At 41.2% G+C, this 57,671-nt stretch carries 53 protein-coding genes and 1 other annotated feature (2 of these 54 cut by a window edge); of the genes, 26 read left to right on the forward strand and 27 right to left on the reverse strand.

The window, feature by feature from the left end:
• Positions 1-1,192: the 3' portion of an MFS transporter gene (locus LCM11_RS17060; protein WP_224895499.1), read on the forward strand. It extends 20 nt beyond the left edge of the window; 1,192 of the gene's 1,212 nt are visible here — the last part of the coding sequence; its start codon lies beyond the left edge, outside the window; it ends in the stop codon at positions 1,190-1,192.
• A 303-nt stretch (positions 1,193-1,495) separates the two neighbouring features.
• Here the strand turns inward: LCM11_RS17060 and LCM11_RS17065 are convergent, their stop codons facing one another.
• Together LCM11_RS17065 and LCM11_RS17070 are read right to left on the reverse strand one after the other, a co-directional pair.
• The gene (locus LCM11_RS17065; RefSeq protein ID WP_224895500.1) at positions 1,496-1,960 is read right to left on the reverse strand and encodes a GNAT family N-acetyltransferase; all 465 of its coding nucleotides are present in this window, start codon (positions 1,958-1,960) and stop codon (positions 1,496-1,498) included.
• 16 nt (positions 1,961-1,976) lie between these two features.
• Positions 1,977-2,882 (reverse strand): LysR family transcriptional regulator, encoded by a 906-nt coding sequence (locus LCM11_RS17070; RefSeq protein WP_224895501.1) that lies wholly within the window; start codon positions 2,880-2,882, stop codon positions 1,977-1,979.
• A gap of 117 nt (positions 2,883-2,999) precedes the next feature.
• Between LCM11_RS17070 and LCM11_RS17075 the strand changes: the two genes are divergently transcribed.
• From LCM11_RS17075 to LCM11_RS17090, 4 genes are all read left to right on the forward strand, one after another.
• Positions 3,000-4,004, forward strand: a complete 1,005-nt coding sequence (locus LCM11_RS17075) for a YeiH family protein (RefSeq protein WP_224895502.1) — start codon at positions 3,000-3,002, stop codon at positions 4,002-4,004.
• Between the two features lie 227 nt (positions 4,005-4,231).
• Positions 4,232-4,696, forward strand: a complete 465-nt coding sequence (locus LCM11_RS17080; RefSeq protein ID WP_224895503.1) for a GNAT family N-acetyltransferase — start codon at positions 4,232-4,234, stop codon at positions 4,694-4,696.
• A gap of 92 nt (positions 4,697-4,788) precedes the next feature.
• Positions 4,789-5,697, forward strand: coding sequence for a DMT family transporter (locus LCM11_RS17085; protein WP_224895596.1), 909 nt, complete (start codon positions 4,789-4,791; stop codon positions 5,695-5,697).
• Positions 5,698-5,728: 31 nt separating this feature from the next.
• On the forward strand, positions 5,729-6,289 hold the full coding sequence (locus tag LCM11_RS17090) for a cysteine dioxygenase (RefSeq protein WP_224895504.1): 561 nt from the start codon (positions 5,729-5,731) through the stop codon (positions 6,287-6,289).
• A gap of 26 nt (positions 6,290-6,315) precedes the next feature.
• Here the strand turns inward: LCM11_RS17090 and LCM11_RS17095 are convergent, their stop codons facing one another.
• The 4 genes from LCM11_RS17095 to LCM11_RS17110 all read right to left on the reverse strand — a co-directional run bounded on the left by LCM11_RS17095 (position 6,316) and on the right by LCM11_RS17110 (position 9,564).
• A complete protein-coding gene (locus LCM11_RS17095; protein ID WP_224895505.1) occupies positions 6,316-7,479 on the reverse strand; it encodes an AI-2E family transporter in 1,164 nt (387 codons plus the stop codon).
• Positions 7,480-7,768: 289 nt separating this feature from the next.
• On the reverse strand, positions 7,769-8,569 hold the full coding sequence (locus LCM11_RS17100; protein WP_224895506.1) for an SDR family NAD(P)-dependent oxidoreductase: 801 nt from the start codon (positions 8,567-8,569) through the stop codon (positions 7,769-7,771).
• Positions 8,570-8,832: 263 nt separating this feature from the next.
• Entirely contained in the window at positions 8,833-8,985 is a 153-nt protein-coding gene (locus LCM11_RS17105; RefSeq protein ID WP_014641555.1) for a hypothetical protein, read from the reverse strand.
• 84 nt (positions 8,986-9,069) lie between these two features.
• Positions 9,070-9,564, reverse strand: a complete 495-nt coding sequence (locus tag LCM11_RS17110; protein ID WP_224895507.1) for a GNAT family N-acetyltransferase — start codon at positions 9,562-9,564, stop codon at positions 9,070-9,072.
• A gap of 120 nt (positions 9,565-9,684) precedes the next feature.
• Here LCM11_RS17110 and LCM11_RS17115 point away from each other — a divergent pair, with 120 nt between their 5' ends.
• Entirely contained in the window at positions 9,685-10,248 is a 564-nt protein-coding gene (locus tag LCM11_RS17115) for an NADPH-dependent FMN reductase (RefSeq protein WP_224895508.1), read from the forward strand.
• A gap of 380 nt (positions 10,249-10,628) precedes the next feature.
• Here the strand turns inward: LCM11_RS17115 and LCM11_RS17120 are convergent, their stop codons facing one another.
• The 3 genes from LCM11_RS17120 to LCM11_RS17130 all read right to left on the reverse strand — a co-directional run bounded on the left by LCM11_RS17120 (position 10,629) and on the right by LCM11_RS17130 (position 13,407).
• Positions 10,629-11,225, reverse strand: a complete 597-nt coding sequence (locus tag LCM11_RS17120; protein WP_224895509.1) for a 3D domain-containing protein — start codon at positions 11,223-11,225, stop codon at positions 10,629-10,631.
• Between the two features lie 224 nt (positions 11,226-11,449).
• Positions 11,450-12,046 (reverse strand): 3D domain-containing protein, encoded by a 597-nt coding sequence (locus tag LCM11_RS17125; RefSeq protein WP_224895510.1) that lies wholly within the window; start codon positions 12,044-12,046, stop codon positions 11,450-11,452.
• Between the two features lie 593 nt (positions 12,047-12,639).
• Positions 12,640-13,407, reverse strand: coding sequence for a LysM peptidoglycan-binding and 3D domain-containing protein (locus LCM11_RS17130; protein ID WP_224895511.1), 768 nt, complete (start codon positions 13,405-13,407; stop codon positions 12,640-12,642).
• 268 nt (positions 13,408-13,675) lie between these two features.
• Here LCM11_RS17130 and LCM11_RS17135 point away from each other — a divergent pair, with 268 nt between their 5' ends.
• A complete protein-coding gene (locus tag LCM11_RS17135; protein WP_224895512.1) occupies positions 13,676-14,731 on the forward strand; it encodes a class I SAM-dependent methyltransferase in 1,056 nt (351 codons plus the stop codon).
• 47 nt (positions 14,732-14,778) lie between these two features.
• Here LCM11_RS17135 and LCM11_RS17140 read toward each other — a convergent pair whose 3' ends face one another.
• Positions 14,779-15,543, reverse strand: a complete 765-nt coding sequence (locus LCM11_RS17140; protein WP_224895513.1) for a MerR family transcriptional regulator — start codon at positions 15,541-15,543, stop codon at positions 14,779-14,781.
• Positions 15,544-15,719: 176 nt separating this feature from the next.
• Here LCM11_RS17140 and LCM11_RS17145 point away from each other — a divergent pair, with 176 nt between their 5' ends.
• Entirely contained in the window at positions 15,720-16,748 is a 1,029-nt protein-coding gene (locus tag LCM11_RS17145; RefSeq protein WP_224895514.1) for an AimR family lysis-lysogeny pheromone receptor, read from the forward strand.
• Between the two features lie 128 nt (positions 16,749-16,876).
• The gene (locus tag LCM11_RS17150) at positions 16,877-17,347 is read left to right on the forward strand and encodes a DinB family protein (RefSeq protein WP_224895515.1); all 471 of its coding nucleotides are present in this window, start codon (positions 16,877-16,879) and stop codon (positions 17,345-17,347) included.
• Positions 17,348-17,406: 59 nt separating this feature from the next.
• On the opposite strand, the gene LCM11_RS17155 is transcribed toward LCM11_RS17150, so the two are convergent.
• Together LCM11_RS17155 and LCM11_RS17160 are read right to left on the reverse strand one after the other, a co-directional pair.
• On the reverse strand, positions 17,407-18,099 hold the full coding sequence (locus LCM11_RS17155; protein ID WP_224895516.1) for a peptidase E: 693 nt from the start codon (positions 18,097-18,099) through the stop codon (positions 17,407-17,409).
• Between the two features lie 72 nt (positions 18,100-18,171).
• Entirely contained in the window at positions 18,172-19,077 is a 906-nt protein-coding gene (locus tag LCM11_RS17160) for a formate/nitrite transporter family protein (RefSeq protein ID WP_224895517.1), read from the reverse strand.
• 121 nt (positions 19,078-19,198) lie between these two features.
• Between LCM11_RS17160 and LCM11_RS17165 the strand changes: the two genes are divergently transcribed.
• Positions 19,199-19,372 carry a hypothetical protein gene (locus LCM11_RS17165; RefSeq protein ID WP_223254247.1) on the forward strand — a complete coding sequence of 58 codons (174 nt, stop codon included), beginning with the start codon at positions 19,199-19,201 and terminating at the stop codon, positions 19,370-19,372.
• 208 nt (positions 19,373-19,580) lie between these two features.
• Here the strand turns inward: LCM11_RS17165 and LCM11_RS17170 are convergent, their stop codons facing one another.
• The 3 genes from LCM11_RS17170 to LCM11_RS17180 are packed head-to-tail and all read right to left on the reverse strand — an operon-like array spanning position 19,581 to position 21,945.
• Positions 19,581-20,033, reverse strand: coding sequence for a DUF4064 domain-containing protein (locus tag LCM11_RS17170; protein WP_224895518.1), 453 nt, complete (start codon positions 20,031-20,033; stop codon positions 19,581-19,583).
• A gap of 21 nt (positions 20,034-20,054) precedes the next feature.
• Positions 20,055-21,032 (reverse strand): ABC transporter permease, encoded by a 978-nt coding sequence (locus LCM11_RS17175; RefSeq protein WP_224895519.1) that lies wholly within the window; start codon positions 21,030-21,032, stop codon positions 20,055-20,057.
• A complete protein-coding gene (locus LCM11_RS17180; protein WP_224895520.1) occupies positions 21,025-21,945 on the reverse strand; it encodes an ABC transporter ATP-binding protein in 921 nt (306 codons plus the stop codon). Before LCM11_RS17180 ends, LCM11_RS17175 begins: the two co-directional genes overlap by 8 nt.
• Before the next feature lie 291 nt (positions 21,946-22,236).
• On the opposite strand from LCM11_RS17180, the gene LCM11_RS17185 reads away from it, so the two are divergent.
• Both LCM11_RS17185 and LCM11_RS17190 read left to right on the forward strand, forming a co-directional pair.
• Complete coding sequence (locus LCM11_RS17185) at positions 22,237-23,385, forward strand: conserved virulence factor C family protein (RefSeq protein ID WP_224895521.1); 1,149 nt, start codon at positions 22,237-22,239, stop codon at positions 23,383-23,385.
• An 11-nt stretch (positions 23,386-23,396) separates the two neighbouring features.
• Entirely contained in the window at positions 23,397-23,825 is a 429-nt protein-coding gene (locus LCM11_RS17190; RefSeq protein ID WP_224895522.1) for a BrxA/BrxB family bacilliredoxin, read from the forward strand.
• A 34-nt stretch (positions 23,826-23,859) separates the two neighbouring features.
• Here LCM11_RS17190 and LCM11_RS17195 read toward each other — a convergent pair whose 3' ends face one another.
• Positions 23,860-25,101 (reverse strand): MFS transporter, encoded by a 1,242-nt coding sequence (locus tag LCM11_RS17195; RefSeq protein WP_224895523.1) that lies wholly within the window; start codon positions 25,099-25,101, stop codon positions 23,860-23,862.
• A 199-nt stretch (positions 25,102-25,300) separates the two neighbouring features.
• Here LCM11_RS17195 and LCM11_RS17200 point away from each other — a divergent pair, with 199 nt between their 5' ends.
• Positions 25,301-25,480 carry a hypothetical protein gene (locus LCM11_RS17200; RefSeq protein WP_224895524.1) on the forward strand — a complete coding sequence of 60 codons (180 nt, stop codon included), beginning with the start codon at positions 25,301-25,303 and terminating at the stop codon, positions 25,478-25,480.
• A gap of 86 nt (positions 25,481-25,566) precedes the next feature.
• On the opposite strand, the gene mscL is transcribed toward LCM11_RS17200, so the two are convergent.
• Together mscL and LCM11_RS17210 are read right to left on the reverse strand one after the other, a co-directional pair.
• Complete coding sequence (gene mscL / locus LCM11_RS17205) at positions 25,567-26,058, reverse strand: large conductance mechanosensitive channel protein MscL (protein WP_224895525.1); 492 nt, start codon at positions 26,056-26,058, stop codon at positions 25,567-25,569.
• Positions 26,059-26,146: 88 nt separating this feature from the next.
• Positions 26,147-26,965, reverse strand: a complete 819-nt coding sequence (locus LCM11_RS17210) for an ABC transporter ATP-binding protein (protein WP_224895526.1) — start codon at positions 26,963-26,965, stop codon at positions 26,147-26,149.
• Between the two features lie 191 nt (positions 26,966-27,156).
• On the opposite strand from LCM11_RS17210, the gene LCM11_RS17215 reads away from it, so the two are divergent.
• Complete coding sequence (locus LCM11_RS17215; protein WP_224895527.1) at positions 27,157-28,476, forward strand: TrkH family potassium uptake protein; 1,320 nt, start codon at positions 27,157-27,159, stop codon at positions 28,474-28,476.
• Between the two features lie 16 nt (positions 28,477-28,492).
• On the opposite strand, the gene LCM11_RS17220 is transcribed toward LCM11_RS17215, so the two are convergent.
• Entirely contained in the window at positions 28,493-29,656 is a 1,164-nt protein-coding gene (locus LCM11_RS17220; protein ID WP_224895528.1) for an IscS subfamily cysteine desulfurase, read from the reverse strand.
• 97 nt (positions 29,657-29,753) lie between these two features.
• Here LCM11_RS17220 and nadB point away from each other — a divergent pair, with 97 nt between their 5' ends.
• Genes nadB through nadA form a run of 3 tightly spaced genes read left to right on the forward strand, consistent with a single transcriptional unit; the run spans position 29,754 to position 33,253 of the window.
• A complete protein-coding gene (nadB, locus tag LCM11_RS17225) occupies positions 29,754-31,316 on the forward strand; it encodes an L-aspartate oxidase (RefSeq protein ID WP_224895529.1) in 1,563 nt (520 codons plus the stop codon).
• Positions 31,297-32,160 carry a carboxylating nicotinate-nucleotide diphosphorylase gene (gene nadC, locus LCM11_RS17230; protein ID WP_224895530.1) on the forward strand — a complete coding sequence of 288 codons (864 nt, stop codon included), beginning with the start codon at positions 31,297-31,299 and terminating at the stop codon, positions 32,158-32,160. Before nadB ends, nadC begins: the two co-directional genes overlap by 20 nt.
• Positions 32,147-33,253 (forward strand): quinolinate synthase NadA, encoded by a 1,107-nt coding sequence (nadA, locus tag LCM11_RS17235; protein WP_224895531.1) that lies wholly within the window; start codon positions 32,147-32,149, stop codon positions 33,251-33,253. Before nadC ends, nadA begins: the two co-directional genes overlap by 14 nt.
• 103 nt (positions 33,254-33,356) lie before the next feature.
• On the opposite strand, the gene LCM11_RS17240 is transcribed toward nadA, so the two are convergent.
• Positions 33,357-33,791 (reverse strand): DMT family transporter, encoded by a 435-nt coding sequence (locus tag LCM11_RS17240; protein ID WP_224895532.1) that lies wholly within the window; start codon positions 33,789-33,791, stop codon positions 33,357-33,359.
• A 578-nt stretch (positions 33,792-34,369) separates the two neighbouring features.
• Here LCM11_RS17240 and LCM11_RS17245 point away from each other — a divergent pair.
• Positions 34,370-34,735 carry a hypothetical protein gene (locus LCM11_RS17245; protein ID WP_224895533.1) on the forward strand — a complete coding sequence of 122 codons (366 nt, stop codon included), beginning with the start codon at positions 34,370-34,372 and terminating at the stop codon, positions 34,733-34,735.
• 59 nt (positions 34,736-34,794) lie between these two features.
• Here the strand turns inward: LCM11_RS17245 and LCM11_RS17250 are convergent, their stop codons facing one another.
• The 4 genes from LCM11_RS17250 to ileS all read right to left on the reverse strand — a co-directional run bounded on the left by LCM11_RS17250 (position 34,795) and on the right by ileS (position 42,540).
• Positions 34,795-36,117: an aspartate aminotransferase family protein gene (locus tag LCM11_RS17250; protein WP_224895534.1), complete on the reverse strand. Its 1,323-nt coding sequence runs from the start codon at positions 36,115-36,117 to the stop codon at positions 34,795-34,797.
• A gap of 12 nt (positions 36,118-36,129) precedes the next feature.
• Entirely contained in the window at positions 36,130-37,533 is a 1,404-nt protein-coding gene (locus LCM11_RS17255) for a YjiH family protein (RefSeq protein WP_224895535.1), read from the reverse strand.
• Between the two features lie 330 nt (positions 37,534-37,863).
• Positions 37,864-39,225 (reverse strand): sigma-54 interaction domain-containing protein, encoded by a 1,362-nt coding sequence (locus tag LCM11_RS17260; RefSeq protein WP_224895536.1) that lies wholly within the window; start codon positions 39,223-39,225, stop codon positions 37,864-37,866.
• A 225-nt stretch (positions 39,226-39,450) separates the two neighbouring features.
• A complete protein-coding gene (ileS, locus tag LCM11_RS17265) occupies positions 39,451-42,540 on the reverse strand; it encodes an isoleucine--tRNA ligase (protein ID WP_224895537.1) in 3,090 nt (1,029 codons plus the stop codon).
• Between the two features lie 107 nt (positions 42,541-42,647).
• Positions 42,648-42,876 (reverse strand) — a binding site (T-box leader).
• A 211-nt stretch (positions 42,877-43,087) separates the two neighbouring features.
• Between ileS and LCM11_RS17270 the strand changes: the two genes are divergently transcribed.
• From LCM11_RS17270 to LCM11_RS17290, 5 genes are all read left to right on the forward strand, one after another.
• A complete protein-coding gene (locus LCM11_RS17270; protein ID WP_224895538.1) occupies positions 43,088-43,858 on the forward strand; it encodes a class I SAM-dependent methyltransferase in 771 nt (256 codons plus the stop codon).
• A 117-nt stretch (positions 43,859-43,975) separates the two neighbouring features.
• A complete protein-coding gene (locus tag LCM11_RS17275; protein ID WP_224895539.1) occupies positions 43,976-45,304 on the forward strand; it encodes a cytochrome ubiquinol oxidase subunit I in 1,329 nt (442 codons plus the stop codon).
• A 34-nt stretch (positions 45,305-45,338) separates the two neighbouring features.
• The gene (locus tag LCM11_RS17280; protein WP_224895540.1) at positions 45,339-46,364 is read left to right on the forward strand and encodes a cytochrome d ubiquinol oxidase subunit II; all 1,026 of its coding nucleotides are present in this window, start codon (positions 45,339-45,341) and stop codon (positions 46,362-46,364) included.
• Positions 46,365-46,538: 174 nt separating this feature from the next.
• Complete coding sequence (glsA, locus tag LCM11_RS17285; RefSeq protein WP_224895541.1) at positions 46,539-47,483, forward strand: glutaminase A; 945 nt, start codon at positions 46,539-46,541, stop codon at positions 47,481-47,483.
• Between the two features lie 16 nt (positions 47,484-47,499).
• A complete protein-coding gene (locus LCM11_RS17290; RefSeq protein WP_224895542.1) occupies positions 47,500-47,946 on the forward strand; it encodes a DUF4385 domain-containing protein in 447 nt (148 codons plus the stop codon).
• 490 nt (positions 47,947-48,436) lie between these two features.
• Here the strand turns inward: LCM11_RS17290 and LCM11_RS17295 are convergent, their stop codons facing one another.
• The 3 genes from LCM11_RS17295 to LCM11_RS17305 are packed head-to-tail and all read right to left on the reverse strand — an operon-like array spanning position 48,437 to position 51,501.
• Positions 48,437-49,423 carry an NAD(P)/FAD-dependent oxidoreductase gene (locus LCM11_RS17295; RefSeq protein ID WP_224895543.1) on the reverse strand — a complete coding sequence of 329 codons (987 nt, stop codon included), beginning with the start codon at positions 49,421-49,423 and terminating at the stop codon, positions 48,437-48,439.
• Between the two features lie 15 nt (positions 49,424-49,438).
• Complete coding sequence (locus LCM11_RS17300; protein ID WP_224895544.1) at positions 49,439-50,449, reverse strand: FecCD family ABC transporter permease; 1,011 nt, start codon at positions 50,447-50,449, stop codon at positions 49,439-49,441.
• Positions 50,446-51,501: a FecCD family ABC transporter permease gene (locus LCM11_RS17305; protein ID WP_224895545.1), complete on the reverse strand. Its 1,056-nt coding sequence runs from the start codon at positions 51,499-51,501 to the stop codon at positions 50,446-50,448. The genes LCM11_RS17300 and LCM11_RS17305 overlap by 4 nt, the downstream gene beginning before the upstream one ends.
• Positions 51,502-51,694: 193 nt before the next feature.
• Between LCM11_RS17305 and LCM11_RS17310 the strand changes: the two genes are divergently transcribed.
• From LCM11_RS17310 to LCM11_RS17320, 3 genes are all read left to right on the forward strand, one after another.
• Positions 51,695-52,663 carry an iron-hydroxamate ABC transporter substrate-binding protein gene (locus tag LCM11_RS17310; protein WP_224895546.1) on the forward strand — a complete coding sequence of 323 codons (969 nt, stop codon included), beginning with the start codon at positions 51,695-51,697 and terminating at the stop codon, positions 52,661-52,663.
• 927 nt (positions 52,664-53,590) lie between these two features.
• Positions 53,591-56,413, forward strand: a complete 2,823-nt coding sequence (locus LCM11_RS17315; RefSeq protein WP_224895547.1) for an EAL domain-containing protein — start codon at positions 53,591-53,593, stop codon at positions 56,411-56,413.
• Positions 56,410-57,671, forward strand: partial view of a thiamine pyrophosphate-binding protein gene (locus tag LCM11_RS17320; protein ID WP_224895548.1) — the 5' portion only. The gene runs 373 nt beyond the window's last position; only the first 1,262 of its 1,635 coding nucleotides appear in the window; it begins with the start codon at positions 56,410-56,412; its stop codon lies beyond the right edge, outside the window. Before LCM11_RS17315 ends, LCM11_RS17320 begins: the two co-directional genes overlap by 4 nt.

Below are 57,671 nucleotides of genomic sequence, written 5' to 3' on the forward strand. Positions count from 1 at the left end.
CCGTCTATTAACCACCTATTTCTTATATGAATGCGGTCGAGCTATGTATTTTGTGTTAATTACATGGTTTTTGTATCAATGGACACAAGACGCGATATACACTGGAATTTTCGTAAGTTTTGGATTTCTTCCAGGTTTATTTTCCAACCTTATCTTTGGGGTAGTCGTCGATCGTTCGAATCGAAAAAAACTAGCGTCTCTTGCAGGCGGAGGTAGTATTTCTTGCTTATTACTTTTATGGGGGGCCTTTCTGCTCGGCTTGATCAACCCGTGGGTGATGATTTTGACGCACATGTTCCTTCAAACCCTTGGTTCCCTGTTCAGACCTGCTTTACAAGCTCTTGTCGCTGAAATATTCAACAAAAATGACTTACCAAGAATTTTTTCCTTATCTGGCTCTGCCACTATATCAGGCAGCCTGATTGGAGCTGCTTTAGGTGGCATTCTATCTGGACTTCTGCCTGTTTCAATTTCTCTGCTCATCGTTACGGGATTATACATCGGGGCTTTCTTTACTGTGCTGTTCCTTTCATATGAACCTTCATCAAAGAGGAAACCTGCCAAAGCTTCTCCTTTCTTCAAAGATTTAAAAGAAGGATTTGTATATTTAAAAAGTCACCATATGCTGCATGGACTTTTTGTCATGATGATGCTTGGCCAATTGACTTTTCACACCATTCTCGGCTTCTTATCTGTTTATACGAGTGCTTATTTAAATCAAACTTCAACGGTCTATGGGTTTTTGGATGCTACTTTCTCAATTGGAGGAATTACAGCAGGTATAGTGGGTACATGGTGGTGGCTTAAGTGGAAAAATCACCTGGCCCTTTTCTCTCTGGGTATGATGATGGGCGGGCTTTTACTGTTAGGAATAACCAGAAATTTATTTATTGTGGTATTAGGGGTAGTTTTAGTAGGTCTAGGTACATCGTTTGTGCGTGCTCTCCTGCAGTCTGTACAGCAAATGGCGACACACCCGGATTTCCACGGGCGAATGTCCAGCTTTCGTATGCTTTGCAACCAGGCTTCCGTTGTCATCACAGGACCGCTTTTTGGATATATCGCTTCCGCACACGGAGTTCAGTATGTTTTCCTGCTATTAAGCGGAATCAGCTTTGCCGGAATGATATGGGCTTTCTTCCAGGCAAGAGACCCTCAATTTGCTGCTATAACCAAGCAGAAACCAGCATAACGATAAGGTATGTTTCTCTTCCCGGAAACATACCTTATCTTTTCTTTATTTACATAAGTATTTAACCGACCTCTTTTACCTATCTTATCTCGTCTCTTCCTTAGGGGTTTTATAAACCTTCTCGACTTCTACTCCCAGCGTCTTTAAATAATCGACAATCTGGTCTAATCTCTTCATGATTTCACCTCAATATGATGCAGAGTTTTATATGACTACCTTCATGTATCTACTACAATTCCTTACGATTGAATATGCCTGAGCGTTTCAACTTTTAATTATAAGACACGATACCCCGTATGATGATCAATTATTCAACTTTTTGAACATTTGATAGTTTTTTATACTAATTTCCTGCACCAGCTTATGCTGAGAGCGAATTTGTTTAAAACCCTTGTCTTTAAAGAATGAAAAAGCACTCACACTTGCTTCTGTTTCTATGAAGTCGAATTGATTCCTTAAAGCGGATTTTTCAATTTCCAGAAGCAGACTGCTACCCACTCCTTTTCGCTGAAAACCGGGTTCAACATAGAAGAGGTCCAATACACCATTGTTTAATAGACTGGCCACTCCCGCTGTCCTTCCATTACCTATTGCAATTTTCACATCCGACTTATCCAATCGGTTTTGCAGTATTTGTTTATCAGCCAGTGCAGAAGCCCATGCGTTGATTTGGTCAGCTTTATAATATGCACACGTGGCATATATTGACCTCTGAATCACTGAATGTATATTTTCTATATCTTCAGGTGAATAGCTCCTTATTTCCACACTTCTCCCTCCCCTGTCAGCTGTTGTTGTTTCTGATTAGACGATAGAGGTCTTTTACTTTTCCTGCAAACAGCTGAACATTTTTGGAAATCTCTTCATTATTAGCAGGCGTTACTAGAGAAAAGTAACGGCTTGTTGTTTTTATATAGGGAAGCTTCATGATTAACTGCTCGGCTGCTGTATGCTTTACTACGGTTTTGGATATTAGAGAAAGCCCCAGACCTTCCTTCACGCCTTGCACAACACCGTGATTGCTTCCAATCGTAATCAATTTTTTCGGTCTTATGTTATAAGACTCAAGCATGGAGTCCATTACTGCTCTTGTTCCTGAACCCCGTTCTCTAGTAATCCAGGTTTGATCCTGCAATTGCTGGAAGGTAATAGATGCTTTTTCACGAATGGGATGATCTTTGGGGACAATAACGACCATTTCATCCTCCAGAAAAGGTTCAGATTTAAGGCCCTGATGGTTCACCTGTCCTTCCACCAGTCCAATATCCAATTCGTGAAGCTGAATCGCCCGATTAATACGCTCCGTATTAGCAATTTCCACTTCTAGATCTATCGCTGGATAATTTATGTCAAATTCTTTTAGAACTGATGGCAGAATATACTCGCCTACTGTGTAGCTTGCTCCAATGTGAAGCTTCCCCTTTAGCTGCTTGTGGAACTCAAGCACTTCTGCCTTTGTTTTATCAATAAGCCCCAGTATTTGCCTTGAACGCTGGTACACGAGCTCACCTGTCTGAGTCACTATAAATCGTTTAGGAGAACGATCAATCAGATCCGCTTCAAAATACCTTTCAAGATTTTTAATATGAAAGCTTACGGTGGGCTGGGAAAGGTTTAACATTTTGGAAGCTTTCGTGAAGCTTTGTTGATCAACAGCTGCTACAAATGTCTTCATCGCTTCAAAATCCATTCAATCACCCTATCATTAATAATATTAATCATTTATATTATAAAGTTTTATTTTACTAATGTCATGATGGGACGTATAGTGTATGAGGTGAAAATCTTGTGCAAAGAAGGTTGAAAGATGAAACATTTCTTAGGTTCGATCTCATTTCGACCACTCTTTACGGGAATGGGATTCACCGCAATCCTTGCGGGAGCAGGTTTTCTGCTTTCATCCATTCCTTTAATCCGCCAAATTGGCCCCCTCGCAGCCGCTATTCTTTTGGCAGTCCTTTACCGCCATTTCTTCGGTTATCCAGAACGAATACGCTCAGGCATCCAATTTTCAGCGAAAAAACTATTACGATTGGCCATAATCCTATTCGGATTGAAGTTAAATATATCTGTCATATTAAGCGAAGGTCTCTCCTTATTACTACGTGACGCCGTGGTTATTGGATTTGCGATAGCAATTATGATCCTTTTGGCAAGATTAACGAAAGCTGACACTTCTCTATCTTTACTGCTTGGAATAGGTACTGGTGTCTGCGGTGCTTCTGCCATCGCAGCGGTATCACCAATTCTTAAAGCGAAGGAAGAAGATACGGCAATAAGTGCAGGAATAATATCCATTATTGGTACATTGTTTGCAATTGGCTATACCCTGATTCGTCCGCTGCTTCCATTAGATATGGAAGCATACGGAATGTGGGCCGGGTTAAGTCTACACGAAATAGCTCATGTAGCACTCGCTGGTGCACCCGCAGGGGACGCCGGGCTAGGAATGGCGTTACTTGCCAAACTGGGGCGTGTCTTCCTGCTCGTCCCCCTCAGTCTAATCCTCGTATGGATCATGAACAAAAAAGGAAATAAAGGATCTGAGACATCTATTGCTTTTCCTTGGTTCCTGCTGGGCTTTATAGCTATGAGCCTGTTTGGAAGTTATATAGAAGGAAATTGGTTCATTATTCCTTCAGGCGTTATGGACGGGATATCTGTCGGTACCACCTTTATCCTAACCATGGCGATGGTAGGCCTTGGTCTTAGCGTCAGTTTGGAAGATGTAAGGACTAAGGCATTAAAACCGATGATCTTAATGATGATTACCTCGGTATTGTTATCACTACTCACTTATTGGATGATTTAATAAACCTGTACAAAAAGGTGTCCTATCTTTAGAAGGACACCTTTTTTATATTGGCAGCGTTCCCGCTACCTGTTTTTATGGAAGGATAATCACAATTGACAGGCCACCCTTTAAGTCCTCCTCCTTACTTTTCAGCCCTCATAATATGAAACCGTTTTTATAATCCCGTCTTTCTCTGCTAAAATGAAAAAAGAATCAAAGTCAAAGGTACAAGGAGTATAATAACAGTGAATCTATTTAAAATTTCCCCCGCTAAGCTTCATGTGGCGGACAGTATTATACGCCTCCAATTCCTCTCTTCTCAAGTAGAAGCTGCTATTGTAGGTTTCCCTGATCTTCCTCCATGCGAAGATACTGTCACCTCTATTATGGAATCAGGAGAAACGTTTATAGGAGCCTACATCGGTGCGGAGCTGGTGGGAGCAATCTCTTATAAAATAGAAAATAATTATATAGACATTTATCGTCTTATGGTCCACCCTGAACACTTTCGTAAGGGGATTGGGCAAAGTCTCCTCCGGAATGTAATCGGTACGTATCCCTCTAAGCCCAGTTATGTATATACAGGCAGTGAAAACACCCCCGCCATTAACCTCTATACCAGTCACGGTTTCCATCCTACCCATGAAAAAGAAGTAACGCCAGGTATGTTTCTTACACGCTTGGAAAGATCAACCTCAGAAGCTAACTGATTGCGCACTGCCACTTTTTAAATTAATAGGGATGCCTGTCTGCCCCAAGCATATAGTGTATTAAAGTACACTTGGCAGAAAGGAAGCGGGAGATACCTTTGCCTAATACCCGTTTAAAAGCATCCCTCTATGCTACACTGTCCATTACTTTCTGGGGAGTTTCTTTTGTTTCTACTAAAGCTGTTTTGGAGGTACTCGATCCTTTTTCCCTTCTCGTTGTGAGATTTGGAATTGGCAGCATCTTTCTATTCTGTTTCATCAATCTCTTAAAGGAGCACTTAAGAGTACCGTTAGCATATATTCCTCATTTATTATCACTGGGAGTTCTCGGAGTATTTGTTCACCAGGTCATTCAGGCTTCAGCTCTGCTCACCATACAAGCTTCCGATGCTGGCTGGCTGATTGCTTTTTCACCCATTTTTACAGTTCTTTTATCCATTGTTTTCTTAAAGGAACGCCTCACTCGCGCCAGAGCGGCGGGGATTACTATAGCCGTCTCCGGGGTCTTATTCATTACCACTCTGGGAAGCGGCCATTCATTCAATTTTGCTCTAAGTATTGGTTACTTCCTAATGATTTTGAGCACGCTCAACTGGGCAGTTTATTCGGTTCTGCTCAAGAAATTAGCTATACCATTGCCATCTATAGTGATAACGTTTTACATGAGCATGTGTGGTTTTATATTAACGCTGCCTTTTCTACTAAGGAATCAAGGCTGGCATCAACTTGTTAATCTTGAAAGTTACTATTGGGGACATTTGCTATTTCTTGGGGTATTTGTATCAGCTTTAGCTTACTGGTATTGGGCCAAAGCTTTAGAAATTATGGAAGCATCTCAGGTATCGGTTTTTTTATATTTGGAACCACTGGCTACACTAATTGCAGCCGCCCTATTGTTAAAGGAGAGTTTTTCATGGTTGTCTATTACCGGAGGGTGGCTCATTATCTTTGGCGTACTGCTTGTTCAAGGAAGACTTCGTTTTCTTTTACAGAGAAGCTGAGACTAAAATAAAGAAGAGGGAGATCAGATCTATGGAGATAAAGGATCGTGCCATAAATATCTTAGGTAGTATGCCATCCTATTCTGAGGAATCTTTAAAGAAGGCATTATTAAAATTGGATGCTCAAAAAAGCGAGGTAGAAGCATGGCTCAAAGCGCCAGGATCACGTCCCTATTATCGTCAGCTGTTATACGCGGATGAGCGGGTTGAATTGCTCGTAATGAACTGGGCTGACATCGAATGTGCGCCACATGACCATGGCGATTCGACCGGGTGGATCCAGATCCTGAGCGGCACAACCCGAAATACGATTTTCAAAGTAGAAAAAGGACAATTACCTAAAGCTGTTTTTTCAGAAACCAAAAAAGAAGGTGTTCTACTATTCGCTCCTAGACACGGAGTTCATAAAATGGGACGTGAAGGAAACACCCCTCTGATTACTCTACACCTTTACTCCCCTCCGATCAGAGGAATGAAGGTGTATGATTTAAAAAAATGTGCAGCTTGCATCGTTTCAAGTGACTGCGGAGCCTGGTGGCCGGAAGAAACGCATCAGAAAATCAAAGAAATTAAACTTAATCATTTCCATTGATCTAAGCTCTAGTCCTTACGTTTTTATCAATACCTTCGCTCCGGGAGTTTATACTTATTCCCGTCTTCAACGAAACGATTGTACCTGAGCTGTAGCCAATAGAAAATGTGAGATACAAATACTTTAAGAATAGCGTAGCCTGGGATAGCTACAAGTATGCCAACTACTCCAAATAAATGACCTGCCGTTAATAGGACAAATATAATCGTGACTGGGTGAATATGAAGACTTTTCCCCATAATCTGAGGTGAAATAAATTTACCCTCTAACAGCTGAACGACGGTCCACACGAAAGCAAGCTTCAATACCATAAACGGTGATGTTACGATGGCAATAATTAAGGCTGGCGTAATCGCAATTACCGGCCCTAAATAAGGTACAACACTTGTCACACTGGCAATAGCCGCAAGCAGGAGAGCATAATCTAAACCAATAATGACAAAGCCGATATACATCATAATACCGATACAGAAACTGACGATGATCTGTCCTTGAATATAGGCACTTAGCTGATGGTCAATTCCTTTAAATACACTATTTACTTCTGGTCGAACCTTCGGAGGAAAGAAACTTAACATTTTAGCCGGAAGCTTATGTCCATCCTTCAGTAAATAGAATAAAATGAATGGCAATGTAACCAATGCTACAAGCACTGTGGTAAGTGTCGTAATAAAGTTCGTAATGCCTTCCACAGTCTGAACGGCATAAGAAGACATATTTTCAGGGAGCTGGTTAAGGAGCCCGTCTATATCCTGAAAGAGATTGCTGTAATAGCTTCCCAAAAAGGAATCACGCAGCCATTGATCAAGTGAAATTACCAGAGCATTCAGGTATTCAGGCAATTCTTCCGCGAGACTTAGAAATTGTTTCTCAAGGAAAGGAATGATTAAAACAACCAGTAACGTGATTAACCCGATAACTAATAGCAAAGTAATTAAAATAGCCCATATACGCTTAATTCTCAAAGATTCCATTAAGTTAATAATGGGCCGCAATAAATAATAGACGACAATGGACAATATTAGCGGTAAAGCTACCGTTTTTATAAACACGATGATAGGTTCAAAGATGAAATCCACACTAGAATAGACTAAGATATTAAGACCGATGATTAATATAACACCTAATATGTACAATAATTTGCGGCCTCCAAAAAAACGGATAACCGGCGTTGAGTCCCAACGATTCATGTTCATATCCCCTTCATACGTGGTGACAGTTTAAGTGGTCTGGTCTTTTTTCCAGTTTATCATATAATAGTAAAAAAACGCGCCTATGAAGATAGGCACGTTCCTAATATTTCCCTTTGCGTTTCCGCATAAACTTTCGAATGACCGGGTAAACGATCGGACCAAATTTAATAATTCGTTTAATTAAACGTCCCATTTGGAGAAAACCTCCTCCTAATTTGTGTATGTTAATTAATTTCCCGGTTCCCCCAGCAAGCAAACGCTTGTCTTCAAAATGTAATATAAAGGGTTACCTCATAACTCCTCCGCCTGAAATTTTTAATGATTCTCCAACGATATTCTCGCAGGCATCCGTTAACAAATATACAATTGAACGAGCCACCTCTTCCGGGGTGCTTATTCTTCCAGAAGGCAGTGCTTCTTCAGAGATTTGCCTTTGCTTTTCGTAACTCCGACCTTCTCGTTCACCAATGTTAGCTATCGCCTGTCGTCCCATTGATGTATCAACAAAACCTGGACAAATAGCATTCACACGCACATTGTATTCAATAGCTTCTATAGCGAGGGACTGAGTAAAGCCAATTACAGCAAATTTAGAGGAGCTATAAGCAATATTGCTATGCGTGCCTCGCAGACCTGATAAAGAAGATAGATTAACAATGGATCCACGTTTTTGAATTTTCATATCTTTATACACTTCCTGAGTAAGCAGAACAGTAGAGAAATAATTCAATTCCATAGGTTTTCGCAGCTGCTCTTCTGTAAGATCTTCGAGCGGGGCTCCTCCTCCGATACCTGCTGAATTGACAAGTCCCGTAATCGGACCTATGGACTCCTTAGCATTTTGAACTAATTCTTTCCGGTCGTCCTCAACATTTATATCTGCTGGACCTACAAAAACCTTCACCTCAGAATTAAGGTTTTTACACTCTTCTTTTAAAGACTCTAACTTCTCTTCGTTTCTACCCGTAATTGTTATATGTGCCCCAGTGCGGACAGCTTCTTTAGCTGCTTCATATCCAATTCCGCCTGTCGCTCCTGTAATCAAAATATGTTCTCCCATTAAAGCGTCATTAGAAAAAACCGTCATAACTTCGCAACCTCCTTTGTTATCAGATATCCTTCCCTTCACCTAATTAAACCCTTCCTATTATTTAAGGAACTTTCTTTTTTAATTATATAAGAATAGTAATAAAATACTAACCAAAGGAGTTTTCCCATAAAAAAGTCAGCGTTTTGGAGACATTAAATGCCACTAAACGCTGACCCACCACGGAACTTCTTTTTTCATAAGATCCGACAGGTTTATTCTTTTGTAATTTCTTCTCATAGCTACCGTCACCACTGTTTTAGTTATTTCTTCTTGTTCTGCTTACGGAAAGAAAATAACGCCTTTCCGGACCGCGTGCGCTTCATACCTTTTGTCTGAAGATCTGTCTTAGCTTCAGGACTGTTTTTGTAATCTTGTTCAAACATCTCGCGGGCTTTTGAATATAGCAGAGTCATAGTGGTGTACCTCCTTTTCTATTTAGGGTTATAAATATATTTCCCCCGGAGGACTAGACTAAAACTTAAAATTTTCAAGAAAAACTATTCTTCAAACATTTTTTCCACTTTCATTTCTAAAATCATCATCCACCCTTTTTTCCCAAGTATCCGTTCTCCTTGTTCATAAAATCCATTTTTCTTATATACATTTTGAGCAGCGTAATTGTTTACATTAACGGCCAGAACAATATATTCAATTTCTGGATAATGCTCCCGAACATAACAGGGCAGTTTTTTTAAAGATTCAGTAGCATACCCTTTTCCCTGCTGGGAATAATCTATCATATAAGCTATTAGAAGAAGAGCGTTTTTATGAGGAGTGTATTCGGACACCACTGGGCCGCTCTGTAGAACAAACATCCCTATTGGCGCACCATCTGCAAGAATAGTTACAGGGTTTCTTGTGGGGTCTCCAGCCGCACACTCCACTGAATCCTCGGGCATTTCTGTATAGTGAGTCTGCTCTTTTGGTAAGGATAGTTGAGCAAGTTCCTGGTGATGATGTGATGTATATGGCTGCAATTGTACTATATCCATAGCTGTATTCCCTCCTATTCGCTATATACCCACTTTTTGCCAATATTGAGCAAAAAATTAGAATCCCTTTGCGCCTATTCTTATAATAGAATTGGAGCACAATACGAGGAGGACGTTGTCATGTTAAAAGTAGCTGCTCTCGTTGGGAGTATTCGAAAAGATTCCTACAATATGAAGTTAACCAACTTTATAAAAGATCGATACAAGAACCATATGGATGTTAAAGTTATCCCTATCCGTGAATTGGCTCATTATGATCAAGATATTGAACATGAAGCCCCTGCATCTGTGCAAAATTTCAAAGCTCAATTATCAGATGCAGACGCTTTTTTAATTGTAACTCCAGAATTTAACCATTCGATCCCCGGCGTACTGAAAAATGCTTTAGATTGGCTTTCCCGCGGAGACAAGGAGATGAAAGGCAAGCCCACCTTCATCGCGGGTGCCACGATGGGTGTGCTCGGCACAGTGCGGGCACAAATGCACCTGCGTCAAATTCTGAATTCTCCAGGCATGTCCGCAAATGTCCTTCCTGGAAATGAAATCCTTGTAGGACAGATACAGCATAAAGTAGATGACAAAGGATTAATTACAGATCAGGGGACAATTGATTTTATTGACGGAGTGGTTGACGAATTTCTTAAATTTGCAGAAAAGCATTACAGCAGTATTACTATTTCATAAGAAAAAAAGATTCCTGTTGAATACAGGAATCTTTTTTTATTAGAGGTGCCTGATGGTTGCTCGTACCAACAGACTTATTAACGTAAACATTAGATCGAATTAGGTGAGCAAAACTTCAAGATGTGAGGAGCAGGAAGTGAGTCTTATCCACCCCTCCATTTTTTCAAACCAAAAGAGGAACTTTATCTTACAATTTAGCACATTAATTTAATGGAAATGGATGTTTAGAAATAAAGCACACCGGTAATTTAAATTATAAATCCGTTCATCGGTTTATTATAAGCCTCTATTGTACTATTTCAAAATAAAATGCTAAACATAAAAAAACCTTGCAGAACTTCATTCCACAAGGTTTATAAGGATAAAACACTCTTTAAAACTTATTCATATACGGTTACTTCTACATCTTTACGTCCAAAATCAAAAGCATCGCTTTGATTAGGAATAAACACGTCAATGCGATCATTCTGAATAGCGCCGCCGATATCTCCAGCAACAGCTTTACCGTAACCTTCCACGTAAACTTCAGAACCTAGTGGAATAACGTCAGGATCCACTGCGATTACTTTACGATCCGGGTTCGCTCTTAGGTCGATGCCCGTATAAGTCGTACCAGAGCAGCCTTCACAGAATGCTGTGTAAGCTGTTGCTTCCATCGTCATTGTTTTAGCTACTTCTTCACCAGAAGGATCTTCTGAGCCGGATGCTTGTACATCTTCTGCTTCTGAATGATCTTCTTCGCTTTCTTCTGCTTGATTATCTGATCCGTCATTAATGGTAAGCGTCTGATCCGGGAAAATCAGGTTAGATGATAAATCGTTTGCGTCTTTAAGCTGTTCTACGGAAACCCCTTTTTCCTGACCGATGCCCCAAAGGGTGTCTCCTTTATCTACGACTACTTCACTTGCGCTTGCGGTAATGGTTGTTGTACCTATAATTGCAAAAGTTGCTGCTATTGAAAGAATTGTTTTTTTCATGATAATTGCCTCCTTATTTGCTAAACAGATGATCGCCTCTGTTTAAAATCACATCTACTACCTTAACACCTCATCGTTGTATCTCAATAACAGGATAACAACAATATGTTTTCAAAGATTACAGTTATTTCACACAGATGTAATATTTACCTCTTTTAATAAAGAAGAAAAAACGACGCCTAATAGAATAGGACATCGTTTTTTCTTTATTTGGCTAATCAGCTTTATTCGTACACGGTTACTTCTACATCTTTACGTCCAAAATCAAAAGCATCGCTTTGATTAGGAATAAACACGTCAATGCGATCATTCTGAATAGCGCCGCCGATATCTCCAGCAACAGCTTTACCGTAACCTTCCACGTAAACTTCAGAACCTAGTGGAATAACGTCAGGATCCACTGCGATTACTTTACGATCCGGGTTCGCTCTTAGGTCGATGCCCGTATAAGTCGTACCAGAGCAGCCTTCACAGAATGCTGTGTAAGCAGTTGCTTCCATCGTCATTGTTTTAGCTACTTCTTCACCAGAAGAATCTTCTGAGCCGGATGCTTTTACATCTTCTGCCTCTGAATGATTTTCTTCGCTTTCTTCTGCTTGATTATCTGATCCGTCATTAATGGTAAGCGTCTGATCCGGGAAAATCAGGTTAGATGATAAATCGTTTGCGTCTTTAAGCTGTTCTACGGAAACCCCTTCTTCCTGACCGATGCCCCAAAGGGTGTCTCCTTTATCTACGACTACTTCACTTGCGCTTGCGGTAATGGTTGTTGTACCTATAATTGCAAAAGTTGCTGCTATTGAAAGAATTGTTTTTTTCATGATAATTACCTCCTTATTTGCTAAACAGATGATCGCCTCTGTTTAAAATCACATCTCCCACCTTAACACCTCACAGTTGTATCTCAATAACAGGGTGACAACAATCCGTTTTCAAATATTACATTTGTTTCACACATGTGTAATATTTACCAGATTGAGAAAAATGCTCTTCTAAACCTCCATGATGATTTTCCATTAAAGCTCCCGTTACATGAAGACTTGATTCCGAGATATTTTGGGTTCGTTACTTAATATAGAGAAGGGATGGCTACGGAAACAACTCGCTTTCCTGCGGCCCTACAAGATGTAGGGTCGATCGAAGTTGCCATAGGACGTGGCGAGTTTAGTCGATCCTCCTTTTCAAGGAGCCTCCTCGCTCGTTTCACTCCCTGTGGGGTCTCGCCTAGCTCCTTCCCGCGGGAGTCTCGTCGGTTTCTTCGCGTTAACAACCATTAAACCTCAGGGTAAATGATAGATGATCCTTGTTCATTAGGCGGAGGTTGTAAAAAACAATAAAAAAAGAAAAAACGATGCCCAAATGGACATCGTCATATTATCTTATTAATTATTCAATTGTGGAATCGTACTTATACTTATTCGTAAACAGTTACTTCTACGTCTTTACGTCCGAAGTCCAGAGCGTCGTCCTGGTTAGGGATAAATACGTCAATGCGGTCATTTTGAATAGCGCCGCCGATATCTCCAGCAACAGCTTTACCGTAACCTTCTACGTAAACTTCAGAACCTAGTGGAATAACGTCAGGATCCACTGCGATTACTTTACGATCCGGGTTCGCTCTTAGGTCGATGCCCGTATAAGTTGTACCAGAGCAGCCTTCACAGAATGCTGTGTAAGCAGTTGCTTCCATCGTCATTGTTTTAGCTACTTCTTCACCAGAAGTATCATTTGATTTAGAAGTTTCTTCTTTCACTTCTTCTTCCTCAACTGGTTCACTGTCTGTAGAAGCTGCTTGAGTTCCTTCCACAATTAATTCTTGTCCAGGGTGAATAAGATCAGAAGATAGATCGTTCCAAGATTTCAATGAATCTACTTTCACTGAATAATCCTGACCGATTCCCCATAGAGTGTCTCCAGAATTAACTGTATATAGTTCATCACTTGAAGTTGATTCATTTGAATCATTGCTTTCTTCACTGATTTGAATAGTTTGTCCAGGATGGATCAAGTCGGAAGATAGGCCGTTGATGTCTTTAATGTCTTCAACAGACACCCCATATTCTTGACCGATGCCCCAAAGTGTATCTCCTCTATCAACCACAGTTTCCTGTGCGCTAGCTGTAATTGTTGTAGATGCCATAATCATTAAAATCGCTGCTATTGAAAATAATGTTTTTTTCATAATTAATGCCTCCCTAGTTAACAGTCGAATTATTTTTTTATCTCTGTCTAAAATAACAACTCTAACTTTACCCATCTCAGAGGCAAACAACAATAACAGGATGACAACAATTATATATCAAATATTACACTCTTTTTACAAGGTTGTAATATTTGCAGCTATTTTGGCGAAATTCCCCGTCATAATAGGGTAGAATAACCAAATCTTGTAAGCGTTACCATTATTGTTTATAATAAATAAAACTATTCTGAAAAAAGGCGGGGGTTTCATGTTACAAGAAAAGTCACGTACCCGGTACCACACAAAACCCTATTCTGAAAAAGATATCGGGACTACTCATCTTCACCGTCAGTATCGTACCGATCTACGTCAACTGTCTGAGAAAGACTATAATAAATTTGTAACTTTAAATACAGTGAGAGACTGGTCACAATTATCCTGGAAGGATGTTGGCAAACCTTATGAAGTGGAGGCTTCCGCCAAAGAAAAACAGGAGTGGGAATCAAAAAACAATGAAGTTATGGACCCTCACACTTCCTGGACGTTATTTAACAAGTCCTTCCATGAATGGTTTATTAAAGATGTGCCGAAGGAGATAGGCAATTCGAAACATCATTTCCTAAAAAGTCTCCGTACTTTTAAACCTGCCGAAGTTAAGCAAGCTCTCGGAGAAGTCATTCAACTTCAACTTTGGAATTACATTCATCGCGTCCAAGATGGAATTTGGGACCCCAGGGGTAAACGCGCACTATTTGAAGGACTTCATTTAAACAGGCCTCGCATATTATTTTTAGGAGCCGCTGAAGGTTACGAAGCCATGCAGCTTGGAGCGATGTATCCCGGGGCAGAAATTGTGATGGTGGATTATGACGAATATTGTAAGACAACTAGATTTACAGATTTCCCGGATAGTTATCCATTCCTAGGTGAAAACCCACGCACAGGACATCCTGCGGTCTATTACAAAGATGACTTAAACATAGAATATCTGGTCGAGGACATTCGTAACCTTGATTTTAATAAGGAGTTTGACATCGTTCTTTCTGTTGGTTTGCTGGAACACTTTCCCGATGAATATAAACATGAAGTGGCTGACTGGCATCGACGATTCCTTAAGCCAGGAGGTTATGCTATTATGACTACCCCCCGAAATCAAGTTCGGTCACGCTTATACTACCGTATTATGGCAGATGTAATGAACCATACGTACCGTGAACTTATGACAGTAGAGCAGATGGGATTGTATATGTATGAAAACGGCTTTGATATTTTAAGGCACGGATATATTAAAGTGCATAACGGACTAGTTTGTCAGCCTCGATAGTCCATACCAAACACCAAAAGGGACTATAAACTAGTCCCTTTTGGTGTTTATTCTTCCATCCTATTGCAGTAAATGTGCATCGCTTTCTGTAAAAATTCTGCATATCCAGGCTGCAATTGATTGATATTCTTCGTGAACCTAGGATCACTTACATACATATCCGCAAGACCTCTAAATATCTCCAACTGACAATCATAGAAATACTTCGATATATGCTTACGCTTTTCTCCTATAAGTCTTTGCACGTCTAAGTCATCCGGCCCTTGTTCCATTCGTCCGATAATTTGCCTGTCAATCTCTGCTCCTTCTTCCTGAATGGTTTTCCAATCCTCTTCCGAGTATGCTTTTGTTCTTCTTTTAGATTCCTGATAAGCCTCTGTATCTCCCCAGCGTTCTTTCACTTCTTGCTCATACATTTTTTGCTGTTGCTCAATTTGACTTTTATCAAATGGTTGAAAACGTTCATGGTTCGTCATTTGATTTCCTCCTTTCAATGATTGAAGTGTCTGGTCTACGGATAAAATGATTCGCTCCAACCGTCTGCTTTTTTCTAATAAAATTTTCTTATGGCGACGCAAAGCCTTTTCTTGATCAAAATCAGGATCATCTAAAATTTTTTTGATTTTAGCTAATGAAAAGTCCATCTCTCTGAAAAAAAGAATTTGCTGCAGTCGTGTTATTTCTTTTTCACTATAATAACGATAGCCATTCGATTTCACTTCCGAAGGGCTCAAAAGGCCAATCTCGTGATAGTGATGAAGTGTACGTACACTAATGCCTGCCAGCCTTGCTACCTCCTTAACTTTATACATGGTGATCACCTCAATTCAAAGTCTATGGTATGACGCAGCGTAAGGGTCAATGGTTTACTTATATATTTTCAGAAAAAATGCCCCCCGTCTCCCTTTCATCACCCGGGCACATAACTTTGAGTAAAACTTAAAAAAAGCTATAATAAAGTAAATAAGTAAATGAGGGCGGGGGGAGCATGCATATCCACGAAGTTATTCAACCAGCTAAATTAAATAGCATTCATATTCACCATACGTCCCCGGTTTATCAGGTTTATTATGATTATTTGAAAGAAAGAAACAGTATAGAAGCAGCAGAATTCACCAGGGTTTTCTGTCAACGCTCCAGACCTTCCAAGTTAGAAGATCAATTAGCATTAGCAGAGTTCCTGTATATGAATGATTTTTTCGAGGAGCTTGAAGCTCATCTGAAGGAAAATTATATGCATGAAGACATTGCAAAGCTCTATCGCATAATTCTGGATCGAAAAAAACAGCCTTTAAGTACGAACGATATAAAGTCCATTGAGGAGTTTGGTTTCGAACATCCTTCTCTTAAGTGCCTTCATCTGTTCCTTCTTGTTTATGCACATTATGATATAAAGAAATATGCAGGAATGGATAAGTTCACTGAGGAAATTCAAACCGCTTTATTTACGATCAATGAACCACTGTTTCACTACTACATGAAACTCCGTTTTGATGAACTCACGTTCCAGCATCATTGGAAAGCCAATCATTTAGTCCTGGCAAGGAAGTTTGCCTATAAGTATATAAATGCCGGCCTTGCTCCTAGAAAACAAATCATGATGCACCACAACCTTGCGTTATGCTATAGTTTTGAAAATTACGATGCGGCTATGGATTATGCCAAAAAGACGATAAACATCGCCGAAACTAATGGTTATTCTTATGCATCTCAGGTGACCCTGGAGCAAACTATTCCATTTATAGCTGCGTTTCATCAGAAGTCGGAACAAATTAAATCCAATGACCCTACCGAAAAGGCTCATTTACTACTTTCACGCGGTCAACGAGAGGAAGCTATTGATATCCTTTCCACATTACCCTCTTTAACTCCTTTCCAACAAACGTACCTGGGTTTAGCGGAGAGGAATTTACAGCTTTTGCGTAAAGCGAAAAACAGATTTATTAATGAATACAACGATCTTTTCTTTGCCCAGTTACCAGATTATTATATGAAGCGGGTACTTAAAGTCGTATAGAAGCTGAATACAGACAGCTTCTTTTTTATGGAATAGAAAAATATAGACTATTTTTCCTTTAAAGGGATTTATTAGAATAGTGTAGAATAAATGAAGTTACAATAAATTTGCAAAAGAGGTTGGATAATATGAATATGTATTGTCAAAGTGCCTTTCACCAATTAGAAGTAGTTATTGCGTCTATCTCTGAAATAGCTGGACAGTTAACCGAAGAAGAACTCGCTTTACGGCCGACTGAAGAGAAATATTCAATCGGAGAGCTATTGGAACACCTTTCGATCATTCCGGCAGCTGATGGCAAAATTGCTGAGAGTGCATCTGAAGAAGAAATGAACGCCCTCTACCAATCCTATTCTTTACAATCAAAAGAAGAGATTCTTGAAAGGTTATTCGACCATTTTTCTCAACTAAAAACACAATATGAGAATTATACGGAGGAAGACCTTCATACAGAAACCGTTTCATGGTGGGGAGTAACTTACACCCGGTATGAATGGCTTCTGCAAATCGTTGCACATATGTATCATCATCGAGGGCAGCTTCACGCCATGCTCGTCCACTCCTATCGTAAAGATCCCGAAATTCTATTATTTGAATAAAATTAGATAAAACACCACCTCAGGTCATCCATATTCTGGATGACCTGAGGTGGTGTTTTTTAGGACAAATAAGTGATCGGAATCTTTTCTTCTACGGCTGTTCCGTTTTTATTGTAAACGTAGTAGGCTTGTGCACTTCTTCTGGAACTAATGGCTTTATGTATTTTTGCTTCCACGACATGAAGTGCTGCTCCATCATCCAAAGCGTAACCCGGTATTATTTCTTCATTTGTAATAAACTTTGTATAAGCCTTACGACGGTTGACTTCTCCGTCATAATGAGGACAGCAGCTACCTTCAATAATCCCGAGACAATCAATCGGCCTTAGTTTGTCGCCATAAGAGTTAGTTACCCCTTGTTGAAACCAGCAGATAGCCCCTGCACTCAAACCCGCCAGCACAGTCCCCTGTTTCCAGGCTTCTATGATGATTTTCTCTAGTCCCCACTCTTTCCAGAGCGCCAGCATATTTTTGGTTGAACCCCCGCCAACGTAAAGAATATCTTTATCTAATACGAATTCCCTTAGGTTCTGCGGAGGATTAAATAATGACAAATGGCTTGGATTACAATCCTCTTTCTCAAAAAAACGATAAAACTTTTCAATATACTCATTTCCATCTCCACTTGCTGTTGGGATAAAACAAATGGAAGGCTTATCTGCATCTGACTGTCTTAGTATGTATTGGTCAAGTCCAGGATTATCATCTTCCATAGAAAATCCTCCTCCACCCATAGCAATGATTTGCCTCATTACCCAACCTCCTTCACCTTTTTATACACTTCAGGCCACCCAAATTATGGATGACCTGAGGGATTGATATAATCATTTTCTTGGTTTTGGTTTACCTAATGATGTCTGAATATCTTCTTTGTAAGCGTAAGAGAACAATAGCGAAACAAGAATTCCGCCGCCAATCAAGTTACCTATACTGGCTGGTATAAGATTGAAGAAGATGTATTCATACCATTCATATTTATCAGAATATAATATTCCCATACTAAAGTACCCCATGTTGGCGGCACTGTGCTGGAAGTTACCTGCTACGAATAAAATAACCGGAAGCATGGTTCCCAGAAATTTACCTGTAATATCACGTGCTGCTGTAGTTAGAAAAGCTGCCATTCCAATCAGCCAGTTGGCTATAATACCTGAAACTAAGATTTCAAACCAACCTTTAATTCCATGATCCATAAACTTCATCTTCTTATCTAAATACATGGAAAGTTCGGTGTAAAATGGGTCTGATAATGAGGCAGAGAGTTGTATAAGACCTGCCACCATAACTGCACCAAGTATATTTCCAATATAAGTAGATGCCCAGAACTTATAGATATTGGCTTTCATTAAGCCTGCTTTATTAAAAAGATAAGAGGGAAGAAGTACATTAATTTCTGTAAATAGTACGGAACCTGAAATAAAAACCATCGCATAACCGGCAGCGAATCCCAAACCGGAAAGCAGATGATATACCCCTTGAGTCTCTACTCCTATAGCAAGCAAAATTGAAAATATTGCACCAAATGTCATAAACGATCCTGCTGTAAGCGCAAGTAAGAATTGGGCTCTAAATGGTTTATTTAAATGATCCCGCCCTTTTTCCCCAAACTCATCTACAATTTGAGATGGAATATAAAATTGTCGGCCGGGTCGATCAATTTTGCCATTGGAAGAAGTGTCTGTTTCTTTAGTTTCGTGTTCTTCTTCTAGTCTATTGTCATTATTAGCCACATGCATCCCTCCAATGATTCTGCTATTCCCATTATCCCCTCGCAATAATCCTACTCAGAATAACTTTTATCGGAGTGGTACACATTAAGGGTAAATCCTAATATTGCAAAGGAGCATGGATATGCCGAGAGATCAAGTTTGTCTTGCTTGTGGCGGAGAAGGTTTGCTCATGGATGATGAAGAGTGGAAGTACACTTGTAAAATCTGTGGAGGCAGCGGTTTTATGTCTCAGGAGGGGTCCGTTTATAATAGAGAGCCCGCCAACGTTGATGAAATGAATCGATACCTTGATTAACTGAAAAAGCGCTGGTAAATCCAGCGTTTTTTTCATAAGGACAGCCCTATCACATATCGATCCTTTTCTATATAGTCAATTAGAAATCATAGCCTCAAAAGTATCTGCGACGGTCGTTCACCTTAAAAGCTGGAATATTTTATCCTTGAAAAGCCTCATAAAATAAAGAGAGAGCAGGATTGTTAGTCCCACTCCCTTCGCCCCCTACTTAATAGCTCTCCATACTGGTTTCCTCATTTGTAGGTTTCTTTGATTTTCTAACCAGTGCGACAATACCCGCTATTAAGTAAGCCACACCTGCAAATATACCAAGTCCTACTGTTCCAAATGTCATAATAATTGCTGTAACAATTAAAATAATGCCTGCCGCCTTTGGCTTTTTATCTCCTTTAAGAAACACAATGGATAAGATCCCCAAAGCAATTGCCACTAGCGCTGCTATCATGATGACCATCGTAAAGGTACCCATAGCATCAAGCATCTGATTTACATTAATCGTTCCACTGCTCTGCATTTCCTGAGAGGAATTCATAACATTCTCCAGTTCCTGCCTGAACTGAGGGTTATCTTTATTACTTAAGAAAATCCCGCTCAACAGTATAGGCAGACCATACAATACAATTCCAATAACAGTAAGCACAATTTCAGCTGTTCGTTTCATCCTTATCTCTCCTTTATTTATTTAATTGCTCGCCACATCTCTTTTCGTAAAGAAGACCCAGGCAAGTATAACGAAAATTATATAGTACACGAATAACACAGCAATAGAAAACCCTGCTGTTTGCTCGTTGAACATAGGATTTCCTTCTAAATACATCGTTAAATCCGTATTGGCAAATAAGATATATTTTGCCCATTCTCTTTCCATTAGAAAAAGCACAATGGAGTTACCAGCCATCATTAAGAAGATCGCCACCCCTATAGCCAATGAGCTATTTCTAAAGACAGCGGAGATCATGAAAGCGAAAGTTGCCATCAATAACAAGTTGACCGAACTTAGTAAATACATGGAAACGGTGTGCTGAAAAATGGACGCTTCCTGAATCTCTCCTGCCTGTCGAAATAAATAAGTCTGTGAGATACTGTCAATCCCGAAGAGTGCAGCCCCAACGATAAAGGACAAAGCATATAAACAAAGAAGCATTGTTCCAGCAAACAAAAGCACAGATACATATTTGGACAACAAGATTTTAGTTCTGGAAATAGGTCTAATTAGTAAGAGTTTTATAGTTCCCCACTTAAACTCATTTGCTATCATCCCGGCAGCAACGATAATGGTAAACAAACTGATAATAGATATTAAACTTCGGTTGGTTTGCAAAAAGTCCCAAACATCATATCCGGATGGCTTAATATCATTTTGAATGCGGTACTCATTCATTTCAATATCTGTGTAAGATGGATACTGAATTTGTTCCCTTTCCTCACCAGGATCCGGTGGTCCTTGCTGCTCCTCTTTCAACTGCGTATTCTGTTCCTGCAACTCCTGTTTCCAGTTTTCCCCTGTAGGTCCCTCCCCACTAATCATCGTATTATCAACTTTCATAAGTACACCGAATCCGATAACCAATACCCCAAGTATAATAAGCATAATCCAAGTTGCAATTTGAGAGTAAAGCTTCATTTGTTCATTTCGCACTAATTGTATAAAGTTATTCAATGGAATTCTCCCCTATCAAGTCCAGGAATTTGTCTTCTAATGTCGAACGATTGACATTCACACTGTAAATATCTATCCCTTCGTTAACCAGTCCGCTTATAATTCCTGGTATTTGTTCACGTGTACTGTTGAAAGTTACTGTGTTACTATCCAGCTGGACAGGCGAGTCCACCTTTTGCTTCAAAAATTCCTGGGCACGGTCAATAGGTGAGGCTTCTACCGAAACCTCCTTAGTATCTGTTTGTTGCAAAGCGTCTTCCACAGACTGTATGGAAATTAATTCTCCATTTTTGATAATTCCAATCCGGTCGCACATCATTTCCATCTCTGAGAGGATATGACTTGAAACAATAACTGCTACCCCTTCTTCAGCAGCCAAACGCCGAATATACGCTCTTACCTCTCGAATCCCTGCAGGATCCAGGCCATTAGTAGGTTCATCTAAAATAAGAATAGTCGGCTTATGTAAAAGTGCCTGTGCAATTCCGAGACGCTGCCTCATTCCTAATGAGTATTTCCCTACTTTGTCCTTGATTCTGTTTTCCAGCCCCACCAGGCGAATGACTTCCTGTATTCGTTCTTCTGTAATTCCTGGAATCATTCGGGAATAGTGCAATAAGTTTTTTCGACCACTCATGAAAGGATACATTTCCGGGTTTTCTACAATTCCGCCGACATGGCGGATAGCTTTCTTAAAATCCTTATTAACGCTGTTTCCCTGTATCAATACGTCTCCGTTTGTCATATCCATTAACCCGACCATCATTCGAATCGTGGTTGTTTTACCTGCTCCGTTAGGACCTAGAAATCCAAATACTTCTCCACTGTAAATTTCAAAATCAAGCCCTTTAATAATCTGTTTGTTTTTTATCGTTTTACTGACATTTTTCAACTGCATAACAGATTGAGACAAATAAACCCCTCCTTTATTATTCTCACTTTTCTACTACGTAAAAAAGAGACAGGTTGTTTCACATTTTTTTAATTTATTACATTATTTCGTGAATATTTCCCGGGAAATTTCGAGGATTACTGCATGCAGCTCCCCTTTTTTCTACTTCTTGCTACATTCCCATTTATATAACTTATACAGTGGGATAGTTGTTCATTCCTCCTACTCTACTTCTCTTTCCTCCTTAACAATGGATGGAGTTTCTTATTTTTGATAAACTAGAAATTAACGGAGTATGGAGGGAGAATCTAAATGAAGATTGTATCAATTGAACCAACGCCCAGCCCAAACTCAATGAAAATCAATCTGAATGAGCATTTACCTGATGGTGAAACTCATAACTATAAGAAAGGGGACGTCTTGGACAGCGCCCCGGATTTTATAAAAAGATTATTTGAGGTTGAGGGGGTAAAAGGACTTTATCACGTGACTGACTTTATTGCCCTGGAGCGAAATGCAAAAATCTCTTGGGAGCAGATACTTCCAGAAGTAAGAAAAACCCTTGGCTCATCTTCTGAAATTGAGGGAATCAATGAAAGTGAACCCTTAGAGACTTCCGAGGATTCATTTGGAGAAGTTAAAGTGTTTATTCAAATTTTTCGTGGCATTCCCATGCAAGTAAAGCTTGAAGAAGGCGAAACCGAGAAGCGTGTAGGTCTTCCGGAAAGATTTATGGAGGCCGCAATGAAAGCATCTCCTGCTTCTCCGAATATGATTATGGAACGCAAGTGGGTAGAACAGAGCCCGCGCTTCGGGGATACTTCAGAGATTGGGGAGCAAGTTAAGGAAGAAATCTCGGCAAGTTACGATCAAGAAAGACTTGATTCACTGGTTAAACAAGCGTTTGATCAAGAAGCGGACTATGTAGAAACGACAGAGAAGAAGTCGAGGATTACACTTGAAACATTGGATCATGACGATTGGAAAGTACGTTATGCGGCACTTGATCGTATGAACCCTACCGCTGAGGACTATGCCATATTAGATAAAGCTTTAGACGATAGTAAGGCCTCCATTCGAAGGTTAGCTGCTGCCTACCTTGGTATGATAGAAGAATTGGAGACTCTGCCCTTCCTTTATAAAGCATTGAATGATAAATCCGTCACCGTGAGGCGGACAGCGGGGGACTGTATTTCAGATTTAGGGTTTAAAGAAGCTATGCCGCGAATGATTGATTCCCTGGCTGATCCTAATAAAATTGTTCGCTGGCGTGCTGCTATGTTCTTATATGAACTGGGAGATGAGTCTGCTCTTCCTGCTTTAAGAAAAGCTGCAGATGACCCTGAATTTGAAGTCAAAATGCAAATAAATATGGCGATCGAACGAATTGAAGGCGGCGAAGACGCAAAAGGGTCTGTTTGGCACCAAATGACACAGGCCACTAAACAAAAACCAAACTAGGAGGATTATTTATGAATCCATATGAAGCTTATATGAAAGAGATTTCCCAGCCAATGAGAGATGAATTAACTAATGCCGGCTTCACCGAATTGACAACTCCCGAAGAAGTGGATGAATTCATTGCATCCACAAAAGGGACATCGCTCGTTGTCATTAATTCCGTATGTGGCTGTGCCGCAGGTCTTGCCCGTCCAGCCGCAAGAGAGTCTCTTACTAATGATCCTAAACCTGATCATTTAGTAACCGTATTTGCAGGTCAGGATCGCGAAGCAACCTCACGAATGAGAGAATATTTAGAAGGCTATGAGCCTTCATCTCCATCTATGGCTCTACTTAAAGATGGACAAGTCCTTCATTTCATCCCTCGGGAAGAAATTGAAGATTATGAAGTAGAAGAGATTGTAGAGAACTTAACATCTTCCTATAATCAATACTGCTAATACACAAGGCGGCCCTTAGAAAGGCCGCCTTTTTTTATGTGGATGTTACCGCAGGGTTGCTTGAAGCCGAATTACTATTCTCCCCTTTAATGAACTTCATAACAATTAGGATTAATAACACTCCGATTATCCCTGCACTAATATAACTGATATTTAATAACTCTTTCATGACCAGTGACATTACTGGCGGACCAGCAGCCACGCCTATAAATCTTGACGAACTATAAAAAGAGGTGATGGTTCCTCGCTCTTCTTTTTCAATTCCTTCCGTGATAAGGGCATCTAATGTTGGAAGCATAGCTCCTATAGCAATCCCTAGAACACTTGTGACAAGCAGAAGAAGTATCAGCTGTTTATTTACATAACCTACAAAAATCACACTCGCTGAAATACCGGCCAAAGAAAGAAGAATGACTCTTTTCATCGTCTTTGTCTCTCCTTTTATTTTCTTTCCTGTTATAAAAGAAGCGATGCAAAGAAAAAATAACGGGATTGCTAGAACAAACCCTTTTTTTACGCCGTTAATATCATGAACTTTTTCCAAAATATCAGATAAAAAGAAAAGAACACCAAACAAGATAAGCATAGCGTAGATCCCTAATAAAAATACAGGATACAGCCATTTTCCTTCCTGTTTAAAGATTTTCTTTGTGTTTTTCAGAAATTCCTTTAATTTTGCCGGTTCTTCTTTTTCACCTTTAGGAACTTTAATGAAAAAGAATACTAACAGAATGGATATTAGACTAAAGAAGGATATAGAAAAAAACGGTAAAAACCATAAGAAAGCAGCAAATGCTGCTCCAAGAATTGGACTTAGTACTTTACCAAAAGTATTGGACGTCTCAATCAAGCCTAAACAGGAACTGGTTTTTTCATCATCATCTTTATACAAATCTCCTACAAGAGGCAGAATAATCGGTGTAGCTCCTGCCGCCCCCATCCCCTGAAGAACTCGTCCGATAATGATCCAAATAAATGGATCATTCACCTTCCATGAAGCGAAACCTGCTATTACTCCTCCTATAAAAGCTAAAATCAGACTGGGTAATATCACAATTTTCCTTCCAAATCGATCCGATAAGTAACCAGCGACAGGTATAAGAAAGATAGCGGCTAAAGAATAGCTGGTAATGATCGTACTGGATTGAAAAGAAGATATCCCCACCTTTTTTTCAAATATCGGAAGAACAGGTATTAACATTGAATTTCCAAGCGTCATTACTAGTGGAATGGATGCCATACTGATGAGACACCATCGACTGACTTTGTTCTCCATAAATACACCTCATTTAAATTCATACTTATAGGATATCCAAACCAAAAGTAAATATTTGCTCTAATGAATTTACTATATTTGTAAATTACCAAGGTGATGTTTTATTAAAATTTACCATTTTTTCACATTTCCTTTAAGCACCATTTACTTCCATCCGTTACCTTTTACTTGTAACATATTTTGAAAGGGGATGATCCTTTTGATTAAAAAATGGATGTTAGCCTTAGGTTTAGTTTCTGTGCTTACGTTGGCCGCTTGTGGCGGAGAAGGTGAAGATGGCGAAGATACAGAAGAACAGTCAGAAATGGAAGATGGATCCGGTTCTGAAGAAAGCGATTCCGAAATGGAAAGTGATTCTGAGTCTGACTCTGAAGAATAATCACTATCATGAAAATCAAAAAAAGGAATACCCGCTTTTGGGTATTCCTTTTTTCAACTTTAATCGGATCTTTTAAAAACTTAAAATTATTTAATATTCCACCGAGTTTTTTGCCGTTCTTCTTTATTAAAACTTGGTTCGAGCTGAGAACCACAATTGGGGCAGATAACTGCTTGAGAAGGTATTGGTGTGCAACAATAGGGACATTCTTTTTTCGTCATGGCATGCAACGGATGCTGATGAGGTTTTTTCCATCGATTAATCTGCCTGACTACAAGAAATACGGCAAATAATATGATAATGAAACGTACTGCTGCGGTAAGAAACAGCCCATAATTGATGGTTACAGCCCCAGCTTCTTTAGCCGCAGACAGAGTTGGATAGAACCCTCCGCTCAAATTAAAAAACATTTCTTCAAAATTCACTTTTGCATATAATAACCCTACGGGAGGGAGCAGAATGTCCGTAACGAGCGAATCAATAAAACCACTGAATGCGGCTCCTAATACCATCCCTACACCCATGTCCACCGCGCTTCCTCTAACTGTAAACTGGCGAAATTCATGGAATAGCCCCATCTTGTCCTCTCCCTTCGGAATTATCCTATGAGATATAAGGACAAACTATGAACTATAAAAAAATCCTGGGCAGGCGCCCAGGGTTGATTTATAAGATAGCTTGTTGACAAACATTCGGTACAGATCCCAGCAGGTCATAAGTAAGGCAGACCGGCCGGTTCGTTCTTGGGTCTTTGACAACTTCAGCATCGATTTGGAACACGTCTTCCAGTACTTTTGGCTGAATGACTTCTTCAGGTGTTCCTTCCTTAATGATTCGCCCTTCCTTTAAAGCTACAATATAGTCGGCAAAGCGTGCAGCATGGTTTAAATCATGGATGACCATTACAATAGTGCGCCCCTCTTCGCGATTCAATTGTTCTAATAACTTAAGAACTTCCAGTTGGTGAGCTAAGTCTAAGTAAGTCGTAGGCTCATCCAAAATGAGCAGTTCTGTCTCCTGAGCCAATGCCATAGCGATCCATACACGCTGGCGCTGTCCACCTGAAAGGGCATCAATTGGCCGATCCGCAAATTCCTCGATGCCAGTAATGGAAAGAGCCCACTGAATCATTTCTCTATCATGATCGTTTAATTTGCCAAAGGCTTTTTGATGAGGGAACCTGCCGTAAGAAACTAACTCAGAAACAGTCAATCCGCTTGGTGCTTTCGGAGTTTGAGGAAGTACGCCCATTTTTTTGGCAATATTTTTGGTGGATTCCTTTTTAATGGCTTTGCCATCTAAATAAACGCTGCCTGAATTTACAGCGTGGATCCTGGCTAAAGCTTTCAGTATTGTGGATTTCCCACACCCATTAGGACCTATAATGGTCGTTATTTGATTTTCAGGAATATCCAAATCCAAATCTTCCACTACATTATAGTCACCATAAGCGATTCCGACTTTTTCAGTCATCAGCTTTGCCATGCAAAATCCTCCCTCAAATCTATAAACAAACTTTATATATAATAAATGCTAATAGTGAAAATCATTATCACTACCGATTATAAAGATTTTATAAAAAACAAGCAAGTTAATTAAAAGTAGTTCTAATGGACCATTCTCCTTTTATAAGCTTGGATTATAATAAGATCATTCTTTTACATAAGGAGATATCCATGAAAACCCGTATGATACACATGAGTCCTCCCCAAACGCTAATCAGCGTATTTATCCTGTTTATTACTTTGGGCACATTTCTGCTTAAACTGCCGTCCGCTACATCTAATGGAATAACTTTCATTGATGCTCTGTTTACAGCGACCTCGGCCATGACGGTTACCGGGCTAGTCGTAATAGATACTGGTACAGCCTTCACCTTGTTCGGGCAGATTATCATTTTAGTCTTGATCCAGGTGGGTGGTTTGGGCATCATGACCTTTGCGGTACTAATTTACATGGTACTTGGTAAAAAGATTGGAATTAAAGAGCGGCTGTTAATTCAGCAGGCTTTAAATCAAACCTCCCTCGGCGGTGTAATCCGCCTGGTTCGAAAATTATTTATTTTTTCAATTACCATTGAAACAATGGCTGTCGTTTTTTTGTCGTTAAGGTGGGTTCCGGAAATGGGGATGGCTAAAGGCATATATGCAAGTATTTTTCATTCCATTTCAGCATTTAACAATGCCGGTTTTTCTATTTGGTCCGACAGCCTTTCTGCTTACGCAGTGGACCCGCTAGTAAATATTGTTATTACATTGCTTTTTATTATCGGTGGTATCGGTTTTACGGTTGTTTTTGATTTGTGGAGAAGCAAAGAATTTTATCATTTATCACTCCATACTAAAATAATGCTCGTCGGGACCTTATTCATAAATGTAGTGAGTTTGTTCATGATTTTTGTTCTGGAATATAATAATCCTGACACCATCGCAGACTTCTCTGCAATCGGTAAATTTCAGGCTGCTTATTTTCAGGCAGTAACACCAAGAACAGCAGGATTTAATTCAATTGATATTAGTCAGATGGAAGACTCCTCCCTCTTTTACATGCTGATGCTTATGTTTATCGGTGGAGGGAGTACCTCAACCGCTGGAGGTATTAAACTATCTACTGCGCTCATTATAGTCCTTGCTTCTATCACTTTTTTCAGGCAAAAAGAACATGTGAACCTATACCGCAGAAGTTTCCACTTCCATCTAATCATGCGTGCTCTCGCTCTTACAGTTGGGAGTGTAGGAATAGTGTTTTTAGGGACTTTTATCTTAAATCTATCCGAAGATGCCCCTTTTTTGATGATATTGTTCGAAACGATATCTGCTTTCGGCACTGTTGGTTTGTCTATGGGACTGACGGGGCATTTGACTCTGATTGGAAAATTAACACTTATTTTCATCATGCTTATCGGAAAGTTAGGTCCACTGACTTTTGCTTTTGCTTTTGCCCGTTACAAACCTGACCCAATCAAATATCCAAACGAAGACGTATTAACTGGTTAACCTGTAAGCCCGCTTTTTATTTATAAAAAGCGGGCTTTTTGATTTGGCTGGAAAGAACAGCATATTCGTTTACTATTCCTTTAAGACATTCAGCGATTCCAAGTATATCTTCTCTTGTATGATCATGGCTAAAAGAAATACGGATAAAAGATTTTGCCTCATCTTCATTCAATCCTACAGACGTAAGAATAGAAGGAGATCCTTCACTCCCAACTTGACAGGCACTTCCTGTAGAAAAAGCATAACCGCGGCGATTAGCTTCAAGCATTACCCACTGCCCTTCAAGACCGTTCATGCATAACCCAATAATCGGAACCGAATTCACGGACTCGCTTACTATTTTGATCTGAAATTTTATATCATTCAAAGCATTTAAGAACTCATGCTTTAAAGCTTTAATTTTAGACTGACGTTTCTCCAGTTCTCGAATGGATTTTGCAGCAGCCGTGGTAAAAGCTGCGATCCCAGGGGTGTTTACAGTCCCAGCTCGAACGCCGGATTCATGCGTTCCATTTGGCAGCAAAGGCTGGAAAGAAACAGCCGGACTTATGTACAAAGCCCCCGTTCCTTTAGGACCATACACTTTGTGACTGGAGAGTGAAAAGCTGTCCAGGCAAGGTATAATTGAATTTAACTCCACTTTTCCGAATGATTGGACACAGTCGCTATGTAACCATGCACCCCACTTATCACAAACCTCTCGAATTCTTCTAATAGGCTGAATTGTTCCAATGTCACTATTTACATGCTGAATACTTACAAGTACGGTATCTTCGCGCATTAACTTTTCTAATTCGTTTACGTCAACGATTCCTTCCTTCGTTAATGGAACCCAGCTAACTTCATATCCATCTGCTGCCAATTTTTCTGCTGAATTTCTTACAGATGAATGTTCGGCAGCAGACGTAATCAGATGATTTCCTTTACCTGCTTTCATTAGACCTTCCATAGCAAGCAGATTACTTTCTGTACCTCCACTCGTAAAATACATTCCTTCTTTATGAACTCCGAGAAGATTCGCAAGTGTTTTGCGGCAATGAGATAGCAGTACTTCTGCTTTTGTGCCTGGGTCGTGCAGACTGCGAGTGTTCCCATAGAATTCACGTGAAGCTTTAACATAAGCCTCAAGTGCCTCTTCATCGATCGGACAGGTAGCTGCATAGTCAAAATAGGTAGACATTCTTTTTATCCTCCTTTTTCCGTAAACCACTTGTCATAAGTTTAATTCTGTGTAAATATAAGTGTCAATACACCTGTAAATAAACAGGAGGAAAGTTATGAAAAAAGCAGACGTTATTATTGTTGGGAGCGGCTTGGCCTCCTTACAGTTAGCCAGACACTTAAGTAAGGATTTAAATGTGATTGTTCTCACAAAGTCTTTTGTGAAACATAGTAATTCTACTTATGCTCAAGGAGGTATTGCAGCAGCCATCGGGACGAGCGATACTCCTTATCTACACTACTTAGATACACTCGAAGCCGGATGCCACTTGAATCATCCAAATGCTGTCATGCAATTAGTACAAGAAGCTCCCGCTCTCATTGAGGAACTCATAAAGGATGGATGTCAATTTGATACAGATGAAGCGGGGGCTCTTCTTCTTGGAAAAGAAGGATCGCACAACCAACGGCGTATCGTACACGGAGGTGGAGACCAAACCGGAAAGCGGATTGTAGAAGGGCTGATACAACACTTATCTTCTAATATATCTATCTATGAAAATCAATTTGTTTATGAGCTGCTTCTAGATGATCTGGGGCGATGTTATGGAGTGAAAAGTAAAGATCAGGAGAACTGCATGCATACATTTACAGCTCCTTATGTGGTTCTTTCAACGGGAGGGTGTGGGCAGATCTATTCATTCACCTCTAACACCGACACGATTACCGGAGATGGCATGGCACTAGCTTATATAGCCGGTGCTGAACTTGCAGACATGGAGTTCATACAATTTCACCCGACCCTTTTATACTCAAATGAAGAAACGAAAGGGCTTGTTTCAGAGGCCGTGAGAGGAGAAGGAGCTGTATTAATTAATAAAACAGGTGAAAGAATTATGGAGAATGTCCACCCTCTTAAAGACTTAGCTCCAAGACATATAGTAGCGCAGAACATTTATAATTACTTACGAAAAGGACAGAGCGTTTATTTAGACATCAGATCCATAAGAGATTTTCAGATGAAATTCCCTACAGTAAGCGCTCTTTGCGAAGATCACGGTATTGATTTAAGTAAAGGCCTAATTCCTGTAGCCCCAGGAGCTCACTTCGTAATGGGAGGGGTCCAGACAGATCCCGTTGGACAAACCACGGTCGATGGACTTTATGCTCTCGGAGAAACAGCCTGTACCGGTGTTCACGGTGCAAACCGACTCGCCAGTAATTCTTTGCTTGAAGCCCTCACTTTTGGAAAACGATTGGCCCGGCACATTAACTCTAATCCTGGGAAGCACATACCTATTCACAAAAACAAGAAAAACACGACGTTCCTCTTCCCCGAATTGCCCGAAAAAGAATTAATCCAACGTCTCATGATGGAACGGGTCGGGATTGTCCGTTCAGCTCAAAAATTGAATGAGCAAATGGAATGGCTGGAATCATTCCAACTTGAGAAATTTCATGAATTCGGGCTTGACTTGCTCACTGTCGAACAAATCAATCGTTTCTTTATGATGCAGACCGCCTGGCTTGTAACTGCTTCAGCCATAGAACGGGAAGAAAGCCGTGGAGGTCACTATCGCTGTGATTTTCCTAATGAAAGAAGCAGCTGGCAAGGGAAACAGATTCTCCAACAAAGATTATTAGAAAGAAGGGCATTCAATGAACAGATTAAAAGTTAGACGACTTCTGGAGAATTTTTTTTTAGAAGATATAGGAGATCGAGATGTAACTAGTGACTTCCTCTTCCCTCAAGATGTAATCGGTGAGCTTCACTTTATAAGCAAGCAAGCCGGGGTTTTTTGCGGCACGGAAATTATTCAAGAGGGTTACCAGCTGCTTGACCCTTCCATAACAGTGCAGGTTCACATTCAGGATGGCACAGCCATTTCTTCAGGTGAATCAATTGCAGCTATCAAAGGGCCCATTGTGAATCTACTAAAAGGTGAACGGGTGATCCTTAATTTAATCCAACGAATGAGCGGAATTGCTACGCTTACATCCAAAGCCCTCAAAATCCTTAATGATAAAGAAACGAAAATTTGTGATACAAGAAAGACCACACCCGGTCTAAGAATATTTGAAAAATACGCGGTTCAAATCGGAGGGGGCGTAAATCATAGATTTGGACTGTACGACGCCGTCATGTTGAAAGATAATCATATAGCTTTTGCCGGTTCCATTTCAAACGCCGTTGAAACGCTCAGAGACAAGTTAGGTCACATGGTTAAAATTGAAGTGGAAACAGAAAATGAAGCTCAAGTTAAGGAAGCAGTCCTGGCTGGAGCCGACTGCATTATGTTTGATAACCGGACTCCAGAAGAAATCAACACCTTAATTCAGCTCGTCCCTTCTGATATTACGACAGAAGCTTCGGGAGGAATTAACCTGAATAATCTTGCTGATTACCGCAAAGCGGGAGTTGATTATATATCTCTTGGAGCGCTTACCCATTCAGCCCCTTCTCTCGACATAAGCGCAAATGTTTCGATTAAACAAAGGAGGCCAAACTATGAATCTATTTGAAACGTTGGAGCATTCCAGCCCCACCTTACCTGAGCGTTATAAAAATAGGAGCAAGAAGGAATTAGAAACGATCATTTGGAATGTCAAAAATACAATGGGCGCAAGCCTTTTTTTACCCGGTCACCATTATCAGAAAGATGAAGTCATCCAGTTCGCTGATGTACGGGGGGATTCTCTGAAATTAGCTCAGCTCTCAGCAACTCAGCACGAAGCAGAAGCCATTGTTTTTTGCGGAGTACATTTCATGGCAGAAACCGCCGATATTTTAACCAGGGAAGACCAGCACGTGTACCTCCCTGATATGAGAGCGGGTTGTTCGATGGCTGATATGGCAAACCTCACACAGACTGAAAAAGCGTGGAAGAAGCTAAAGACTAAGTTTAACGACACTATACTTCCCCTTACTTATGTCAATTCCACTGCTGCTATTAAAGCATTTGTAGGGAAGCACGGGGGAGCAACAGTCACTTCCTCCAATGCTGCAGGCATGATCGAATGGGCCCTATCCCAGAAAGAGCGTATTATGTTTTTACCGGATCAGCATCTGGGTCGGAATACCGCTTACGATCTCGGCATTCCCCTCGAACAAATGGCCGTGTGGGATCCTATACGAGAAGAGTTGGTTCACGAAGTACCTTTCGAAGAAGTGAAAGTAATTTTATGGAAAGGGCACTGTTCGGTTCATGAAAACTTTACCGTTTCAAATGTTAAGCAGGTACGGAAAGACTATCCAGATATGAACATCATTGTGCATCCCGAATGCAGCCGTGAAGTAGTAGCTTTATCCGATTATGCTGGATCGACGAACTACATTATCAGCCAGATTGAAAACGCCGCTCCTGGCAGTGCATGGGCAATAGGTACGGAAATGAATTTAGTGAACCGGATCATTCGTGAACATCCGGAGCAGCATATCATTTCTTTAAATCCACGGATGTGTCCTTGTCTTACAATGAATCGAATTGATCTTCCTCACCTCGCCTGGTCATTGGAATCCCTAGCCGAAGGAAAACCTCAAAACCTAATTAAAGTAGATCATGATATTGCGGCGGATGCTAGAAAAGCCCTGGAACGTATGCTGGCAAGGGCCTGATTTCCAAAAGAATTTTACAAGAATGAAGAAGATGAATGGTTTCTTGATTACTAAAAAAAGGCGCCTCTAAACAGAGACGCGCCTTTTTTTATGTATGAAATAATTAATTTTTAGTATAAAGCAAAATAGCAATAATCATGAGCGCCATGCCAGCTATTCTTTGCCCATCCAGCGGAATCTGCTTCATACCGAGCCAGCCGAAGTGATCGATAAGTGAGCTTGCAATAAGCTGAGCAGAGATGAGCGTAAAAATAGCAGCCCCTACTCCAATTCTGGGTACGGCTAAAACCATCGTCGAAACAAAGAAAGCTCCCAGCACCCCTCCTAGCAGCTGCCATTTAGGCACTTGAAATACGTTCATTAAATTTCCTTTTCCGAAAAAAAGCATGACTAAAAACAAGACGACTGTTCCTACTAAGAAAGATGTAAATGCTCCTTCAAATACACCTATCTTCTGTCCGAGTCCCCCGTTTACTGATGACTGGACGGCAACTCCAATTCCACCTATGAAAACCAGTAACATTAATAACCACTGCATAGCTTGCTTCTCCCTCCATTCTCTAACAGGATATAAGCTCAATTATTTCAAACTCTATCCAGGAGCTCAACTTATTGAATTCATATAAAAATTTTCCGTTTTAACTGAGTCTTACAGAAAAGCTCCCGTTTCTTATCGAACCCAGTTTCAAGAATTGGCGTGATAAGTTTAAGGAACGTGTCCAATATTCGGGGGTCAGTTCACGAGTGAAACGAGCGAGGAAGCTCACCGTTCCCCCATAGGAAAGTGTTCAAATGTGGCATCACCCCGCAAGACACGACCAGCATAAGCCGAGCATCAAAAGGACGGTGGTCTTTCCGTCCGTTGATGAACGGCTTATGTCTCGAGTGTCTGGGTGATAGAACAAGACGAGTTATTTCCCCACCAGCCCTTCTTCACATACCGTAACGGACCCGAATTATCTCGAAACTGAGTCTTCAACAAAACGGCCCGTTAGTTCAATATCATCTTGCTTTAAATCCAATAATAGCTTTTTATGATCAATAGTAATTGAAACCCTTCTCTTATGTAATCGTACCTATTATTAAGGATGTAATAGAAGGGAGACAAATACTCAAATGATTATTGTTTATATGCTCTTGTTCTTTCTGGTTTTTGCTCTTATTTTCGTTATCGGTAATTTTATAACGGTTAATTATAAAATTACCGATAGTGAGCTTAAGCTTAGTAGAGTATTCGGCTGGGATACGACTCTTCTCCCGATCCAAGAAATCAATTCGATTTATGATGTCGATTGGGGGCATATTCCAAAAGGAGCTATTCAAATCGGTACGCCAGGTAGAACTTATAGTGGATTGGTATTTAAAATGAAGACAGGCAGAAAATACCTTGTTCACATTAGAAACTGTGGCAAATTAGTCGGAAAATTAAAGACTGAAAATCCAACCATTGAAATAGATATTTCCAGAGAGTTTTGGAATTAGCTGCTATTCTTCTTGATCCTATCAAGAAAGCCTGTGCAATTTGCCCAGGCTTTCTTAGTTTATGAACCTACATATGTTTTTTTCTGTTCGAACTCAAATACAGCTTCTTCAAATACGGCCAAGCCTTGATCAATCTGCTCTCTGGTAACGATTAGCGGAGGAATCATGCGAATAACCTCCTGGTGCTTCCCGCATAAGTAGAACAGCACACCTTTTTCAAGGGAAGAGTCTAATATATTCATCATCCCAGCTCCGTCTGGATTCCCAGTTTCAGGGTGGATAATTTCTATTCCAATCATCAGTCCTACCCCCCGGACCTCGCCGATGACTTCATGCCTTTCTCTTATTTCTTTTAACCTTCGTAAGGCATATGCTCCGAGTTCTCTTGAATTATCGATTAGATGTTCCTCTTCCATTACATCCAGGGTAGCAAGTGCTGCTGAACAGGCAATGGGGTTTCCGCCGAACGTGGTACCATGCGTCCCCATCGGCCATTTACTCATCAATTCTTTAGAAGCAACCGTAGCACTTAGAGGCATGCCTGAAGCGATTCCTTTAGCGATTGCCATAATATCTGGGGTAACTTCAAATGTTTGAGCCGCAAACCACTCCCCTGTTCGTCCGAAACCTGTCTGGACTTCGTCAAAGATTAAAAGAATACCATGTCGGTCGCAAATTTCACGAACCTTTTGCAGCCAGGCTTTAGGAGGAATAATGTATCCGCCTTCTCCAAGTACTGGCTCCACAATCATGCAGGCAACCTCTTCCGGTGTTACCTGATGATCAAATAAGAGCTCTACCTCTTTTTCGAGTTTTTCCGCACAGTATTCCCCTGCATCTTGTCCATCTGGACACCCTGAGCTGTCAGCATAAGGCAGTTGATAAGTCAGTCCATTAGGCTGCAAGAATTTCCGATATTTACTTTTAGAGGTGCTGACTCCGAGCGCACCCAGCGACCTGCCATGAAAACAGCCAGTAAAGGAAATCGTATAAGGGCGTTGAGTCGCATATTTAGCTAGTTTCAACGCTCCCTCTATGGCTTCAGTACCGCTGTTTGCAAAAAAGAAACAATCCAGATTTCCAGGTAATTTATCTTTTAATCGATCGGCCACTCTGAGAATAGAGTCATACATAATTACTCCGGAAGGTCCATGCATTAAGTTATCTGCACTATCCTTAATGGCCTGAACGACTTTCGGATGACGGTGGCCGGTATTAGCTACAGCAATACCCGAGGTGAAATCCAAATATTTCTTACCATCTGTTCCGTAATAGTAACATCCCTCCTCCTTTTCAACCGGCAGATTAGGATGATCTTTTGCCATACTCGGGGCTAGTAAATCAGACATGCTTCCATATAGACTTTCAAATGATGAATTCATCTACTTTTCCTCCTAAAAAATAAAGTGGGCAATCAATACGATAATTGGGAGAGTAATAACTGTGCGCTGAAGGAAAATAACAGCAAGTTCCCCCACTGAAATTGGTATCTTAGATTTAACCAGCAGTATTCCAATCTCAGACATGTAAATGAGCTGGGTTAATGAAATCGCGGCTATGACGAAACGTGTTAATTCACTTTCTATACCCGCTCCAATAACCGCAGGAAGGAACATATCGGCAAATCCAACGAGCATGGCCGGAGCTGCCTGAGCAGCTTCAGGTATTTGCATCCACTGTAGTACAGGTACAATTGGCAAGGAGAGGTAGTTAAAGAACGGTGTAAATTCAGCTATAATTAAAGCCACGGTTCCAAGTGCCATCACCAATGGAATTAATGCAAAATATATATCGAGAACCGTTTGTACTCCTTGCCTGGCTACATATTTAACGCCCTTGACTTCTGAAGCTTTGCTAAGGGCTTTATTTAACCCCCATTGAAAATTGGACATTCCTTCAGGTGTATCTTCTGAGATTCTCATCCCTGTACCCTCATAATAAGTATCAGCTTTCTTTGATAATGGCGGGATTCTCGGACAAATGAAAGCAGCAACCAGCCCGGCTATCACTACCGTTAAATAGAAAGGCACGAAGAACTCTTCTAAACCTATAAAGCTGATCACCACTAAACTAAATGCAATCGAGTTAATTGAAAAGTTCGTGGCAATAGTGGCTGCTTCACGCTTTGTATAATAGCCTTCTTCATATTGTTTGGTTGTAATTAAGACACCTACAGTTCCCGCTCCCATCCAGGAAGCTAAAGCATCAATAGAAGACCGGCCCGGGAGCTTAAATACTGGTCTCATGACTTTACGAAGCAGGGTTCCAATAAAATCCATTAATCCAAATTCCATTAATAAAGGCATCAAAATACCTGCAAAAAGAAACCACGCGGCAAGAACTGGCACAAGAGAATAAAGCATAGTGCCACCGGTAACGTCCGAAATGATAAACTCAGGTCCAACAGAAAAAAGAGTCATCAGGGCAAATAAAGCTCCAATTATTCGAGTGAACATCCAAAACGTATTCACATAGAATAGTTGTTTTATGAAAGGTTTATCCAAGATGAATTTAGGTTTCACAGTCTTCGCTACTACTGGAAGGATAGCCGAAATAACTAGAATTCCTGTCATTAAACTAGGGAGAATCGGCTCCAGCCCTGCCTGTACAGATTCTGCCATAACGCCAACGCCAATCGTAATTTTTCCGCCGTAAGGAATAGGGAATAAAAATAATAACACGCCTAATAAAGAAGGAACTATAAACCAAAAATAACTTCGACTTGAGTGCCGCTTCCCGTTACCTTTTTGTTCATTCCATTCCTCCGATTGAAAACTTTCTTTTTGCTTAACCTCCATCGCTTCCACTCCTTAATTATTTGAATAAGGCTAGACCACTTAACTAAGAACAATCTCTAAGACGGTTTACATCGTACCACTAAGAAAACGGTGAATATTGTCGCCCCCTAATCTCTAAAGTCTTTTATAGATTATTGTTTCCTTGTTAAAAATACCTTGCTGATGAAATAAGCTTCTACTTCTTTTTTCGTAACAATACCTTCGACTGTCCCGGCCCCTTATTAAAAGATCTTTTTTAAGATAAATCATCAAAGATCTCTCTAACATAAATAAAAAGGCAAAAGACTATAGTCTCTTACCTTTTTAACATGCAAGTATCGTGCCAATTTGTTATTTAATTCTGTATTTTTTGAGTTTTCTAACTACTGTAGGCTGACTGACGCCTAGAGCTTCTGCTATTTTAGTCGTTGTTTGAAATTTTTGTTTCGCTTGTTCCAGTCTTTCTTTTTCTACTTTTTCTATTGTCACCGCCAAAGGTTCTTCAAAATTATTCATTTCTGAATAAGAGGAAATGATTTGCTGATAGGATTCAGGGAGATCGGAAGCAAGAATAATAGTATCCGGCGCAGTAACAACTAATCTTTCCACCAGATTCATAAGTTCTCTTACATTCCCTTTCCATTCCAATTTGTTCAAGTCATGCAGCACACCCCGGTCTAACACTTTTTTTCTTTTGTAACGGGTCGTAAAGTGATCAAGAAAGGATTGTAGAAGCGGGGTAATATCTTCTTTTCTCTCCCTTAAAGGAGGAATGGTTAAAGGAACTACATTCAGCCGGAAATAAAGGTCTTCTCTAAACAGCTTTTGCTCTACAGATTCTTTTAAATGCTTATTTGTAGCACTAATCAGACGGAAGTCGGAATGAATTTCTTTTCGACCGCCTACTTTGTAGAACCTTTTTTTCTGAATTAATTTTAATACCTTTACTTGATTTGCAAGCGACAACTCTCCTATCTCATCCAGAAACAAGGTGCCGTCGGAAGCCAGTTCAGCAAACCCCTTCTTTCCACCTTTAGTAGCCCCCGTAAAGGAACCGCCTTCATAACCGAACAGTTCTGCTTCAAATAATGAATCGGGAATCGCCCCGCAGTTCACTTCAATAAAAGGGCCGCTTGAACGCTCGCTTTTTTCATGCATCATTTTAGCCAGCTCTGTCTTGCCCACCCCTGACTCCCCTAAGAGAAGAACATTCACGTCTACACCCGCAACCTGACTGGCTGTAGCAAGAATTTTGCGCATTTGCTCACTTTTAGCGATAAACTCTCCCTCATTTTGCTGCTTTAACCGAGTAAGCTCATCTCTCACACGCTCCATCTCAACCGTCATCTCTTCCATTCCGGCCTTGATTTCCATTAACTCCGTTACGTCATGCGAGTAACTGACTATACGTACAAGCTCACCTTTGTTATTAAAGACGGGCAAAGCTGTAACCAGCAATTTCTTACCACCCTTAAGGGTTTGAACAAAAGTCACTCTCTCTTGTGATTCCACCACTTTTGGCGTAGCAAGAGGAGTAAAGAGTCCTTCTTTTTCCAGATCATACACGGACCTGCCCATCAGATCATCTGCATTAATATCATATACTGCTCCTGTACCTTCGCTTACTTTCACAATGGTCCCGTCCGTTTTTGTGACGAGAATATCTTCCTGGAGCGAATGAAAAATCGTTTTATATTCATCCCACTCTGTCATATCACCACATCACCTTCATTATTCAAATTTGAATACACACATTTAAAAATTCGCACTAACCCTAGTAAACTAAGCTGCACCGTTATTCATAAGTGAATAATAGTTATTCTAAGGTTAACATAAGACGATCCGGAATGATTGAATAGTTTGTAATTTTATTCGTTTTCCATAAAAAAGACCTGGCTAAGAGGTATCCTCTTAGCCAGGTCTTTTATTTATACCTATTTATTTTTGAAGCGCGACTCTTACCTGGCTTTCGCCAACCGTAAAGTCTTTCATGTTATCCGCTTCTCCTACTGTAAGGTTCTTCACGAGTACATTTTCACGAATTAGTGCTTCATTCTGCTGGATAGCCTTCTTCACATCTTCATCGCCATCAAGAGCAATATTAACGCGCAGATCAATCGGAAGATCCTGCTGCTTACGATCATCCTGAATGACACGGATTACTTCACGCGCTAGACCTTCTAGACGAAGTTCTTCAGTAATCGTTGTATCAAGAATCACGTGGAAGTCCTGGTTGGACCCCATAGACAAGCCGGAATCAGCTACGCGCTCTACATTTAGTAGATCCATCGGTACTTCAACTTCTCCATCTCCTGTTGGAACCACGACTTTTCCATCGTTTACAACTTTAGCTGCTTCTTCATCTGAAAGCTTTTCGAGATAACCTTTTACGGCTCCTACATTTTTACCAAGGACAGGACCCGCCGCACGGAAATTAAGCTTCACTTCATAACGGATGAGATCATCAGAAGACTGTTTAACGACCACTTCTTTGACGTTAATTTCATCACGGATGATCGAGTTGTATCGCTCTAGTGCTTTTCCTTGATCAGGATTTACAGGAATGACAACTAGTTCAGACAGTGGCTGCTTCGTCTTAATAGCTTCAGTATTCCGTACACCGCGCGCCAGTTCCACTACTTGAAGTACGGCATCCATATCCTGTTCAAGCTGACTGTCTGCCAGATTGGCATCCACTTTCGGGAAATAAGCCAGGTGAACACTTTCGCCAGTGAGATTGTGATGGATATCATCTGCTACAAATGGAATAAACGGTGCGAGCAGCTTACTTAAGTTAACCAGAACTTCGTGCAAGGTATGGTAAGCCGCTTTCTTGGATTCCGTCATTCCTTCCTGCCAGAAACGATCACGGGAACGGCGAATGTACCAGTTACTCAACTCATCAACAAATTTCTCCAGCGCTTTAGCACCTTTTGTAAAATCATAATGATCGAGAGCCTCGGTAACCGTAGCTGTAACACTATTCAAACGGGCGAGTACCCAGCGGTCCAGAAGTGTTTTCTCTCCCGTTTCATTCGCATCAAACTCGTAACCATCAATATTTGCATACAGCGTATAGAATCCGTGGGTATTTACAAGCGTATCGATCACTTTTGATTTAGCTTCCACAACCACGCGTTCTGAAAAGCGCTTGTTGTTCCACGGAGCACTATCGGCAAGGAGAGCCCAGCGGAAAGCATCCGCTCCAAATTTATTCACGAGATCCATTGGGTCAAGGGCATTCCCTTTACTCTTCGACATCTTACGGCCTTCTTCATCCAGAATATGGCCGGTAGAAAGCACACGTTTGTAAGGGGCTTTCCCCGTGAATAAGGTTGAAACAGCCAGGAGACTGTAGAACCACCCGCGGGTCTGGTCAATTCCTTCACAGATCACATCTGCCGGGAATTGCTTCTCAAACTGCTCTTTATTTTCAAATGGATAGTGCTGCTGGGCAAATGGCATGGAGCCACTGTCAAACCAAACATCGATAACTTCTGGGACACGGTTCATCGTTCCTTCACAATGGTCACATTTCAGCTGAACACGATCGACATATGGCTTATGAAGCTCTACATCTCCAATATCCCCGATCGCTTTTTCCTGCAGATCCGCCTGACTGTGCGGTGCATACTGATGGTTGCAGGAGTCACAGATCCAGATAGGTAACGGTGTACCCCAGAAACGGTTACGTCCAATATTCCAATCGACCATATTTTCAAGGAAATTACCAAAACGGCCATCTTTAATATGATCCGGGTACCACTCCACCTGCTGATTATTTTTCAAGAACTGATCTTTCAGTTCTGTCGTTTTGATAAACCAGCTTTCGATTGCGTAGTAAAGCAACGGAGAGTCACAGCGCCAGCAGTGCGGATAACTGTGTTCATACTTTTCTTTATGGAAAAGAAGTCCTTCATTTGCCAGATACTTCACAATGTCAACGTCACAGTCTTTTACGAATCGTCCTGCAAACGGCGGAATATCTTCCGTATAACGCCCCTGGCTGTCCACCACGTTAAAGAATGAAAGATTATGTTCGTTTACTAAAGCATAGTCATCTTCACCATAAGCAGGAGCAATGTGTACGACACCCGTACCGCTTTCTGCGTTAACAAAATCTGCTTCTACTACAAAGTGGCCACGCTCAGGTTTAACAAATGGGAATGGCGCGTCATATTCTACTCCGGTAAACTCTCTGCCTTTATGAGTCGATAGAACTTCGTAGTCTTCGCCCATATTTTTCTCAGCCAATGCTTCAGCCACGATATAAACTTCGCCATTCTGCTTCGCTTTTACATACGTAAGTTCAGGATGTACAGCAAGCGTTACGTTCGCAGGGAGGGTCCAGGGAGTTGTCGTCCATCCCAGGAAGAACTCATTTTCGGATCCTTTTACTCTGAACTTAGCAGTAGCTGACAGATCTTTAACATCCTCATACCCTTGAGCAACTTCGTGCGAACTAAGTGTAGTCTGGCAGCTTGGGCAGTAAGGGGTAACACGGTGCCCTTTGCTTAATAAGTCGCGTTTGTGAAGGTCACTCAGGATATACCAGACACTTTCAATATATCGGTTCTGAAGCGTTACATACGGGTCATCCATATCGAGCCAGTAACCGATGGATTCTGTAAACTCTCTCCACTGCTTCTCGTAATTAAAGACACTCTTTTTACATTCTTCAATAAACTTCTCCACACCGTACTCTTCGATTTGCTGTTTCCCGGAAATACCAAGCTGTTTTTCCACTTCAAGTTCAACAGGGAGACCGTGAGTATCCCAGCCGCCTTTCCGAAGTACCTGATAACCTCCCATGGTTTTATAGCGAGCTACAAAGTCCTTAATAACACGGCCCAGTACGTGACCGGCGTGCGGAAGTCCGTTAGCTGTTGGAGGACCTTCATAGAATACAAACGTTTCTGCACCCTCTCGTTCATCCATTGAACGATTGAATACATTTTCAGCGTTCCAATAGTCTTTGACGCGATTCTCGCGGTCTACTGCTGCTTCTTTCGTGTTAACACTGCGCATTCGTTCCACCTCTTACCCTTTTTATTTTTATCTCGTAAACTCATCAACAACCTATAGAATCAAAGGGAATTCCCTTTAAAATATAAAAAATCCGCCCCTGTCATAAAAACAGGGACGGATGTAGATCCGCGGTACCACCCATATTCCGCACAGCAATTGCACGGCTCTCGGTTCATAAAACGGATAACGGCCGCCAGCCGGTTTCACTTACTCTAATCTCATTTCAGCGAAACTTCTCAGAGATGATCTTCAGCTCTAACCTGTCATCGCCTTACAGCAAACAGCGACTCTCTGTGGACAGCCTTTACAGCCTACTCTTCTCGTCAACGAAAAAATACGTAGTTTCTCCATATCGTACATGGAAATTCTTGAATTGTCAAAGAATCTTCATCCACCATCCTGCCCATTTGTCAGGGGATTCATACGTGCTAACAGTGAGGCCCTGCTCTTTGATTCATTATACTTATCAGGATGAATTAAAATCCAGTATTATCGCTTTTCCCTCCTGGGGAGTACACTAATAACAAACCAGAAAGAAGGTGGCGGGATGTCTGAAGAAATGAAAAAAAGGATTCAATCTACCTTTTCTAAAAACAAAGAAGCCTATGTAAGCAGCTCTACCCATAATAACCAGCAGGACTTAAACTTAATTACGGAATGGCTGAATCCTGAACCAAATTGGAAAGGGCTGGACCTGGCAACGGGCGGCGGGCATGTAGCCAGGGAAATGAGCCGATGGATGGATCATGTTGTCGCAAGTGACCTCACCAAAGAAATGCTGGAAAATACAGCACGTCACTTGAGCAATATAAAAAACCTTTCCTATATTATTGCCGATGTTTCGAGTCTCCCGTTTCTAGATGAAAGCTTTGATGTGGTTTGTTGCAGAATTGCTCCTCATCACTTTTCTGAGCCGGAGAAATTTATAAACGAAGCTTATCGTGTACTAAAGCCCAGGGGATTATTTTTGATGATCGATAATACTGCACCTGAAGATGATCACCTCGACCTTTTCTATAACACGTTTGAACAAATGCGTGATTCCAGTCACCATAGGGCCTGGAAAGTGTCAGAATGGAAGAAAATGATTCAACCTGCAGGATTTCAGCTGAAAAGAGAAAGTAAGCGCAAAAAAACACTTCCGTTCAGGGATTGGCTGGAGAGAACACTTCATGATAAAAACAGCCAGAAGCTTGTGGAGGAGTATTTCCTTCAAGCGGGGCCACAAGCCTCTTCCTATTTTTCCTTTGTTCGTAAAGAAGGCACTCTGGAATCTTTTTCGATTGATGAATGGATGGTTCTCTGTCAAAAAATATGACACTCACTAACTTAGTGGGTGTCTTTTTTAGTTCTGTCGATCGAAATTCCCTCTTTTTGTATATAAAAAGATATTAAGGAAATAAATGATGGATAGTTATTGGAGGTGGAATATTTCATGGATATCGTCGTTATGGCCCGTATTTTATTTGGGTCTTCCTTAGGGTTTCATATTATCTATGCCACAATCGGTGTGGGCTTGCCTGTGATGATCATCATCGCTGAAGTTCTGCATTACATTAAAAAAGATTCCGATTATGCACTGATGGCAAGAAGGTGGACCAAAGGTTTCGCCATTATACTTGCCGTTTCAATTGCTTCCGGAACGATAGTCGGTGTTCTTATATCATTGCTTTTTCCAAATTTCATGGAAATAGTCGGACAAGTCATTGCCCTTCCTTTCCAGATGGAGATTTTCGCATTCTTAATCGAAGCCGTTTTCATGTCCATCTACTTATACGCAGCTGATCGGCTGCCACCGGTTTTAAGATTTATCAGCATTATATCGGTTGCTCTTGGGGCAACCGCTTCGGCAATCTTAATTACAGATGTGCACGCGTGGATGAATACACCCGCTGGTTTTAACATAACCCCTGACGGAAGTGTTACAGATGTCGATACATGGGCTGCTTTCTTTAACCCAAGCTTTGGTGTGACCGCTATCCATGTGACGCTGTCTGCTTATATGACAGTTGCTTTTATTATTGCTTCCATTGCTGCTATCCGTTTAATGAGAAGAGGCCTTTCGACTAAAGAACGAAATTATCATAAGAAAGCGCTGACTATAGCTTTGTACTTTGGCGCCATCATGTCCCTGGCTACTGCGATAAACGGGCATGAAACGGCTCAAATGCTGCATGAATATAACCCGCGTAAACTCGCTGCAGCAGAGGGTTTATTCGAAACCACACGCTATGCACCTTTATCCATTGGAGGCTATACATCATTGGAAGACCAACGGGTCAAATATGCTGTGGAAATTCCTTATGCTCTCAGTTTTCTGGCTGGAGACCGCTTGGATACAGAAGTTCTCGGTTTGAATGAATTTCCTGAGGAATTATGGCCCCCTCTGTATGTGCATGTACTATTTAACGTCATGGTCGGTATCGGTTCGCTTTTAATTGTGGTCGCGTTTTTCGCTATATTTTGGAAACATATATTAAAAAGAGAATTTCCCGGGTGGCTTCTGGCTATTCTTGCGGTCAGCGGACCGCTTGCAATGATTGCGATTGAAACCGGCTGGTGTTTCAGCTGTATTGGAAGACAGCCCTGGACCATAACAGATGTACTTCGAACAGGCGAAGCGGCTACTAAATCAAGCAGTGTCGGCTTTTTACTTGGATTATTTTTAACGCTGTATATCACTCTATTATTTATCACCGGTTTTGTATTGCGATCCTACTTTAAGCGGAACCCTGTAAGCAAAGACCTGGATGCAGCGCATTAAATCCATGTTTACCAATAAAGGAGCTGATTAACCTATGGAAGCCTCGACGCTCGCCATCACAATTTTATGGAGCTTGCTCTTTATCTACTCCATCCTTGGATCCCTTGACTTCGGAGCAGGATTCTGGGGAATGATTTACGGAAAAAACGATCAGACCAGTGCTTCGCAAATCGCGAACCGCTTTTTGTCCCCTACCTGGGAAGTGACAAATGTCTTTTTAGTCATATTCGTTGTTTCCGTTGTAACATTCTTCCCCTTTGCAACAACCTTACTTGGCAGTATCCTGCTTGTTCCCGTTGGAATTGGGCTGCTGCTTTTGACAATTCGAACGACGTTTATGGTTTTTGAACACCACACTCAAAAGTACAGGGAACTTATGCGGCTGACTTCAGGATTTTCGGGTTTAATTATTCCCGCACTTCTTGTAAGTATCTTACCGATCACACTCGGGGGATTTGTGGATTTTAAAAATGATCTTCCGGTCCTTCATTATGCTGAACTCATTACTCACCCGACCTTGTATATGCATATAGCATTTGGTCTTTCCACTGAGCTTTTTATTTCAGCTGTATTCCTTATGGATTATTCTAAAGAAGCTGATGATTGGTCTGCGTATCAGACATTTCGTAAGCATGCAATTTGGCTCGGGCCCGTGTCCATTGCTATTGCGATGCTAACCATTGGGACGTTCCCCACAGAAGCAAATTGGATCGTAGAGAACATCGAGGATAACTGGCTATGGTTTGGATTATCTGTGTTCTTTTTTATCATTGGATATACTTTGTTATTTATTAAAAAACGGGACGGAGTGCGCGGCTGGTCAAGACTTGCTGTTACAGCTATCATTCTCCAATATGGAATTGCTATCTATGCTTATGGTTCAGCCCACCTCCCTTATCTCGTTTACCCGCACCTCACCGTTACAGAAGGATTCACAAATCCATCAACCTTCTATCCAATGTTGATTGTGTACGGTGTTGGATTCGGCATTTTGATTCCGGCTTTTTATCTATTCTGGCGCCTGTTCCTTAAAGATAGACGCTACCTTAAACAACCTTAAATAATATCACTGTAAATAAAAGGTACCTCAGGTCTTCCATTAAATGGATGACCTGAGGTACCTTTTATTTCCTTTTTCCACCATCCATGGAGTATTAGAGGGGGCTAACTGGTTTACCCTTTCCATTTTTAAGGGAATGAGGTAGAGATGAATAACAGGTAAGGAGAGAACTACATGCAGAAACTCACTGAAGAATATCTTGAGGATGCTATTGAAGATAGCAAACCCTATGCTTCCTCAGGCCAAGTAAACATGGACCTTCCCAACTTTGATGAAACGATGAAAGATCTTCTCGGAGTGACCATCATAACGAATGAAGGAGAGTCTTTCTCAGCAGGTGATCACCATCACTATATTCCCATGCAGAGCACCTCGAAAATCATCGGGCTCATGCTCGCCCTTCAGGATTTTGGCAAAGATCGTGTGTTCCAGACAGTCGGGATGGAACCGATGGGAGATTTTTTCAATTCTATCAGCCAGCTTGAGTCTTATGATACAAGCAAACCCTTTAACCCGATGATTAATGCAGGCGCTATCGCTATTGCTGCCCTGATTAAAGGTAGAAGCGTAGAAAACCGGTTTAACCGCTACTTTGATTTCCTTAAAAAAATTACAAATAATAATGAATTGCAAATGAGTGAGGAAGTGTACCAGGCGGAACGTGCCAATAGTGCCCGCAACCGTTCTCTCGCTTATTTTATGCAAAGTACGGGAACGCTCGTTACCAGTGTGGATGATGCACTCGAACTGTACTTTCGGATGAATTCGGTCATGATGTGTGCAGAGGATTTTGCGCGCGTAGGCGCCTTCCTGGCAAGAGGCGGAATGACTTCTGAAAGTGAAGAACGATTAATTCCACCTCATCACCTTCGCACTGTGAAAGCTATTATGATGACCTCTGGTATGTACAACTCTTCAGGTCACTATGCTGTAGAAGCTGGTTTTCCTTGTAAAAGCGGAGTGTCCGGCAGTATTATCGGCGCTATTCCCGGACGAATGGGGATTGGGGTCATTGGCCCAGCGATTAGTCCAAAAGGCAACAGTACAGCAGGCGGAGCTCTCATAAAAAAGCTGTCTCAGGATCTGGAATTAAATATGTTCGGAATTGAAAATACGTAATGAAGGAGAGATTTCTTTGCCATTCGATTATTCGATAGATTTTAAAAATACAGATTTCCGTAAGAACCCGGACAAGTATAGAGTAGGGCGGGGAGAACAGGGCGTCCTGATGGTAGAACCCTATAAAGGAGAGATTCTCCCCCACTGGCGTTTTAAAACTCCTGAAATAGCCAGAGAATCATCAGATAAAATTTATCAAATGTTCTTAGACTACAAGAAAAATGATGACTTCATCGGCATGGATATGGCCCGGAAATTTCTGCAGATGGGGTATACACGCTCCCGCCGCTATGCAAATTATAAAGGTGGTAAAAAGTACGATAAAAATGGGGAGATTAATGAACGGGATATTGATGAAGAAAAAGCAAAATCAGCCGAGATATTCGAAGAAAAGTGGATCCAGGCAAGGGAGGATGAAGATTACTTGAAGAAGAAAAAAGAACACCAAAAATCCTACGGGTAATATTGACTTTTCGTAAGGGGAAACATAAGATATCATTAACCCGATCAAAAAGGTCGGAATAATGATGCAAAGGAGAGAAACAAGTGAAACTGCTCTCACTTTGGATGAGCCTTTTCTTTATGCTCACTTCTTGGATTATAGGCTTTTATTTTATTTCCATCCTATATACACCAACAATTATTATCCCCTTACCTAATCATTTTCTGTGGACAAACGAATACAAAGGACTTTTAGGATTGACTGCCATCCTTTCACTTCTTACGATACCCTTACTCACCTATTATATGAAGAAGAGAAACTCCTTTGTTCATACTCAAAAATTGTCTACAGCATTCCTAATTAACTTTACCGCATGGCTTCTCACGATTGCTTCCCAACTGAAGATTGTCGCCTATAATCTAGGCATCTGCCATTGATTCAACCTAACTAAAAGCCCGAAATGAGAGATTGAACTGACACAGCTTTCTCTCATTTCGGGCTTTTCTCTAAGTTAATCCTTCGCATGCTTATAAATAACCGTACTATACACCTGCGCTTTTGCTTTAGGATCCAGGTACATGGCTGCACTATTCACAGCTGTCATTGCTTCTGAAAATCCAGAAGCGATCAACATCGTCTTACTTGGATAAATAGCCGCATCGCCTGCTGCAAAAACTCCCTCGATAGATGTGCACATATCCGTACCAACAGGAATCCTCCCTTTTTCTGTTTCAAGGCCCCAGCTATCATACAGGCTTTTCTCTATATTCAGTCCTTCATAGACTAAAAGGTGCCCGACATCCAATTCGGTTCCGTCCTGTAAAGTAATTCCTGTGAGCACTTGTCCGTCACCTGCTAAATCTTCTACCTTTTGATTCCTATGAACGTAAACGGATGACTTTTCAAGAGTTTCTATATCCTGTTCATACACGGCCTTAAATTCTTCGCCACGGTTAATTAAATGTACTTCCTCTGCCACTTTTTCAAGCGCAAGCGCCCAGTCGATTCCAACTCGGCTTTGAGAGATCACAGCTGCTTTTTTTCCAGCGTACTGATTTACGTTTTGAATCGTATAGTGAATACACCTGTCATCATACTGACTACTGCCCTCTACCTGAAGAGGTTCCATCTCGAATGTCCCCATACCGGAGGCAACAATCACTGTTTTCGAGAAATGCTGCTCACCATTGGCTGAGGTAAGGATAAAAGATCCATCCTCTTGTTTATCAATCGTCCGAATCTGTTCGCCTGTAACGATTACAGGCTGAACACTTAACGCCTGGTTTTCTACCTCGGTCACGAGATCTTCTCCTCGTACTCCGAGAAACCCTCCTACATCATATATCTTCTTTTCAGGGTAGAAGAAAGCTACTTTCCCTCCCAGATCCTGATGATATTCAATGACTTTTGTTTTTAAACCACGCATGCCACTATAAAATGATGTATACAAACCCGTTGTTCCTCCGCCAATAATCGTTACATCAAATACCTCGTTCATAATTGGTCTCCTCTTCTAATGGGTTTTCATTAGTAAATATATAAAGTAAGGGGTGCTCACAATGGTTACTACGATACCAACCGGTATTTCGGCCGGAGCGATCAAGTTCTTTCCTACCGTATCCGCTGCCAGCAAAATCAGTGCACCTATTAAAGCCGTAACAGGTATTAACGTCTCGTGTTTTGGTCCCATTAATCTTCGAGCCAAGTGAGGAGCTACCAGTCCAAGAAACGCAATGCCGCCACCAGCAGCTACGCATAACCCCGCAAGTGCTACAGCAAGCGCCAATAAAACCCTGCGTTCTCTTTCCACGGCCGCTCCCAGACCTGTAGAAATCTGATCACCAAGATTCAAGATGTTCAGAACTGACGCTTTGTACATGGCATATACAGTCAACAAAATGATCCACGGAGCCAAAGCGGCGACAAAGTCCCAGTTCCCTCCCCATATATCCCCGGCAAGCCACACCATAGCCTGAGTGAAATCCTGAGGGTTCATCTTCACTTGAAAAATAATTAAAGCTGCGCTGAATCCCGAATTCACCCCGATACCAACAAGAATTAACCGAACAGGATTAATTCCTTTTTTCCAGGCTAATAGGTAAATTAGAAAAGCAGCGAGAAAAGCCCCTGCCAGGGCAAAAAGGGGCATGGCGTAAATACCAAGGCCACTTAATTTGGACATCGAACCTTGAAAAAAGAAAATGTAGACAATAATAGCAAAACCGGCTCCTGTATTAATTCCAAGAATCCCCGGGTCCGCAAGGTCATTACGGGATACCCCTTGAAGAATAGCGCCGGAGACCCCGAGGCCAGCACCGATCAGAAGAGCAAGCACCATTCTCGGCAGACGGATATTAAATAAAACCATCTCTTCCGTGCTGCTTCCACTCCCAAGAAGCGTACGAATGACTTCCATTGGAGCTATATTGACCACACCCATGTTTAAGCTGAATAGAAATAGCACGAATATACTAGCCCCTAATATAGAGACAATCCAGCCAAAGCGTCTCTGCTTTTTATTCATTCCATCCCCCTCCCTTCTCCACGAGCAAGGTAAAGGAAGAACGGAACACCAATACACGCTGTGATGGCTCCTACAGGTGTCTCAAAAGGAGCGTTAACGAGCCGCGCTCCAATATCCGATAACACTAGAAGCAATCCTCCGAGCACAGCCGATACTGGAATAATTAACCGATAGTCCGTGCCTACTAAAGCCCGGGTCATATGAGGAATAACTAAGCCAACAAATCCAACCGTCCCTGCAACAGAAACAGCAGCCCCAGTTAAAAGAAAAACAACTACAATTCCTAAAGACTTTACGACGAAAGTGTTTTGTCCGAGCCCTTTGGACACGTCTTCTCCTAAACTAAGGATGGTCACCGCTCTTGAAAGAAATAATGCAAGCGTTAAACCCGCAAGTCCGACAACCAAAAGAATTTTCACAGACAGCCAGTCTGTCGCCGTTAACCCTCCGGCGTACCAAAAACTCATTTGCTTGGCCACCTGAAAATGAAGAGAGATGGCAGAAGATAAAGAACTCAACATTCCACCTACAGCCACACCGGCCAGGGCAAGTTTTACAGGGGTCAAGCCGCCTTTTGAAAAAGAGCCTACACCGAATACAATAAGTACGGCGAGTCCTGCCCCTATGAAAGCTGAAATGGTCATCCCAAGATTCGTCATAGACGGGAAAAAGACCAGCCCAATGATCAGAGCAAAAGCAGCCCCGTGCGTAACACCCATAATCGAGGGCGAAGCCAGGGGATTTCTAGTTAACCCCTGCATAACTGCACCTGAGACAGCAAGAAAGCTGCCCACTAGAGCAGCACCAAATGCACGAGGTAAACGCAGTTCCCGAATAACCTGATGATTTGTGACTCCTGAATCAAAAGCGAATATAGAGTCCCACACCGTTTTTAATTGTATATCGGTTACCCCTAAAGAAACGGATAATCCAAGAGCCAGGAATAATCCAGCAATAGCCAGAGAAAATACAAGGCCAGCCTGGAAGAACTTCGAGGTTAATCCTTCTATATCTTTTTTATTATTTTTATTTCGCTCAACCTCTTCGCTCACGGCAGTAAACCCTCTCTATCACTAGCATCAGTTTATGTATTTATTTAATTAAAATTGAGAATCATTATCACTACGTATTATATCGATAATATTCCAGTAGTTCAAGTCACGTGCGGCAGGTTTAACCTTGACATTTTCAATGAAAATGATTATCATTATCGAGGTATTAGAATATCTTTTTAGGAGGAAAGTCATGTTTAGATCAAAGTTCCTTTTATTATTCAGTCTATTGATCATGCTTACTGTAGTAACGGCATGTAATAATAATGAAGACACTACGTCTTCTGAAGAAAACTCTTCAGACCAAAATCAAGGTGAACAATCAAACGAAGAACGAACGTTGACTCATGAGATGGGAGAAGTAACCATCCCTTCCAACCCTGAACGCATTCTCGCCCCTTACTTAGAAGATCCTTTAGTAGCTCTTGGAGAGCAGCCCGTGGCACAGTGGTCGATTGGTGACACAGTTCTCGACTACCTACAGCCGCAATTAGAGGGTGTTCCAAAAATAGCCTGGGATCTGCCATTAGAACAAACCATTAACCAGGATCCAGGTTTAATCTTATTCAGCGGTCCATCCGCTCTGCAAAATGGTACGTATGAAGAGTACAGTGATATTGCTCCGACCTACGTATTTAGTGAAGAAAACAGTTCAGATTGGCGCAAGCAATTAACTCAAATGGGTGAAATTCTTGGTAAACAAAAAGAAGCCGAACAGGCACTGGCTGATTTTGACCAAAAAGCAAAGGAAGCTAAAGCAAGTCTGAAGGAGTCCATTGGTGACGAGTCCGTTGCATTCATATGGGCTTCAGGTGAACAATTCTACGTTTTCGAAAACACTCGTTATGGTGCAGAAGTTCTCTATAACGACCTTGGTGTCACCCAGCCTGAGTTTATTAAAAACCTTCCGGAAGCCGAAGCGCAATGGAATCCAATCGCATTAGAAAAACTGGGACAAATGGATGCTGACCATGTCTTCTTAATTGCTCAGGAGGGAGAAGCCGGGTTGGAAATCCTTAAAAATAGTTCCGTATGGCAAAGCACCCCGGCTGTTGAAAAGGACCAGGTTTATCAAATGAACGAACCAAGTCACTGGACCATTGATGGCGTAATTGCCCATGGCATGACTATAGATAAGGTTACAGAGACACTAACACAATAAAGAAGGAAGAAAGTGTAAACGTATATGTTTACACTTTTTTTGGTTCTATTAAAATTATGTTGAATTGTAACCAAAAAGGTTATTGCACAATAGGGCCGGTTAGTTGAAGACTCAGTTTCGAGCTATTTGATGAGAGGGTAGGTCCTGCGGGGGACCTGGCCGAACAAGAGGATCGAAACCACTCAGCATCTTATCTACTTCGTTATAATTCTATAAAGGGAATATTTCCTGCATTTTGCTTCATTTCAATTGAAAACGCTGATATAAAGGCGTTTGCTGAAATGAGTGATGAACAATTCCTCTTCTTCAAAAGGTCCGATTTTCTGCCTATGGTTGGGCTGGTGGGGAAATGGGGAGACTCCCATGGGAGAAGGAATCAGGTGAGATCCCGCAGGGAGTGAAACGAGCGAGGAAGCTCACCGTAAAAAGGAGGATCGACTAAAGTCGCCACGTCCTGTGGCAACGTCGATCGACCCTACGTCGTGTAGGGCCATAGGAAAGTGTTCAAATGTGGCATCACCCCGAAAGACACGACCAGCATAAGCCGAGCATCAAAAGGGCGGTGGTCTTTCCGTCCGTTGATGAATGGCTTATGTCTCGAGTGTCTGTGTGATAGAACAAGACGAGTCATTTCCCCACCAGCCCTTTCCTCAATCAAACGTATTGGACTTAGTTATCTCGAAATCGAGTCTTCAAGTAACGGGAGCTTTCCTTAAATAAAGCAGATGTGTTCGTTACGATCCTTACACCCTCTTTGTCCTTTTACCCTAATCAAACCCCAATACTTTATAACTGTATAAATAAGTAATTCAAGCGTGACTTTTGACCCTTTTTGTAACAGAGAACATATTAAGTAAGGTCCTAAAGCAGGAGGTTCGTTCCAGAAGTCGAACATTATCATAATATGACGAGTATGGAGGTTATGAAATGGCTGAAGAACAAACTAGATATTCTCGCCTTGCGCAAATTACCCAGCTTATCAATACTAAGCTTGATTTGCGTGATGTTTTAGAGCACGTCGTAACAGCCATATCCGAAGAGATCACGCGCTGTGATTCCGTAGGGATTTACCTGCCGCAGGAAGATGGCACTTATAGAGGGTACGTCGGAAAACCAGCTCTTATAAATGGAATGACCCTTGATATGCATATTGTAGATCCAGAATACGACCAACTTGCAAAAGAAGTCATTGAGACGAAGAAAACCATTTATATTCCAGATACCTCCAAAGACAATCGCCCTGATTCAAGGGCGATAAATGCGTTCAAGATAAATTCTCTACTGGTAGCCCCTATTTTTTATGAAAATGAAATTTATGGATTGGTATTCTTATTCGACTATGGAATTCCTATGGATTTGACCGATGATGAAATAGAGTCCATCAATGCTTATGTAAATATGGCTGCTGTCGCTATTCGAAATGCCACTAATTTGACCCGTAAAGAAGATTTGATTAAAGAAAAGCAGCTATTGCTGAATGTAACCCGCGAACTCTCACTCTGTTCTTCTCTTCAAGAAGCCATTGACAAATGTTTCCATTACTTAAGTGAAGTATTACAAAACAATAATATTGGAGCCCACTTTCTAGATCCTGCAGCTGAGTTGCAGATGAAGCCCGTCAGCTTGAGTAAAAACAGTGACTGGACAGAAGATGATTGGAAGAACACACATCAGCAACTAAAGGTTGATTTTTCAAATGATGCTGCTTTCCGAGAGGTTGTAGAGAAGAAACATTCCATCATGATTCCTGACGTTACCATAGATTCAAGACCAAACCATGAGGCATGCACGCGATTTGGTATCAAAGGATTATATATGATCCCCCTGGTAGCTGTAGGAGAAGTACTTGGAACAATAGCCATTGTAAATTTACAAGAAAGAGGCTATACATATCCACGCCATGTTCGCCAACTAGCTGAATCCATAGTAGATGCCACAGCACCTGTTCTTTTTAATCTAATTTATATGGAAAAACAAGAATCGATTATTAACAAACGAACCTCTGAGCTTACTCAAAAAAATAAGGAACTTGAGGAAGCCATCACAGATTTGCAAAAAATCAGCAATGAAAAAGAACTTATACTAAATTCAGCCGGCGAAGGGATTTTTGGACTTAACTTAGACGGAAAAATCACATTCGCTAACCCTTCCGCGATCGAACTGCTTGGTTATCCGAACGAAGATGGAATTATGGGACTTTCTTACAAAAAGATCTTCTATCAGGTGGACCAGGCCGGTAATTTCCATAAATTCGTGGAAGCGGATGATGCCGATAACAACCTTGGTCATTCCGATCGTTACTTTCAAAAGAAAAATGGTTCTTATTTTCCGGTCGAATATGTGATCACACCCCAAAGACAAGCTGAGCAAATTGTAGGTTATGTAATTACATTTAAAGATGTGACCTCCAGAAAACAAATGGAAGAAAAAATAAAATACCATGCCTATTACGATATAGTGACGAATATACCCAATCGTGTTCTATTCCAGGACAGGCTGAACCAGGCCTTAACGTACGCTGAACTCCACAACCGTTCATTAGCCATCCTTTTCTTGGACTTAGATCGATTTAAGAAGATTAACGATACATTTGGTCATAGCTTTGGAGATACAGTACTTCAAAAAGCTGCACAGCGACTGGAGTCTGCTATGCCTAAAGATGCCACCGTTTCTAGACAAGGCGGAGATGAATTCATCATCCTTCTGCCAAGCGTGAAGGAAGAGCAGGATGCCGTCAATTATGCAAACAAAATCCTCCAGGTATTCGAGCAGCAATTCACAATAAATAATCAGGAAATAGCCATTAAAACAAGTATCGGAATCAGTCTTTACCCATCTGACGGATCAGGTGCCGAAGAGCTTATTAAGCATGCTGATTTGGCTATGTACAAAGCCAAAGAGCTTTCAGGGAACCAATTTCAATTTTATTCAACGGACATTGATAATCGCTCTATAGAAACTATAAAACTGGAAAACGACCTCTACAAGGCTTTAAACGAAGAAAACTCGTTCATGTTATATTATCAGCCTAAAATAAATCTGGAAACCAAAAAAATGATTGGTATGGAAGCTCTAATTCGCTGGGAACACCCTGATTTTGGGTTAGTACCACCTCAAGCCTTTATACCTCTTGCTGAGGAAACAGGGTTAATCAGGAAACTCGGAGAATGGGTATTAAAAGAAGCTTGTAAGCAGATGAAACAATGGTACATAAAGGGATATAGGGATTGGACGGTTTCCGTCAATTTGTCACCTCAGCAATTCAACCAGAACAACTTAGTTAACGTGGTCGAGCGTGTCCTTAATGAAACTCGTCTACCTGCAGGAAACTTGGAATTAGAGTTAACAGAAAACCTCATCATTCACAATACTTGTAAAACAACGACTACTATTAAACAACTGAAAGACCTGGGGATTAAAATTTCAATTGATGATTTCGGCACAGGATATTCATCGCTAGGGTACTTAAAGAACTTTCCTGTGGATACCCTTAAAATCGATAAATCCTTTATCGATGACATTACAATTAATAAAAATAATGCAGCGATCACCGATACCATTATCACTTTAGCCAACAGCCTTAAACTTGACGTAATCGCTGAAGGAGTAGAGACGCAGGATCAGATTGATTTCCTTCAAGGCCGTGGGTGTTATTTAATCCAAGGGTTCTTTTTCAGTCGTCCTCTCCCTCCCGGTCAACTGATTGAAGAATTTGTAAAAAAACATTCTACAAAGGGGTTAAAAAAATGAAATCCGTTCGAGCTGTTTTGGATTACCTGGTGTCAGGAAATGTTTCCAAAATCTTTGGAATCCCTGCTGGGTCCGTTAATGCTTTTTTCGATGAACTTTATGATATACCTTCCATTACACCTATCATCGCTAAACACGAAGGTGCAGCCGCCTATATGGCCGCTTCTTATGCCAAGTATTCTCAGTCACTCGGGGTTTGCATTGGGAGCAGCGGTCCCGGTGGTACTAACTTAGTTACGGGCGCTGCAAATGCTATGCGGGAACACTTGCCTGTGCTGTTTCTAACGGGCGCTGTACCTGTTAACACTGTGGGACTTAACGCTTCCCAGGAGCTTCATGCGGACCCGCTTTATCAATCTGTCACTAAGTACAGTAAAAGGGTGGATAAGGCAGAAGAACTTCTCTCTGAAATTCATAAGGCTGTAGAAATTGCTCTCACGGGAGTCCCGGGACCTGTACATATTGCCATGCCGATCGATGTACAGCTTCATGATATTCATGCACCCCGGATTCCAGCTTTCCCATCCCGCACTCCCTTACTGCCGGATGACCAGTTAATTCATGATACGGTTAATAAACTAACCGAAGTTAAAAATGGTTATATTTTTGCTGGTCAAGGTATACGGGGTTCAGTTAATGATGTTCTTGAATTAGCCGAAACTCTTAACTGGCCGATTGTTACTACCCCGCAGGCCAAAGGGTTGATCCCCGATGATCATCCACTGCTCACTGGTGTATTCGGGTTTGCCGGTCATGAACAAGCTTCCCAGCTTATTAATGATCGTACTAAGGAAGCCGTTCTTATTTTAGGCTCCAGTCTCGGAGAAACGGCCACTAACAATTGGAACTCTAATATTAATAAAGATAAATGGACTATCCAGGTCGATTTCGATGCTTCTGTTTTTAATCGAAAATATATCGTAGACACAGCGATTCACGGTGATGTTCATCTTACAGTTTCTTCAATCATCACAGAACTAAATGCACGCGGAAAGAAAAGAAACTCTTATCCTGCTGTGAGTAGGTCTAAAGTGGCTTTGACGGAGGAGTACAACACCTCCAACGTGCTGCTTAAGTTACAGGAAATATTGCCTTCAGCTTCAAGATATACAATCGATATTGGAGAATTTATGGCCTACGTCATTAACCATATGAATGTTCTTCATGAAGATTCCTATGATATAAACGTGCATTTCGGGGCAATGGGGAGTGGAATCGGCAGTGCTATTGGCGCCAAGCTAGCTGAACCGGAGCGGCC

It is taken from the genome of Halobacillus halophilus (assembly GCF_020171985.1).
GTDB classification, from domain to species: Bacteria; Bacillota; Bacilli; order Bacillales; family Halobacillaceae; genus Halobacillus; species Halobacillus halophilus_A.

Coding starts and splice junctions, on each gene's coding strand:
- LCM11_RS17070 (WP_224895501.1), bottom strand. CDS start 2,882: ATGGATTTTGAAGCGATGAAGACATTTGTAGCAGCTGTTGATCAACAA.
- LCM11_RS17075 (WP_224895502.1), top strand. CDS start 3,000: ATGAAACATTTCTTAGGTTCGATCTCATTTCGACCACTCTTTACGGGA.
- LCM11_RS17090 (WP_224895504.1), top strand. CDS start 5,729: ATGGAGATAAAGGATCGTGCCATAAATATCTTAGGTAGTATGCCATCC.
- LCM11_RS17095 (WP_224895505.1), bottom strand. CDS start 7,479: ATGAATCGTTGGGACTCAACGCCGGTTATCCGTTTTTTTGGAGGCCGC.
- LCM11_RS17100 (WP_224895506.1), bottom strand. CDS start 8,569: ATGACGGTTTTTTCTAATGACGCTTTAATGGGAGAACATATTTTGATT.
- LCM11_RS17105 (WP_014641555.1), bottom strand. CDS start 8,985: ATGACTCTGCTATATTCAAAAGCCCGCGAGATGTTTGAACAAGATTAC.
- LCM11_RS17110 (WP_224895507.1), bottom strand. CDS start 9,564: ATGGATATAGTACAATTGCAGCCATATACATCACATCATCACCAGGAA.
- LCM11_RS17115 (WP_224895508.1), top strand. CDS start 9,685: ATGTTAAAAGTAGCTGCTCTCGTTGGGAGTATTCGAAAAGATTCCTAC.
- LCM11_RS17120 (WP_224895509.1), bottom strand. CDS start 11,225: ATGAAAAAAACAATTCTTTCAATAGCAGCAACTTTTGCAATTATAGGT.
- LCM11_RS17125 (WP_224895510.1), bottom strand. CDS start 12,046: ATGAAAAAAACAATTCTTTCAATAGCAGCAACTTTTGCAATTATAGGT.
- LCM11_RS17130 (WP_224895511.1), bottom strand. CDS start 13,407: ATGAAAAAAACATTATTTTCAATAGCAGCGATTTTAATGATTATGGCA.
- LCM11_RS17135 (WP_224895512.1), top strand. CDS start 13,676: ATGTTACAAGAAAAGTCACGTACCCGGTACCACACAAAACCCTATTCT.
- LCM11_RS17140 (WP_224895513.1), bottom strand. CDS start 15,543: ATGTATAAAGTTAAGGAGGTAGCAAGGCTGGCAGGCATTAGTGTACGT.
- LCM11_RS17145 (WP_224895514.1), top strand. CDS start 15,720: ATGCATATCCACGAAGTTATTCAACCAGCTAAATTAAATAGCATTCAT.
- LCM11_RS17150 (WP_224895515.1), top strand. CDS start 16,877: ATGAATATGTATTGTCAAAGTGCCTTTCACCAATTAGAAGTAGTTATT.
- LCM11_RS17155 (WP_224895516.1), bottom strand. CDS start 18,099: ATGAGGCAAATCATTGCTATGGGTGGAGGAGGATTTTCTATGGAAGAT.
- LCM11_RS17165 (WP_223254247.1), top strand. CDS start 19,199: ATGCCGAGAGATCAAGTTTGTCTTGCTTGTGGCGGAGAAGGTTTGCTC.
- LCM11_RS17170 (WP_224895518.1), bottom strand. CDS start 20,033: ATGAAACGAACAGCTGAAATTGTGCTTACTGTTATTGGAATTGTATTG.
- LCM11_RS17185 (WP_224895521.1), top strand. CDS start 22,237: ATGAAGATTGTATCAATTGAACCAACGCCCAGCCCAAACTCAATGAAA.
- LCM11_RS17190 (WP_224895522.1), top strand. CDS start 23,397: ATGAATCCATATGAAGCTTATATGAAAGAGATTTCCCAGCCAATGAGA.
- LCM11_RS17195 (WP_224895523.1), bottom strand. CDS start 25,101: ATGGAGAACAAAGTCAGTCGATGGTGTCTCATCAGTATGGCATCCATT.
- mscL (WP_224895525.1), bottom strand. CDS start 26,058: ATGGGGCTATTCCATGAATTTCGCCAGTTTACAGTTAGAGGAAGCGCG.
- LCM11_RS17210 (WP_224895526.1), bottom strand. CDS start 26,965: ATGGCAAAGCTGATGACTGAAAAAGTCGGAATCGCTTATGGTGACTAT.
- LCM11_RS17215 (WP_224895527.1), top strand. CDS start 27,157: ATGAAAACCCGTATGATACACATGAGTCCTCCCCAAACGCTAATCAGC.
- LCM11_RS17220 (WP_224895528.1), bottom strand. CDS start 29,656: ATGTCTACCTATTTTGACTATGCAGCTACCTGTCCGATCGATGAAGAG.
- nadB (WP_224895529.1), top strand. CDS start 29,754: ATGAAAAAAGCAGACGTTATTATTGTTGGGAGCGGCTTGGCCTCCTTA.
- nadC (WP_224895530.1), top strand. CDS start 31,297: ATGAACAGATTAAAAGTTAGACGACTTCTGGAGAATTTTTTTTTAGAA.
- nadA (WP_224895531.1), top strand. CDS start 32,147: ATGAATCTATTTGAAACGTTGGAGCATTCCAGCCCCACCTTACCTGAG.
- LCM11_RS17240 (WP_224895532.1), bottom strand. CDS start 33,791: ATGCAGTGGTTATTAATGTTACTGGTTTTCATAGGTGGAATTGGAGTT.
- LCM11_RS17245 (WP_224895533.1), top strand. CDS start 34,370: ATGATTATTGTTTATATGCTCTTGTTCTTTCTGGTTTTTGCTCTTATT.
- LCM11_RS17250 (WP_224895534.1), bottom strand. CDS start 36,117: ATGAATTCATCATTTGAAAGTCTATATGGAAGCATGTCTGATTTACTA.
- LCM11_RS17255 (WP_224895535.1), bottom strand. CDS start 37,533: ATGGAGGTTAAGCAAAAAGAAAGTTTTCAATCGGAGGAATGGAATGAA.
- LCM11_RS17260 (WP_224895536.1), bottom strand. CDS start 39,225: ATGACAGAGTGGGATGAATATAAAACGATTTTTCATTCGCTCCAGGAA.
- ileS (WP_224895537.1), bottom strand. CDS start 42,540: ATGCGCAGTGTTAACACGAAAGAAGCAGCAGTAGACCGCGAGAATCGC.
- LCM11_RS17270 (WP_224895538.1), top strand. CDS start 43,088: ATGTCTGAAGAAATGAAAAAAAGGATTCAATCTACCTTTTCTAAAAAC.
- LCM11_RS17275 (WP_224895539.1), top strand. CDS start 43,976: ATGGATATCGTCGTTATGGCCCGTATTTTATTTGGGTCTTCCTTAGGG.
- LCM11_RS17280 (WP_224895540.1), top strand. CDS start 45,339: ATGGAAGCCTCGACGCTCGCCATCACAATTTTATGGAGCTTGCTCTTT.
- glsA (WP_224895541.1), top strand. CDS start 46,539: ATGCAGAAACTCACTGAAGAATATCTTGAGGATGCTATTGAAGATAGC.
- LCM11_RS17295 (WP_224895543.1), bottom strand. CDS start 49,423: ATGAACGAGGTATTTGATGTAACGATTATTGGCGGAGGAACAACGGGT.
- LCM11_RS17300 (WP_224895544.1), bottom strand. CDS start 50,449: ATGAATAAAAAGCAGAGACGCTTTGGCTGGATTGTCTCTATATTAGGG.
- LCM11_RS17310 (WP_224895546.1), top strand. CDS start 51,695: ATGTTTAGATCAAAGTTCCTTTTATTATTCAGTCTATTGATCATGCTT.
- LCM11_RS17315 (WP_224895547.1), top strand. CDS start 53,591: ATGGCTGAAGAACAAACTAGATATTCTCGCCTTGCGCAAATTACCCAG.